Source organism: Mesorhizobium sp. STM 4661, assembly GCF_000359125.1.
GTDB lineage: Bacteria > Pseudomonadota > Alphaproteobacteria > Rhizobiales > Rhizobiaceae > Mesorhizobium.
Genome location: NZ_CAAF010000061.1, coordinates 55021 through 110622 on the forward strand (window position 1 = coordinate 55021; position 55602 = coordinate 110622).

Consider the following 55602-nt stretch of genomic DNA (forward strand, 5'->3'; position numbering starts at 1 on the left):
GCGAGGCCGTGGCGACCGGCGCGCGTCGGCATCACGCAGTCGAACATGTCGATGCCGCGCGCCACCGATTTCAATATATCGTCCGGCGTGCCGACGCCCATCAGATAGCGCGGCCTGTCCGCCGGCAGTTCAAGACAGGTGATGTCGAGCATGTCGAGCATCACCGCCTGCGGCTCGCCGACGGCCAGCCCGCCGACCGCATAACCTTTCAAATCCATCGCCCTCAGCGCCTGCGCCGAGCGCAGCCGCAAGTCCGGCACGTCGCCGCCCTGGACGATGCCGAACATCGCCTTTCCCGGCTGGTCGCCAAACGCCGTCTTGCAGCGCTCGGCCCAGCGCAGCGACAGTTCCATGGCGCGCTCGATTTCCTTCTCCTCAGCCGGTAGTGCCGTACATTCGTCGAGCTGCATCTGGATGTCGGAATCGAGTAGCCCCTGGATCTCGATCGATCGTTCGGGCGACATCTCATAGGCGGCGCCATCGATATGCGAGCGGAAGGTGACGCCCTTTTCCGTGAGTTTCCTCAGCTTCGATAGCGACATCACCTGGAAGCCGCCGCTGTCGGTGAGGATCGGATGCGGCCAGCGGGCGAACTCATGCAGGCCGCCGAGCCGCGCCACGCGCTCGGCGCCGGGCCGCAGCATCAGGTGATAGGTGTTGCCAAGGATGATGTCGGCGCCGACACCGCGCACCTGCTCCATATACATCGCCTTCACCGTGCCGCCGGTGCCGACCGGCATGAAGGCCGGCGTGCGGATCTCGCCGCGCGGCATGGTGATGGCGCCGCGCCGCGCCCTGCCGTCGGTCGCCAGCATCTTGAAGGTGAATGCCTTACTCATTGAATTCCCTAGTCATTGAACTCCTTGTCGAATACCGGCGCACCCGCGGCCTGCCTGTCGAGCGACTGCCGGTAGCGGATGCAGCCGCGCATGAATTTCGGCCAGGGTGGCACGGCGATTGCCGGCTCGGTCCTTTCCGGCAACAGCGACCAGAGGTCGGGGTGATGCCAGCACAGATCATGGCCGGTCGCGTCGCGGTGCTGGCGAATGCCGGCGCGCAATTTCCTGACCTCGGCAATCAAGGCGTCGCGGTCGAAGCTTTCCAGATCATCGTCCATCGTTCTCCTCCCTGAACAGAAGACTTGCGTCTCCATAGGAATAGAACCTGTAAAGGGTCTCGACGGCATGCGCATAGGCCCCGCGCATCGTCTCGAGCCCCGAGAAGGCCGAAACCAGCATGAACAGCGTCGAACGCGGCAGATGGAAATTGGTCATCAGCATGTCGGCGGTCTTGAAACGGTAGCCAGGCGTGATGAAGATGTCGGTCGGACCAGACCACGCAGCCAGCATGCCGTCGGGGCTCGCCGCGCTCTCCAGCAAGCGCAGCGAGGTCGTGCCGACGGCGACAATGCGCCCGCCCCGCGCCTTCGCCGCGTTCAGCGCCTCGGCGGTTTCCGGGCTGACCGAACCGGTCTCGGCATGCATCTTGTGGTCGGCGGTGTCGTCGGCTTTCACCGGCAGGAAGGTGCCGGCGCCGACATGCAAGGTGACGAAGCGGCGCTCGATGCCTTTCGCTTCGAGCGCGGCAAACAGCTCCGGCGTGAAATGCAGGCCGGCCGTCGGAGCGGCGACCGCCCCCTCCTCCCTGGCATAAATTGTCTGGTAGTCGCTGCGGTCGCGCTCGTCGTCGTCGCGCTTCGAGGCGATATAGGGCGGCAGCGGGATGTGGCCGACAGCATGCAGCGCCTCGTCGAGAAACGGCCCGGAGAGGTCGAAGCCGAGCAGCACCTCGCCGCCTTCGCCTCTCTCGATCACCGTGGCGTCGAGCTGGCCGAGAAAGCAGGAATTGCCGTCATGGCCGAAATGGATGCGGTCGCCGGCGGCGATGCGCTTGCCCGGCCGCATGAAAGCCAGCCAGCGGTCCGGTGCCATCCGCATATGCAGCGTCGCTTCCACTTGCGCCGCCGCTTCGCCGCGCCGCCTGATGCCTTTCAGTTGCGCGGGAATGACCTTGGTGTCGTTGAAGACCAGCACATCGCCGCGCTTCAGCAAGGACGGCAGCTCGCGCACGGTCCGGTCCTCAAGCCTCTCGCCCGGCCTGACCACCAGCATCCTGGCGCTGTCGCGCGGTTCGGCCGGGCGAAGCGCGATGCGCTCCTCCGGCAATTCGAAATCGAACAGAGCGACCTTCATTCCGGCCCCCGGCCGTCGCGACAAATACTATCGAAATGCCGCGCCGAATGCATGTCGCGCAAAAGTGCGCAGCGGTTTTGCGGTAACGACATGCATAAAAACAAGAACCTAAAGCGCGTCGCATGAATCCGTTCAAGCGCGACGCGCTTTAGGGCTGGTCACTTCACGTCGGCAGCGACCTTCAGCGACACGATCTTGTCGGGATCCTGCACCGGCTCGCCGCGCTTGATCTTGTCGACATTGTCCATGCCTTCGATGACCTGGCCCCAGACCGTGTATTGGCGGTTGAGGAAGGCGGCATCGTCGAAGCAGATGAAGAACTGCGAGTTGGCCGAGTTCGGGTTCTGCGAACGCGCCATCGAGCAAGTGCCGCGGCCGTGACTGGCGTTGGAGAACTCGGCCTTCAGGTCGGGTTTTTCCGAGCCACCCATGCCGGCGCGGGACGGAGCAAAGGAGGGCTTGCTGGAATTGCCGAATTTCACGTCGCCGGTCTGCGCCATGAAACCGTCGATGACGCGATGGAACACGACGCCGTCATAGGCGCCTTCGCGCGCCAGTTCCTTGATGCGGCCGACATGGCCGGGCGCCAGGTCGGGCAAAAGTTCGATGACGACCTTGCCCTTGGTCGTTTCCATGATGAGCGCGTTCTCGCGGTCCTTGATCTCGGCCATGTCAGATATCCTTTTGAGAAAACAGATTTATTTGTCGGCGGCGATGCGCACCTTGATCATGCGGTCGGGATCGGTGACCGTGCCGTTCTGCGCTTCGTCGCCCTTCTTGATGTTATCCACCAGTTCCATGCCGCTGACGACATTGCCGACGATGGTGTACTGGCCATCGAGCGGCGGCGCCGGCGCGAACATGATGAAGAACTGCGAATTCGCGGAATTCGGGTCCTGCGAACGGGCCATGCCGACCACGCCGCGCTCATAGTGCTCGGTCTTGGAGAATTCCGCCGGCAGGTCGGGAAGATCGGACCCACCAGTGCCGACGGCGTCGGCGTTGAAGCCGCTCTTCATGTTGCCGAACTTGACGTCGCCGGTTTGAGCCATGAACCCGCCGATGACGCGGTGGAAGGCGACATTGTCGTAGGCCCCCTGGCGCACCAGTTTCTTGATCTGCGCCACATGCTTGGGCGCGAGATCCGGCCTCAACGCGATGGTCACGTCGCCGTCCTTCAGCGTGATGATCATGGTGTTTTCCGGATCGGCGGCGAAGGCCGAAACGGAGGCGGTCACAAGACCGGCGAGCACGACAAGGAACGAGGCGAGCTTTTTCAGCTGCATATCTATCTCCGGAATCTTATTTTGTGAATTTGGTGGTGAGCGCGCCGGCCACGGCCGCCGGCACGAAGGGGCGGGTGTCACCTCCCATCGAGGCAATCTGGCGCACAAGTGTGGTGGTAATGGTTCGCACCGAGGGGCTGGCTGGCAGAAAAACCGTCAGCAAGTCCGGCGCCATGGTTTCGTTCATGCCGGCCATCTGCATTTCGTAATCGAGGTCGGTGCCGTCGCGCAGGCCGCGGATCATGATCGAGGCGCCGTGCTTCCTGGCCGCGTCGATGACCAGCCCGTCGAAGGCGACGACCTTGATGCGGGCACCATCGCGGCCGAACTCCGCTTTCGCAACAGTCTCGATCAGCTTCACCCGTTCCTCGAAGGAAAACAGCGGCTTCTTGCCGGGATGGATGCCGATCGCCGCATAGATTGTGTCGGCCACGGCGAGCGACGCTTTGAGCACGTCGAGATGGCCGTTGGTGAGCGGATCGAAAGAGCCGGCATAAAGGGCGATGCGTTCGGTCATGGCAGGCTTCTAGCGGGCACACGGGCGGAAGGCAAATCCGATTGATGCAACGTACGTGAACCTTTTCGCGGACATGAACGACAGATGAATGCGTTGATCACGAACGCTTCACGCAGCGTTCACTAGGTTGCAGCTTCACAAGATGAAACCAAATTCCCATTTAACCGTTGTTAGGCGCAGGAGAACACGCACATGCTGATCTACATGCTAGCCACCGCAATGACCGTCGCCATGCTGATCGCCACCGTATTTGGGCTACATCAGGAGGCGGACCGCGTTCGCGCCAAGGCCAACACCAAGCGTTTCGAAAGCTTTGGTGTGCGCAAGCCCTACCGACACTTCTAAGTCACGAACCCATAGATTGCATTCGCGCCGGCCCATGGGCCGGCGTCGCCATTTCAAGGCCTATTCGGCGGTGTCCGTACCGGCGTCTTCAACACCGGTATCCGCCCCGGCTTCGACGTTCTCTTCAGCTTCCTCGTCCGATTGCGGTTCCGAAATCCGCTCCACCGACACGACCTTCTCGCCCTCGGCCGTGTTGAAGATGGTCACGCCCTTGGTGGCGCGGCTGGCGAAACGGATATCGTGGACCGGCACGCGGATGACGGTGCCGCCATCCGAAACCAGCATGATCTGATCGTCATTGCCGACCGGGAAGGTCGCCACCAGGCGGCCGATCTCGGCCGTCTTCGACACGTCGGTGGCACGGATGCCCTTGCCGCCACGTCCCGTCAGGCGGAAATCATAGGAAGACGAGCGCTTGCCGTAGCCATATTCCGTCACCGTCAGCACGAATTGTTCATGCGCCTTGAGGAATTCGTAGCGCTCGTCGGAAAGCTCCGTCTCCTCGCCAACCTCCTCATTGGTGAGCTGGATGTCTTCTTCCTCGCCGACCGCGATGCCGGCGGCCAGCCGCCGTTCGGCCACCACCCGCTTGAGAAAGGCGGCACGCTCGGCCGGCGGCGCATCGACATGCTCGATCACCGCCATCGAGATCACCCTGTCGGTATCGGCCATGGCAATGCCGCGCACGCCGACCGAATTGCGGCTCTGGAACACGCGCACGTCGCTGACCGAAAAGCGGATGCATTGGCCGGAACTTGCGGTCAAAAGCACGTCTTCATTGTCTGTGCAAGTCTCGACGCCGAGGATCTCGTCGCCTTCCTCTTCCAGCTTCATGGCGATCTTGCCGTTGCGGTTGACCTGGACGAAGTCCGACAGCTTGTTGCGGCGCACGGTGCCGCGCGTGGTGGCAAACATCACATCGAGCTCGCCCCAGCTGGTCTCGTCCTCGGGCAGCGGCATGATCGTGGTGATGCGCTCGCCCTGCTCCAGCGGCAGCATGTTGATCAGCGCCTTGCCGCGCGACTGCGGGTTGCCGATCGGCAGCCGCCAGACCTTTTCCTTGTAGACGATACCGCGCGAGGAGAAGAACAGCACCGGCGTGTGCGTATTGGCGACGAACAGCCGGGTGACGAAATCCTCTTCCTTGGTCGACATGCCGGAGCGGCCCTTGCCGCCGCGGCGCTGCGCCCGGTAGAGCGACAGCGGCACGCGCTTGATGTAGCCGGAATGGCTGACGGTCACGACCATGTCCTCGCGCTGGATCAGGTCCTCGTCTTCCATGTCCGCCCCACCGTCGGTGAGCTCGGTGCGGCGCGGCGTGCCGAACTCGTCGCGCACGGCGATGAGCTCGTCCTTGACGATCTGCTGGATACGGGCGCGGGACGACAAAATGTCAAGATAATCAACAATTTCGACGCCGATCGTATTCAACTCATCGGCGATCTCGTCGCGGCCGAGCGCGGTCAGGCGCTGCAGGCGCAATTCGAGGATGGCGCGGGCTTGTTCGTCCGACAGATTGTAGGTGCCGTCCTCGTTGATACGGTGGCGCGGATCGTCGATCAGGAGGATCAGCGATTCGACGTCTCCCGAGGGCCAGCGCCGTTCCATCAACTGTTCGCGCGCCGTCTGCGGGTCCGGCGCGGTGCGGATGAGCTTGATCACCTCGTCGATATTGGCGACGGCGATTGCCAAACCGACCAGCACATGGGCGCGGTCGCGCGCCTTGCGCAGCAGGAATTTAGTGCGCCGGCTGATCACCTCCTCGCGGAAGGAGACAAACGCCTTCAGCATATCGATCAGCGTCAGCACTTCCGGCTTGCCGCCGTTGAGCGCCACCATATTGGCGCCGAAGGAGGTCTGCAGCGGCGTGAAGCGATAGAGCTGGTTGAGGATGACGTCGGCGACCGCGTCGCGCTTCAATTCGATGACGACGCGGTAACCCTGGCGGTCGCTCTCGTCGCGAATGTCGGAAATGCCTTCGATGCGCTTGTCGCGCACCAGTTCGGCCATTTTTTCGATCATCGAGGCCTTGTTCACCTGGTAGGGAACCTCGGTGATGACGATCGATTCACGGTCGTTGCCGCGCTGCTCGACATTGACGCGGCCGCGCATGACGATGGAGCCGCGGCCGGTCGAATAGGCGCTGTAGATGCCGGAACGACCAAGCACGATGCCGCCGGTCGGGAAGTCCGGTCCCGGGATGATTTCCATCAGCGCCGGCAGATCGATCGCCGGATTGTCGATGATGGCGATGGCGCCATTGCAGACTTCGGCGAGATTATGCGGCGGAATGTTGGTGGCCATGCCGACGGCAATGCCGCCGGAACCGTTGACCAGAAGGTTGGGGAAGCGAGCCGGCAGCACCTTCGGCTCGGTGTCGGAGGCGTCATATGTGTCCTGGAAATCGACGGTTTCCTTGTCGATGTCCTCCAGCAGTTCATGCGCGACCTTGGTCAGCCGCGACTCGGTGTAGCGCATCGCCGCCGGCGGATCGCCGTCGATCGAGCCGAAATTGCCCTGCCCGTCGATCAGCGGCACGCGCAGCGACCAGTCCTGCGCCATGCGCACCAAGGCGTCATAGATCGAGGCGTCGCCATGCGGATGGTATTTACCCATCACGTCGGCGACCGGGCGGGCCGACTTCACATATTTGCGGTTCCAGTGGTAGCCGCTCTCATGCGCCGCATAGAGAATGCGGCGATGCACCGGCTTCAGGCCGTCGCGCACGTCGGGCAGCGCACGGCTGACGATCACGCTCATGGCGTAATCGAGATAGGAGCGCTGCATCTCCTCGATGATGGATATCGGCTCGATGCCGGTTGGGCCGCCGTCGCTGCCGCGCGGTGTCTTCTGGTCAGTCAAAACAGGTCACAATCCAGTCAGGAATCACTTGCTGCTTATATAGGAAGCAGGACCGGAACTCCAATGTCCGCAAGACTTTTCCAGTGTCCATTTTTGTGGTGATTTCAAAAGGATACCGCTGATTGCGACGATATGGCCGATGTGCCTTTCAAGGCGACCGAAGCAAAGCCCGCATGGCATCCCGCGCGCCCGCCGTAGAAAGTAGCTGCGGATGCTAAGCTGACGATCCACGAGCACGATAGGTGCCGGGTGCCTCGCCCATAACCCGCCGGAAACGGCGGTTGAAGGTCGACAGATCGTTGAAACCCGCCTCGAAGGCGATCGCCGAAATCGCATCGTTCGACATGCGCAGCCGCATCGCCGCCCTGTGCAGCCGCGTTTTCAGCAGAAACTGGTAAGGCGTCATGCCCGCCACTTGCCGGAACGTCCGCAGGAAATGATAGGGGCTGGTCGCCGTCCCGTCGGCAAGCTCGGCGAGCGAAAGTGGCCGATCGGCGTCCAGTTCGATCAGCCTCACTGCTTCAGCCACCCGCTTCTGGTCGCGGCGGCTCGGCGCCCTGCAGGCCTGTGTGGAACCCGAGGCGGCGGCGACCACCGCGCCGGCGATGCGCAGGCCAAGTTCCTCGAACGCATCGCTGTCGGCCGTCTCGCGCGCGGCCTCCGCTTCCGCCAGCAGCGGCGCCAGCACCGGCAAGGGCGGCAGGCGAGGCGCCGCAAAGCCCAGTCGCCTCGCGCCAGGCACCTCAGAGACGATGCCTTCCATGTAGGCCGGGGCAAAATGAAACGAGAGGCTGCGGTCGCCGGCTCCATGCTCGTGGCCGCATTCATAGCAGGCGCCGGGATTGCCGAGCAGGATAGCGCCCGGCGCCAGCATCGCCATGCCCTGCCGCGTGCGGTAGCGGAAGGTGCCGCTGGTCACCGCGGCGATACAGAAAGTCCGGTGCTCTTCCTCGAACGGGCTGTCGCCGGCGCCAGCCGTGCACACCACGTCGCACACCTGCCAACCCTGCCCCGATGCAAGGTTCTGTTCGCTCGTTGCCATGGTCCAAAAGATAGCAATTTTTCCCAAGCGCGGAACCCTGCCCGGGGCCTATCACTTGCAGTCTCCTGACAGCACGAAGGCAGCAACCATGACAGATCCGTCCTCCTTTACCGAAGCCCTGCACAATGACGGACCCAACCCCGGCCTGGCCGAAAGGCTGGACCTTTACGGCCGCTTCGTCGGCGCCTGGACATTCGATGCCACGCGCCATCTCGAAGACGGCGCGGTTCTGACCGGGCGCGGCGAAGTGCATTTCGGCTGGGTTCTGGAAGGCAGGGCAATCCAGGATGTATGGATTCTGCCCGCGCGGAACACTGGCGCACAGGTTTCCCTCGGCACGTGGACGTTCCACGGCACGACATTGCGCGTCTACGATCCTGGCCTCGACGCATGGCACATTTTCTGGAGCGACCCGCGCAACCAGTATTTTAGCCGCCAGCTTGGCCGCGCCGAAGGCGACACGATCGTCCAGCAAGGTGTAGACGCCCGCGGCTGCTCCGTGCGCTGGAGCTTTTTCCGGATCACTGAGAACTCGTTCCGCTGGCTGGGCGAGTGTTCGCATGACGGCAGCGCGGACTGGCGCCTCGAAGTCGAGTTCCTGGCGCGCCGCCCGACTCCAGCCTGATCAACCAGAACATTGAAAATATGGAGAAAAATATGCTTGACCATGTCTCGATCGGGGTCCGCGACACCGACGCCGCGAAACGCTTCTACGATGCCGCGCTGAAGCCGCTCGGCTACACATGCCTCAGCCAGTCACCCGGCTCGCTCGGTTATGGCGGGGAAACGGTGGCGCTCTGGGTGAACGAGGCGCCGCGGCCGGTGAAGGCGGATGCGGAGTCCGGCCTGCACTTCTGCTTCGTCGCGCCGACGCGCGCCAGCGTCGATGCGTTCCACGTGGCGGCGCTCCGCGAAGGCGGTAGCGACAATGGCCCGCCCGGCCTGCGAGCGTCTTATGGCGAAAACTACTACGCCGCCTTCGTCATCGATCCGGATGGATACCGCATCGAAGCCTATTGCAGCGCCGCCAGCTAGCCGGCTCAAATCCCCTCGCCCGCTGTTTCCAGCGCCCCTGCTTTGCTCTACCAATTGTAGGGTTCGGGCATCGCCCGGCGGGAGGGGCCAGAGATGCCGAGCTTCGACAGCCTGTTCAACGCCTTCGTCACCATTTTGGTGACCATCGACCCGCCCGGGTTGGCGCCGCTCTTCCTTGCCGTGACACGCGGCATGAACCGCGAGGAACGTCAGCAGGTCTCCGTCCGCGCCTCGATCATCGGCTTTCTGGTGATGGCGCTGTTTGCGGTCGCCGGCGCGTCGATCCTGTCGGTGTTCGGCATCACCCTGCCGGCGTTTCGCGTCGCCGGCGGATTTCTTCTGTTCTTCATCGCTTTCGAAATGGTGTTCGAGCGGCGGCAGGACCGCAAGGAAAAGATCGGCGACGTCGCCATTACCAAGGACATGATCCACAACATCGCCGCCTTTCCGCTGGCGATCCCGCTGATTGCCGGTCCGGGCGCCATTTCCGCGACTGTCCTGCTGTCCGGCTCGTTCCAGGGCTTTGCCGCGCAGGCAGCCCTTGTCGGCATCATAGCGATCTGCCTTGCGATCACATATCTGGTGTTCGTATTGGCCGAGCGTATCGACCGCATCCTCGGCCAGACCGGCCGTTCGATCCTGACCCGGCTGCTCGGCGTCATCCTGGCGGCACTTGCCGTGCAGTTCGTCGCCGACGGCATCAAGGCGCTGATGGCGGGCTGACGTCAAGAATGGCTGTTGATCCCAAGGTTGTGGAACTGGAGCTCGCGTTGTTGAGGGCGCCAACCCGCCATGATCCGGATTTTCTCGAAGCCGTGCTCGACGACAGCATGATCGAATTCGGAAAATCCGGCAGCGAATACAACAAACGGTCGGTCCTGGAGGCGCTTGTCGCATCGAAGGAGGAACCTGCCCCGGACGATCAGCTGGAAATGACCGACATCAGAACAGTCGAATTGGCGCCCGAAGTGGTGCTTCTGATTTATCGGCTAAAACCAAGGAAAGAAACCGCAATTGCATCACTGCGCAGCTCCGTGTGGAAGCGCATCGACGGGCATTGGCGATTGGTGTTCCATCAGGGGACTCGGGCCACCCCCGAAGGGGCCTCTGAAGACCGCAGCTAGCCAGGGCGACGACCCGTTGCCCGGTCCTACTTCGCCGTGTCGACGACTTCAAAATCGTGAGTGATGGTCGCCGTCTTGGCCAGCATTGCCGAGGCCGAGCAGTATTTTTCGATCGACAGGTTGATCGCCCGTTTCACCTTGTCGCGCGACAGCGCCCGGCCCTTGACGATGAAACGCATGTGGATGCGGGTGAACACTCGGGGCTCGGTTTCCGCCCGGTCGCAGTCGAGTTCGACCACACAGTCCTCGATCGCCTCACGCCCCTTTTCGAGGATATGAACCACGTCATAGGCCGAGCAGCCGCCAGTGCCGATCAGCACCAGTTCCATCGGGCTCGGCCCCGGCGTCTTGCCTTCCGGGCCGAAAGCGGTTCCCAGCACCAGTTTGTGGCCGCTGCCGGACTCGCCGACAAAGGTGCGTTCCTCGACCCATTTGACGCGTGCTTTCACTGCATTCTTCCTTGCGAGACCACCTTACTGACCGAACGCGACCGCATGCATGATCCGGCCGGGCAGCAGCGTGAAGACGCCGGCGCCGACCAGCGCGAAAAAATAGAGCTTGATCATGGCGCCGCGATGCCTTGCGACCTGATGGCCGTGCGCATGCCAGACCGCCAGCGGGACGGTGACCAGCACCAGGATCGACAGCAGATGGATCGGGCTGAAAGGACCGATCAGGCGTATCTCCTGTATCCAGAAACTGCTGATGGCGATGACCAGCATCAGCGCCGCCCAGACATAGCCCAAGGCACGGTGGCGCAGTGTGCCTTTCGGCAAGGCCAGTTGCGCCCCGCCTATCGCCAGTGCGGCAAAGGCCGCAAACGCATGCCACGGGATGGGAGGGCGCGCGGACAGCAGCGGTTCGAGAGACATCTCGCCCTCTTCTCAAATGCCCCGGGTATTCACTCAGAACGGGATTTCGTCGTCCAATTCGCGTGACGAACCACCGCCGCCGCCCTTTGATCCACCACCGCTGCCGCCACCACCGCGGTTGACGCTCTCGCTCGGGCTTGACTGTCCAAAATCGGAGCCGCGGCTGTTGCCGCCGCCGGCATAGTTGCCGACCTGACCGCCACCCTCGCCACGCGCGTCGAGCATCTGCAGCTCGCCGCGGAACTTCTGCAGCACGACCTCGGTCGTATAGCGGTCATTGCCGGTCTGGTCCTGCCATTTGCGCGTCTGCAGCTGGCCCTCGACATAGACCTTCATGCCCTTCTTCAGATACTGCTCCGCCACCTTGGCGAGCTGGTCGTTGAAGATCACGACATTGTGCCACTCGGTCTTTTCCTTGCGCTCGCCGGAAGTCTTGTCGCGCCAGCTTTCCGACGTGGCGATGCGGATGTTGACGACCGGATCACCGGAATTCAGGCGGCGGATTTCAGGGTCCGCCCCGAGATTGCCGACCAGAATGACCTTGTTGACGCTACCCGCCATCACATTTCTCCGCGCTCATCCGAAACCAAATTTCTGTCGCACGCACCTTACAGGCTGCGGACAATCCCCGCCTGCTGTGGCTGCCTTTTCCCACAAGGTTTTTGTTCTCTTTTCGTTCTATGTTGAAGGGCCTGCGCTGTCAATAGTTGTCAGCAACAAGTAGTATCCGGGTCTGGAAATTTCCACGACATCTGGAGCAGGAGCCAAAAGGGGCAAGCAATGAAGACGCTCGCGCATGAGGACCAGCCATGGGAAGAATGGCGCGCGGGAGTACAAACCCGGATGCTTATTTCGGCCCGCAATGGCGCAGCTCAGCTTTGCCTGTTCGAGCAAAGGGTGGAGCCCGCGGCGGGTGCCCCTACGCATTGGCACCCGGTCGAGGAGGTGCTTACCGTCATCACCGGCAATGCCGAGATGTGGATCGACGAAGAATATAGCGGCCTGACGGCTGGACAGTCACTCGTTGTTCCCGCCTTCAGGAAACACGGTTTCCGAAATGTCGGCTCCGATACGCTTCACGTCTATGCCGTGCTCGCATCCTCGATCTTCGAGGCCACCTTTGAAGGATCGGCTGAGCCGGTGAAGCGCTGGCTTCCAGCGGCTTCGTAAAACGGCACTTGCCAAACCAATAAGTATCGACTTATGCTTTCGCCATGATCGAAGCAGAGATTTTTCGCGCCCTGGCCGACCCGACACGCCGCGCCGTCTACGAGCGCCTCGCCGCCGGCGAGATGACGGTGTCGGAATTGCGCGGCGGCATGACGGTGTCGCAGCCGGCCGTCTCCCAGCATCTCGCGGTGCTGCGCGGCGCAGGCCTGGTCACCGAGCGGCGGACCGGCCGCAACGCCTATTACCGCGCCGATCCGCAAGGGCTTGAGCCGCTGCTCGGCTGGATCGAACGCTACCGTGCGTTCTGGCCGGAGCGCATTGAGAGGCTGAAGACGGTTTTGAAGGACATGGATCAATGACACGAGAAGAACATGCGAAAAGTGCTGCTGACTCGCTCGAATTCCAATGCGAGCTTCCGGATCCGCCAGAGAAAGTCTGGCGAGCGCTGACCGAGCCGAAGCTGCTCGCGGCCTGGCTGATGCCCAACGACATCGAGCCGGAAATCGGCAGCCGCTTTGCCTTTGCCGGGCCTGATGCGCGGATCGACTGCGAAATCCTCGAGGCCGAACCCGGACGGCTGCTGCGCTATTCCTGGCGCGAGCAGTTAAAGACCCGGGATGCAGCCCGGCCGGAGCCACTCGACAGCCCGTTGGACAGCCCAATGGACAGCATCGTCACGTTCACGCTCGACCGCACGGTTTCCGGCGGCACGCATCTGCGCATCGTCCATAGTGGTTTCGCGCATGCCGCGGCGCCCGCCATAGCCCTCCCTTCGGTCACAATGGCGGCGAGCGGCTGCCGCCTTTCGCTGGGCGCACACAACCCCACACCCAATCTGCCTCTCGCCGCAAACGCACCACGCCTGTTGTTGCGCGCGGCCTGAACGACAACCAACGGAGAGAAAAGATGAGCGGGCTTGCCAATCTGGTGCCGATGGTGATCGAGCAATCGAGCCGCGGCGAACGCGCTTTCGACATTTTTTCGCGGCTGCTGCGCGAGCGCATCGTTTTCATCAACGGCCAGATCGACGATGGCATGTCGGCGCTGGTCTGCGCCCAGCTTTTGTCGCTGGAATCGGACAATCCCGACAAGGAGATCTCGCTCTACATCAACTCGCCGGGCGGCGTGGTGACCAGCGGCTTCGCCATCTACGATACGATGCAATATATCAGTTGCCCGGTGTCGACGGTCTGCATGGGCTTTGCCGCCTCGATGGCCTCTTTCCTGCTGATGGCGGGCACGCCGGGGCGGCGCATCGCGCTGCCCAACACCAGCATCGTGCTGCATCAGCCGCTCGGCGGCTTCCAGGGCCAGGCTTCCGACATCCAGCGCCACGCCGAGGGTATTCTGCGCACCAAGCGCCGCATGACCGAGCTTTATGCGCATCATTGCGGCCGCACCTATGAGGAGGTCGAACGCACGCTCGACCGCGATTTTTTCATGACCACCGAGGAAGCCAAGGCATGGGGCCTCGTCGACCATGTTTTCGGCACCCGCAAGAAGGCGGCGTGAAGCAAGCCGGCTGACACGCGGCAATTTGACTGCAGCCGGTCTGGCCTCGCACGCGGCGTGACACTATAGTCCGCGAAATGACCGACAGCCGTTCATCCAGACCATTGCGCCGTGCCGCCGCTACCTTTGCCGGTGCCTGCCTGCTGGCAGGCAATGCCTTTGCCGATGAGAGTTCGCCGCAAAAGGGCGCCCTGCCCGGCGTGACCAGCGACTATCGCATCGCCAGGCCGGCCCCACAGCCAGAACCCGACGACGCGTTGCCGGCCGGTGGCAATGGCCAGTTCAAGATCGGCAATACCGATGTCAGGATTTCCGGCAGCATAACCATCGATGTCGGCGCCGGCGCGATCAAGCCGCCCAATCGTTAGACCGGTGAGCACGCCAAACCGTCACCGCGGCAAATGATGCCCGGTATCCCCCTTCCCTTCGTTACCTCGCTCTTGCTGATCATTCTTCTCGTGAGACTGATCGGTCAGCGGGAGCCGGCATTGCGTCCAGAAATCGCTTTCGTTGGCGCCTGCGCGACGCTGGTCACGATCGTGGGGCTGCGCTGGAGCTTCGATGTCCAGGCCATACGGTTCATCCAACCCATCGTAGCCTGCTTGCTGCCGCCAATCGCCTGGTTCTGCTTTGCCGGGCTGACGGGAGCACGAAGCTCGATGCGGCTGTGGCTCCACGCCATTCCGGTCGGTATTGTGGCAATCCTGTCCACCGCGTGGATGAGATGGCACCCGCCGATCGATCTGATTTTGACGGCTGTGTTCTTCGGCTATGGATTTGCCTTGCTGCGCCTCGCAGCGGCTGGGCCTGATGGTCTCGGCGCGGCGCGACTTGCCGATGCGGCAAAGGCTCACAAGGCCACTGTGATAGCGGGGCTGGTCCTGGTCAGTTCCGGCGTCGTCGACCTTCTGATCGCCGGCGATTTTGATTTCTACCAGGGCGCCCATGCTGCTTCGATCATTGCCATCGCCAATCTGTTGACCCTGCCGCTCATCGCCTATGCCGTGGCGGCCGTCGGGAACAGCGTATCTGCCTCGGAAGCCAACGACGCCGCACAAGATCGGCTGACCGACAGGACGATGGCTTCCAACCGACCTGAGCCATCCGATCTCGCAACGGCAAACGACGCGAGGATCGTCGAAACCGTCGATGGGTTGATGCGCGAAAGACAGATGTTCCGCGACCCGGATTTGACCTTGAACCGTCTGGCCAGAAGGGCCGGCATTCCATCGCGACAGATTTCAGCCGCCATAAATCGCGTGCGTGGCCGCAACGTATCGCAGGTGGTCAACGAATATCGAATTGAGCACGCGAAACGGCTTCTCGCCAATTCCGACCTGCCGGTGACCACCATCATGTTCGAGGCAGGATTCCAGACCAAGTCGAACTTCAATCGGGAATTCCTTCGGCTGACAGGAACCAGTCCGAGCGACTTTCGCCGCTCGAACATACACAATCCCAGTGAGGCTGCGCCTATTTCGGCGGGATTGCCCGCGCCAGAAACGCGATGATCAGGTCCGAAACCTGGCGGTGAATGGCCTCCCGGTCTCGTGTTCCTCCGTCCTTGCAGACGATGCCATCGCCGGGCGTTTCCTCTTCGATCAAGGCGACAGCTCCCGGCTTGCAGAGCTGCATGAAGCTGAAATGCATGGCGTCGGCGATTTCGACATAGCTGGATGTTGCCGTGGGCAGGTTCGCGGCAAGATAGCCCGACTCCAGTCTGGCCGGCATGTCGCCAATGTCGACGCCCGCGCCAATGATCAGTGCCGGCACATGAAAAGCAGCGAGGCTTTCGGGCGTGAAACCGCGCGCGAGCCCAAGATCGAGCGAAACGACGGCGCCAATCCTGGCGTCGCTCAAATCGCCATCGAGCTCGCTGCCGCCACCGGGAACAATGCCCAGTTCGGCGGAAAGGGCACAGGCGCGCGGGCTCGAATGCGTCTTGCAGTCCCGCGTAAACAGGCCGGTGCTGAAGCGTGCCCCGGCAAGCGCGGTGACGGTCCATCCGCCAAGGGAGTGGCCGATTGCTGCGATGCGAGCCGGTTCGATGGTTCCTGCCAATGACGGATCCTTGACCAGCGCGTCGATCACGCGGCTGAGGTCGTGGGGGCGCTGCCAAAGCCTTGCCGCTTCCGCCGGGCTTTTGTTGAAGGTCGTGGTTCCAGGATGGTCAGGTGCCGCGACCACATATCCCCGGTGGACAAGCTCGCTTGCGAGCCAGCCGAGGTTTCTCCAACTGCCGCCATAGCCGTGCGACAGGACGACGAGCGAATGCGCATCCTTTGTCGGATGGGCGTTTTTGATAGCCGGTATGCCGTAGAAGACGCGGTTTTCGCCGACAGCCACGATCGGGCCATCGTCGCTGGTCGGATACCAGATACTGACATGCAGCGGCCGATCGCCCACTGCATCCGGCAGCTCGGTTTCACGAAAGCCGATGGCCTCGGCCGCCTGTGCGACAGAGATAGAGATCGAGAACATGGCAGGCAGGACTAGGGTGAGAAGAGGTTTAAGCATGGAAATCTCCGACAAGGATTGAACATGCGTTCATTGTCGGAGATGGCGGACCGCGGCGACCTACAACGCGATTGAGGACGTCAACCGATGCGTTTCCGTGCCGCCTCAAACGAACAGCCCCGCCGTAGCTTCCGCAAACGGACGGGGCTTTTATGGATATCAAATCCAAATCGCCGGGAATGTTTTACCGGCTTTTGATTTCGGATGCTTCGCGGCATTCAGCCGACGATCCGACTAGTGGTCTCTGATTTCTGGGGGATCGGCAGATCACGGTTTGTCGGGCGGCGCATACGCCTACCCTGGCACTTATGCCTGCCGTGGCTCCAGCGATGTCTGGAGCCTCAAGGGACTATCCGGTGGCGTCATGCTCCGCTCCTGTGTCCGTTGCGACATTGTGTCCTCCGAAGCGCTAATCGCACAGCCTGCGGCGTCTCGCAGGCCGCCTGTGGGTGGCGAGGCCATCGAAAGACGGCCAGCTTCGTTGACTTCCGGAGACTGCGCCCCTCAGTCAGCGCCGTCAACCGTCAATAGCCGGGTTACTAAAAATGTGATCGCCAGGAGGTTACGTGAAGGTCAGGTTACGTGAGGGTCAGGTTACGTGAGGGTCACTTCCCCACAGCTTTTGTCAGGAGCGTGTTCGGCCTTTGTTCTTTCCGCTTGCCCGCTCGCGCGAAAGACGGTTAAACGCTTCAGTCGGGAGTTCTCTCGACGTGGCGGCGAAATGACCTACATAGGGGATGGCCGGGAAACCCCGCCACTCCAGCAGATTCCAGACCTGAGGCGGCGACCGGCGATGGCCGACCATAAATATCTTTCCATTCGCGGGGCGCGCGAACACAATCTGAAGAATGTCGATCTCGACCTGCCGCGTGACAGCCTGATCGTCATGACCGGCCTGTCGGGCTCCGGCAAGTCGTCGCTCGCCTTCGACACCATCTATGCCGAGGGCCAGCGCCGCTACGTCGAGAGCCTGTCGGCCTATGCCAGGCAATTCCTGGAAATGATGCAGAAGCCAGACGTCGACCAGATCGACGGCCTGTCGCCTGCTATCTCCATCGAGCAGAAGACCACTTCGAAGAACCCGCGTTCGACGGTCGGCACCGTCACCGAGATCTACGACTACATGCGGCTGCTGTTCGCGCGCGTCGGCGTGCCCTATTCGCCGGCCACCGGCCTGCCGATCGAAAGCCAGACGGTTTCGCAGATGGTCGACCGCGTGCTGGCGGTCGAGGAAGGCACCCGCCTGTTCATCCTGGCGCCCATCGTGCGCGGCCGCAAGGGCGAGTACCGCAAGGAACTCTTGGAGCTGCAGAAGAAGGGCTTTCAGCGCGTCAAGGTCGACGGCGTCTTCTACGAGATCGCCGATGTGCCGGCGCTGGACAAGAAGTACAAGCACGACCTCGACGTCGTCGTCGACCGTATCGTGGTGCGCGGCGACCTCGCCACGCGGCTGGCCGATTCCATCGAGACAGCGCTGAAGCTTGCCGAAGGGCTGGCGGTCGCCGAATTCGCCGACCGGCCGCTCGACGCCAGCCAGACCGGCGAGGACTCCGTCAACAAGTCGAAGAACGAGACGCATGAGCGCATCCTGTTCTCGGAAAAATTCGCCTGCCCGGTTTCCGGCTTCACCATTCCCGAGATCGAGCCGAGGCTGTTCTCGTTCAACAACCCGTTCGGCGCCTGCCCGACCTGCGACGGCCTCGGCAGCCAGCGCGCCATCGACGCCAGCCTGATCGTGCCCGACGAAAACGTCTCGCTGCGCGCCGGCGCCGTCAGCCCGTGGGCGAAGTCGACCTCGCCCTACTACGCACAGACGCTGGAAGCCTTGGGCAAGGCCTATGATTTCAAGCTGGGCGACAAGTTCAGGGATCTGAGCGAAGAGGCGAAGCAAGCCATCCTGCATGGCACCGGCGAGCGCGAGGTCACCTTCCAGTATGATGACGGCCTGCGCTCCTACAAGACGACCAAGACGTTCGAAGGCGTCATTCCCAACCTCGAGCGACGCTGGAAGGAAACCGAATCCGCCTGGATGCGCGAGGAGATCGAGCGCTTCATGTCGGCGACGCCCTGCCCCGTCTGCAAAGGCTACCGGCTGAAGCCGGAAGCGCTGGCGGTGAAGATCGCCGGCAAGCACATTGGCGAGGTCACCGAACAGTCGATCCGCAACGCCGACAAATGGTTCACCGAGCTGCCCGCCTCGCTCAACGACAAGCAGAACGAGATCGCGGTGCGCGTGCTCAAGGAAATCCGCGAGCGGCTGCGCTTCCTCAACGATGTCGGGCTCGACTATCTGACGCTGTCGCGCAATTCCGGCACGCTGTCGGGCGGCGAGAGCCAGCGCATCCGTCTGGCGTCACAGATCGGCTCCGGCCTCACCGGCGTGCTCTATGTGCTGGACGAGCCGTCGATCGGCCTGCATCAGCGCGATAATGCGCGCCTGCTCGACACGCTGAAGCATCTGCGCGACATCGGCAACACGGTGATTGTCGTCGAGCATGACGAGGACGCCATCCTGCATGCCGACTATGTCGTCGACATGGGTCCGGCCGCCGGCATCCATGGCGGCGAGATCATCGCGCAGGGAACGCCGCAGCAGGTGATGGCCAATCCCAATTCGGTCACCGGCAAATATCTGTCGGGCGCGCTCGAAGTGGCGACACCCGCCATGCGGCGCGAGGCCAAGAAGAACCGGCGCCTCAAGATCGTCGGCGCGCGCGGCAACAATCTGAAGAACGTGACGGCCGAAATCCCGCTTGGCACGTTTACCGCCGTCACCGGCGTGTCCGGCGGCGGCAAATCGACCTTCCTGATCGAGACGCTGTTCAAGGCGGCGTCGCGCCGCATCATGGGCTCGCGTGAGCATCCGGCCGACCACGACCGCATCGAGGGCCTCGAATTCCTCGACAAGGTCATCGACATCGACCAGTCGCCCATCGGACGGACCCCGCGCTCCAACCCCGCCACCTATACCGGCGCCTTCACGCCTATCCGCGACTGGTTCGCCGGCCTGCCGGAGGCCAAGGCGCGCGGCTACCAGCCCGGCCGTTTCTCGTTCAACGTCAAGGGCGGCCGCTGCGAAGCCTGCCAGGGCGACGGCGTCATCAAGATCGAGATGCACTTCCTGCCGGACGTCTACGTCACCTGCGATGTCTGCCACGGCAAGCGCTACAACCGCGAGACGCTTGATGTCCTGTTCAAGGGCAAGTCGATCGCCGACGTGCTCGACATGACGGTCGAGGAAGGCGTCGATTTCTTCGCCGCCGTGCCCGGCGTGCGCGATAAGCTGGAGACGCTGAAGCAGGTCGGGCTGGGCTATATCCATATCGGCCAGCAGGCGACGACGCTGTCGGGCGGCGAGGCGCAGCGGATAAAGCTCGCCAAGGAATTGTCGCGCAAGGCGACCGGCAAGACGCTCTATATCCTCGACGAGCCGACCACCGGCCTGCATTTCCACGACGTCGCCAAGCTATTGGAAGTGCTGCACGAACTGGTCGACCAGGGCAACACGGTCGTCGTCATCGAGCACAATCTCGAAGTGATAAAAACCGCCGACTGGGTGCTCGACCTCGGCCCCGAGGGCGGCGATGGCGGCGGCGAGCTGGTGGCGTCCGGCACACCGGAAGACATCGTGCGCGAGAAGCGCAGCTATACCGGCCAGTTCCTCAAGGAGCTTTTGGAGCGGCGCCCCGGAGGCAAGCGCGAAGCGGCGGAGTGACTGGGCAGACCAGTTGGGAGCGTTTGAATGACGACCAGAAGAGCGCTTCCCGGTGATCTCCAAACTGTCGTCTCGCTGACCGAAGCCGCCTACGCGCCCTACACCGCGCTGCTCGGCGCGCCGCCGGTGCCAGTCACCGAAGACTACGCGCCGTGCATCGAACGCGGCGAGGTCTGGCTGCTGGAGAGCGGCAATGAACTGGCGGGGTTGATCGTCATCGAGCGGCATCCCGATCATGCGATGATCTTCAGCGTCGCCGTCTCCCCAGCCTTCCAAGGCAAGAGGCTCGGCATCGCGCTACTCAATTTCGCCGACGAGCAGACACGGCTGTGGCATCTGCCGGAGGTGCGGCTCTACACCAATGCGAGGATGGAGCGGAATATCGCGCTCTACACAGCCTATGGTTTTCGCGAAACAGGCCGCCGGCCCAATCCATACCGGCCGGGATGGATGGTCGTCGACATGGCAAAGCCCGTCAACGATATAGCCCCGGCCTGATCGCTTTCTAGGGAGGACGACAATGAGCAGCCATGGAAAAATCCGCGCCGGCATGGGCGGCTGGACCTTCGAGCCGTGGGACACCTCTTTCTATCCGGAGAAATTGTCGAAGGCCAAGCAGCTCAACTATGCCAGCCGGCAGGTGCCGAGCATCGAGGTCAACGGCACCTATTATTCCAGCTTCAAGGAGCCGACCTTCGTCAAATGGGCAAGCGAGGCACCGGAAGATTTTGTCTATTCGCTGAAGGGCAACCGCTTCGTCACCAATCGCCGGGTGCTCGGCGAGGCCGGCGAGTCCATGATGCGTTTCCTGGGTTCGGGCATCGCGGCACTTGGCGACAAGCTCGGCCCGATCCTGTGGCAGTTCGCGCCGACGAAGAAATTCGATCCGGACGATTTCGAAGCCTTCCTCAAGCTGCTGCCGGAAAAGCAGGACGGCGTTGCACTGCGCCATGCGGTCGAGGTGCGCAACGACAGTTTTGTCGTGCCGGAATTCGCCGCTTTGGCGCGCAAGTACAAGGTCGCAATCGTTTTTGCCGACCACGCCAAATATCCTGATATTGCCGATGTCACCGGCGATTTCATCTATGCCCGGCTGCAGACCGGCAGCGACGACAATCCCGACTGCTACACGCCGAAAGGGCTCGACGAGTGGGCGGCGCGTGCCAAGACCTGGGCGGAAGGCAAGATTCCGGCCGACCTGCGGCGCGCCGATCCCGCGACCGAGGCGCCGGTCCAGGCGCGTGACGTGTTCGTCTACTTCATCACCGAAGGCAAGGTTCGCGCCCCATTCGGCGCCATGGCTTTGATGAAGCGGGTGACAGGCTGACACGCCGAAGCATTTGGAATCGTGGCATCTTCGCCGCCATCGTAACCATATCGATACCTCCTTGCTGCATGAATCCAGTCAGGCCAGGTCGCGGAGATGCGACCGTCGCGGCAAGGAACGAGGGGCATGTCGCTCGACTACAACTCACTTCTGCTGGCAATCGGTTTCTCCGCCGCCTGCCTGAGCCTGACGTTGTTCGGCATCTGGCTGACAGCCCGTACTGAAAAATTTCTGCTGACCTGGGCGATCAGCGCGTTGCTGATCGTCGGCGACGTTTTCATCTACAGGGACTATATCGACGCGCCAGGACGCCTGCTCGGCATGGCAAGTTTCGCCGTGCTCCTCGTCGGTTTCTCGACGATGCTGGGCGCCGCCCACCAGTTCACGTCAGGTCGATCGCCGATCCCGCTCACGGTCCTCGGCAGCGGCATCTCGCTTGCCGTGGCGTTGCCGCCCATGGCGCTTGGGTATGACGGGCTCGGCTTCATGCTCGAGAATTCCTGTGCCGCCCTGCTTCTGTTTGCGACGGCTCATGAATACTGGAAAGGACGCGCCGAGGCGCCCGTCCCGATCATCAGCCTCACGGTGCTCTACTGCGCCACCGCCCTATCCTTCGCGCTCTGTGCCATGGTTCTCGCATGGGACGGCAGATTGGTGCTCGGACATGCGCCGAGCAACTGGGCCGAGGATCTCAGCCTCGTCATCGTCATTGCCAGCATGACCGGTATCGGCGCCCTTTCGCTGGCGCTCAACCAGGGCCGCCTGGCCCGGCATCACCGTCTGGATGCGCTGACCGATCAGCTGACCGGCCTTCTCAATCGGCGCGCTCTGTTCGATCTCAATGGCGGCGCACCGATCGGCGCTTTCACCGCAGTGATCGTGTTCGACCTCGATGGCTTCAAGGCCATCAACGACGAATTCGGCCACGCCACGGGCGATCAGGTACTCAAAGTGTTCGCCGAGGAATTGGCCAGGAATCTGCGCCCGACCGATGTCGCCGCGCGCATGGGCGGAGAGGAATTCGCGCTGGTTCTGAAGCGGACCCTGCCCGAAACGGTGGAGCTTGCCGCCGAACGCATACGCGCCGCCTTCGCCGCGCGCGTCATCGAAACCGAGACGCGTCCCCTGACCTGTACGGTCAGCGCCGGGTTCGCTTTCGGCAGCAAGGAAGGCCTGAGCTTCGACAAGGTTCTCAGCGCCGCCGACAAGGCGCTCTATGCCGCCAAGCGTGGCGGCCGCAACCGCGTCTCGACACTCCGACGCGCGAGCTAGCGGCCGAGCGACCTTTCGCCAGCCCTCAAGCCGTCATGACGATCTCATTGTAGGCATCAAGGTCGACATAGAAGACCTTGGTGATCTCCGCGATCAGTTCGTCGTGGTCGTATCCTTGCGATTTCAGAATGTTGATGGCGGTCATGATGTCGACGCGCTCGGTGAGCCGTCGTTTCTGGTAGTCCTCGACGTAACGTTCCATAGGCTGTCCCTGGTGCCCGAAAAGTTGAAACAACGATCAAATCACAGAAGGGAAGCCGCTCGCATGAAGCGTGATGGCGCGGCCTGCACCTTCCTCTGATCTGCCAATTGAGACTGATACGGAAAGCGGCCGACTCACCAAGGCCAAGCAAAGCCTAGCATGCAATCTTCAGCGCGCCAGGGTTGCAAACGGTGACCTTCGTGATTTTCGTCATCCTTGGGCGTAGCGACGCGAAGCGGAGCGAAGACCCAAGGATCCATGCCGTAACTTCTGAGCGTCGCCACGGTGCAGAGTCCAGGATGGTGTGCGCCGGAAAACGGCTTCTGTTCTTGACCGGTGCACCCTTCGGCGGATGTCATGGCATGGATCCTGGGGTCTGCGCCGCGTCGCTCCGCTCCTTGCTTCGCCCCAGGATGACGACGGGAGAGATGGTTCGGCGAGTCTCGAAGGTTTGCGATTCGCCACTGAGGCTCTAGACGGTCAGGAATTTGCGGACATCCGCCCGGTCGAGGTCTTCCGCCGGGCCGGTGTGGACGATCTGGCCGCGGTCCATGATGTTGACCTCATCGGCCAATTCCCTGCAGAAATCGAGATATTGTTCGACCAATAGCACGGCGATGCCAGCCTGGTCGCGCAGATAGCGGATGGCGCGGCCGATATCCTTGATGATCGACGGCTGGATGCCTTCGGTCGGCTCGTCGAGCACCAAGAGTTTTGGCCGCATCACCAGTGCCCTGCCGATGGCAAGCTGCTGCTGCTGGCCGCCGGAAAGGTCGCCGCCGCGGCGCGCGAGCATCTGCTTGAGCACCGGAAACAGCTCGAAGACATGGCCCGGAATGTTGCGGTCGGCGCGCTTCAATGGCGCGAAGCCCGATTCGAGATTTTCCCGCACGCTGAGCAGCGGAAAGATCTCCCTGCCTTGCGGCACGAATGCGATGCCCGACCGGGCGCGGTCATACGCCGCGCTCCGGTCGAGCGCCTTCCCCTCGAAGGCAACGCTTCCGCTCGTCAGCCGATGGTGGCCGACGATCGATCTCATCAAACTGGTTTTGCCGACGCCGTTGCGGCCGAGCACGCAAGTGATCTTGCCGGCACCGGCCTTGAGCGAGACGCCGCGCAGCGCCTGGGCGGCGCCATAGTGCAGCGTGGCGTTGGAGACTTCCAGCATGGTCAGCGCCTTCTCCAACGCCTGAAGAACGAAAGGTCGAAATGATGGAACGGAACCCGCCAGACCATGATCATCTCCCCAGATAGACTTCGACGACGCGCTCGTCGGCCGAAACGAAATCGAGCGAGCCTTCGGACAGCACCGAGCCTTCATGCAGGCAGGTGACCTTGACGCCGAGCTCGCGCACGAAATGCATGTCGTGCTCGACGACGATGACCGAATGGTCACGCGCGATATCCCTGAGCAGGCGTGCCGTCTCCTCGGTCTCGGCGTCGGTCATGCCGGCGACCGGCTCGTCGACCAGCAGCAGCTTCGGGTCTTGCGCCAAGAGCATGCCGATCTCGAGCCATTGCTTTTGTCCATGGCTCAAATTGGCGGCAAGCTCGTCGCGCTTGTCGCCAAGCCGGATGATGCCGAGGATATCGTCGATCTGCCCCGCCTCGGCCACTGAGCGGCGATGGAACAGCGCCGGGAAGATCGAGCGTGGCCCCTTCAGCGCCAGCATCAGATTCTCCTCGATCGTGTGGCTTTCGAAGACGGTCGGCTTCTGAAACTTGCGGCCGATGCCCATCATGGCGATTTCGGCCTCGTCATGTTTGGTCAGGTCGACCTGGCCGTCGAAGAAAACCTCGCCCTGGTCGGGCCGCGTCTTGCCGGTGACGATGTCCATCATCGTCGTCTTGCCGGCGCCGTTGGGACCGATGATCGCGCGCATCTCGCCCTTGTCGAGCACCAGCGACAGATTGTTGATGGCGCGAAACCCGTCGAAGGAAACCGAGACGCCGTCGAGATAGAGGATGGTATTCGACTTCGACATCGCTCTACTCCGCCGGCTGCGGTTCAGGGCCGGAGGCGGACCAGTCGCCCGGCGTCCTCGCGGCGCTGCGAACGATCTTCGGCGGGGTCGGCACGTCGGGATCGGTGCCGGCCTCCTCGGCGATCGAGGCCGCCCGCAACGCCTTGGCATTGCCGCGCCAGGAATCCCACATGCCGACAATGCCCTTGGGCAGGAACAGCGTGACGGCGACGAACAGCCCACCCAGCGCAAACAGCCAGAACTCCGGCAGCACGCCGGTGAACCAGGATTTGCCGGCATTGACCAGAAGCGCGCCGATGATCGGCCCAACGATGGTGCCGCGGCCGCCGACGGCCGCCCATACCACGACCTCGATCGAATTGGACGGCTCGAACTCGCCCGGATTGATGATGCCGACCTGCGGCACGTAGAGCGCCCCGGCGATGCCGGCCATGACGGCCGAAACGGTGAAGGCGAACAGCTTGACGTTCTCCGCCCGCCAGCCGAGGAAGCGCGTGCGGCTCTCGGCGTCGCGCACCGCCATCAACAGCTTGCCGTATTTGGAGCCGACGATTGCCCAGGTGACGAAGACGGCGAGCGCCAGCGTGACGGCGCTGGCCGCGAACAGCGCCGAGCGCGTCGCGTCGGCCTGCACGTTGAAGCCCAGAATGTCCTTGAAATCGGTCAGGCCGTTATTGCCGCCAAAACCCATGTCGTTGCGGAAAAAGGCGAGCAGCAGCGCGTAGGTCATCGCCTGGGTGATGATCGACAGATAAACGCCGGTGACGCGGCTGCGGAAGGCGAACCAGCCGAAGACGAAGGCGAGCAGGCCGGGCGCCGCAAGCACCATGATCGCGGCGAACCAGAAATGATCGAAGCCGTACCAGAACCACGGCAATTCCTTGTAGTTGAGGAACACCATGAAATCGGGCAGCAGCGGATTTCCGTAGACGCCGCGCGAGCCGATCTGGCGCATCAGATACATGCCCATCGCATAGCCGCCGAGCGCGAAGAAGGCGCCATGGCCGAGCGAGAGGATGCCGCAATAGCCCCAGACGAGATCGAGCGCCAGCGCGAGCAACGCGTAGCAGAGATATTTGCCGGTGAGCGCGACGATATAGGACGGCACGTAGAAGGCACTGGTCGGCGAGACTACGAGATTGAGCAGCGGCACGATGATGGCGACGGCCAAAAGGATGAAGATCGTGATGGCGATGCGGCGGTCGGCACCCGCGGCGAAGAAGCGTCCCGTGATCATGCTTCCACCGCCCTGCCCTTGAGCGCGAACAGGCCGCGCGGGCGTTTCTGGATGAACAGGATGATGAGGACCAGGACGACGATCTTGCCGAGGACGGCCCCGGCATAGGGTTCGAGGAACTTGTTGAGGATGCCGAGCGAGAAGGCGCCGACCAGCGTCCCCCAGAGATTGCCGACGCCGCCGAAGACGACGACCATGAAGCTGTCGATGATGTAGCCCCGGCCGAGATTGGGCGAGACATTGTCGATCTGGCTCAGCGCGACACCGGCGATGCCGGCAATGCCGGAACCAAGCGCAAAGGTCAGCGCGTCCACCCACGGCGTTTTGATGCCCATCGAGGCGGCCATGCGGCGATTGGCGGTGACGGCGCGCATCTGCAGGCCCCAGGGCGTGCGCTTCATCACATAGAGCAACAGGGCAAACACGCAGAGCGAAAAAACCAGGATCCAGAGGCGGTTCCAGGTGATCGCAAGCTGGCCGACATCGAACGAGCCCGACATCCAGGACGGATTGCCGACCTCCTGGTTCGTCGGCCCGAAGATGGTGCGCACCGCCTGCTGCAGGATCAGCGAGACACCCCATGTCGCGAGCAGCGTCTCCAGCGGCCGGCCATAGAGGAAGCGGATGACGCCGCGCTCGATGATGAGACCGACGAAAGCGGCTACAAGAAATGCCAACGGCAGCGCGATGACCAGCGACCAGTCGAACAGGCCGGGAAAGGAATTGCGGATCACCTCCTGGACGACAAAGGTGGTATAGGCGCCGAGCATGACCATTTCGCCATGCGCCATGTTGATGACGCCCATGACGCCGAAGGTGATGGCGAGGCCGATGGCGGCGAGCAGCAGCACCGACCCCAGCGAAATGCCGTACCAGATATTCTGGCCGGCATCCCAGAAGGCCAGCGTCGAATTGATGTTGCCGATTGCCGCTGTCGCCGCGTCCTTGACGGCGCCTTGCGAATTGGCCGCGACCGAGGTGAGCAGCGAGAGCGCATCGCGATCGCCGCGCGCGCCGATCAGGGCGATTGCCGCAAGCTTGTCGGCTTCGGGCCTGTCGGAAACGAGAACCGACGCGGCGCGCGCCTGTTCGAACAGCGCCTTGACGTTTGCATCGGTTTCAGCGGCGATCGCGGCGTCGAGCGGTTCGATGTTCGCGGCATCGGGCGTCTTGAACATAGTGGCGGCGGCGGCGATGCGGACGGCCGGATCCTTGGCGCCAAGCGTCAGTGTGCCCAGCGCATCGCGGATGACGCGGCGCAACGTGTTGTTGACCTTGATCTTGGTGATGTCGGTCTTGGCGGCCTCGCCGGATTTTTCGCCGCTCAACGGGTCGAGGAGTTCGACGCTGTCGCCACCCTCCTTGCCGACGAAAACCAGGGAATCGGCCTTGCGGATGTAAAGGCTGCCCTCCGCAAGCGCTGCAAGCGGGCGTTCGACCAGAGGATCGCCGGTGGCGGCAAGCTCGCGCACCACGGCCTCGGTGGCCGAGAAATTCGCGGCTGTGGCGAATTTGGCGATGATGGCGCGCAGATCGGCCTCGGCAGCGCTCGCCGGCAACAGGGTTGCCAGCAGAAACAGCAGCATCAGGCCGAGAGCGCGCAACAAGATCATCCGTTCAGCTACTCCTGAGGAGTTGGAATTCTGCGTCCGGGCGGACTGGAGGAGGAGCTCGCCCGGACGCTTCGCGGTCCAGGTCGCGGAGAAATCCACGACCGTCAGACCCGGGAGGATCAGTTGGTACCCTTGCCGCCGCACTTGCCGGTGGCGACGTTGAAGTTGCCGCAGGACAGAGGCGCGCGCCAATCGGAGATCAGGTCCTTGGAGTCAGGCAGATAGTCGGACCATTCGTCGCCCATCACCAGGCCCGGCGTCTGCGACACCGTCTCGAACTGGCCGTCGGCCTGGATCTCGCCGATCAGCACCGGCTTGGTGATGTGATGGTTCGGCATCATCGTCGAATAGCCACCGGTCAGGTTCGGCACGGAAACGCCGATCATGGCGTCGATGACTTTGTCTTGATCGGTGGTGCCGGCCTTCTCGACCGCCTTCACCCACATGTTGAAGCCGATATAGTGGGCTTCCATCGGGTCGTTGGTGGTGCGCTTGTCGTTCTTGATGAACTTGCGCCAGTCGGCAATGAACTTCTTGTTCTCGGGCGTATCGACGCTCTCGAAATAGTTCCAGGCGGCGAGATGGCCGACCAGCGGCGCGGTATCGAGACCGGCAAGCTCTTCCTCACCGACCGAGAAGGCCATGACCGGGATGTCCTCGGCCTTGATGCCCTGGTTGCCGAGCTCCTTGTAGAACGGCACGTTGGCGTCGCCATTGACGGTCGAGACGACGGCGGTCTTCTTGCCGGCCGAACCGAATTTCTTGATCGCCGAGACTTCCGTCTGCCAGTCGGAGAAGCCGAACGGCGTGTAGTTGACCATGATGTCCTCGGCGGCGACGCCCTTGGCCTTCAGATAGGCTTCGAGGATCTTGTTGGTGGTGCGCGGATAGACATAGTCGGTGCCTTCAAGCACCCAGCGCTTAACCGAGCCGCCGTCCTCGCTCATCAGATAGTCGACCGCGGGAATGGCCTGCTGATTTGGTGCTGCACCGGTGTAGAAGACATTGCGCTCGCTCTCCTCGCCCTCATACTGGACGGGATAGAACAGGATGTTGTTGAGTTCGGAGAATACCGGCAGCACGGACTTGCGCGATACCGAGGTCCAGCAGCCGAACACCGCCGCGACCTTGTCCTTGGAGATCAGCTCGCGCGCCTTTTCGGCGAATAGCGGCCAGTTGGACGCCGGATCGACGACGACGGCCTCGAGCTTCTTGCCGAGCAGGCCGCCCTTGGCATTCTGCTCCTCGATGAGCATCAGCATGGCGTCCTTCAGCGTCGTCTCCGAGATCGCCATGGTCCCCGACAGCGAATGGAGAATACCCACCTTGATCGTGTCGTCGGCCGCCCTGGCCTGGACGGACATCAACAGACCCGCCGCGACCACGCCCGCCGAAACCATTTTTGTTATTGTCGAGAAATTACCCCTCATATTCCACACTCCCAAGCTGGTTGACTGCACCACACCAATGCAATGCAACCCCCGTGCCAACCGACGGTGTCAGGTGGAAAATGCAGGAATTTTCAAATATTATCAGCCTGTTAGAATATTAGCGACTGGAGATGGGCGGGCGCCGGTTAAAGTTCTGTTGAGAAAAAAATGCGCACTCATGCCTAGATTTTGCCCAAATCCCAAAAATGCCTACTTATTAGGCCGGCCAACCCCAAACACATCGAAGTTGACCGGCAAAGCTGTTGCGGTGCAGCGGTGAGATAGGGCAAGTTCGCCTCGAACAGAGCGACGTCATGGCTTCCAGGATCTCCTGCATTTTCAGCATCACGCTTTTGCTTGCAGCCACCGGGGGGGCGCGCGCCGATTTCAGTGACGGCAAAATGCCGGACGGCACCTATCATTGCGAAGTCTATCTGCTTGGCATGTTTCTCAACCTCGGCGACATCACCATCAAGGGCAACCTCTATAGCGGCCCGGTCACGTTCGGGACCGCTGAGCAGGGCTATAATTATCAGATGGACGCCAATGGCGTGATCACCTGGCTTGGTCCATTGGGCGGCTATACCAGCGGCGGCAACTCGATCTCGCTCACCCAGGCCACTCTCGACGGGCAGACCAGCCCGTCCTTCGACATCATCATGAGGCAGCCCGACGGCGCCTTCACCGCTTCGACCTGCACAAAGGGCTGAACGACGGCGCCCGGCGCCTGCCGGCCGTGCGGCGAAAAGAGTTTCCTCTCATGTCATCGCGGTGTTGCCGAAACGGCTTAGGCAGCGGTGCGCCGTCAACATCCACCCAGAGAGGCAGACAACCATGGCCAACGCACCGTCTTCATCCTCCCCCGTCATTCGCGACGTCATCGCCGCCCGCGTCTCGCGCCGCGAAATGCTGAAAGGCAGCCTTGCATCCGGCGCGCTGATTGCCGGCGGCAGCTTCGTCGGCTCGCTGTTCGCCGGTGAAACGCATGCCGCGGCCGCACTCTCGACGCTCGGCTTTCCCGAACTGAAGCGGGTTTACGACAAGACCCATGCCGCCGCCGATGGTTACGAGACGACGATCGTCGCGCGCTGGGGCGACGCGCTGGCCACCGGCCTGCCGGAGTTCGACGGCAACAAGGTCGCCGCCGACGAGCAGGAGAAGCGCTTCGGCTACAATTGCGACTACATCGCCTTCATGCCGCTGCCGAAAGGCTCGGTCAATTCCGACCACGGCCTGCTCTGCGTCAACAACGAATACATCTCTCCCAATGTGATGTTTCCCGGCATGACCGAGGACGATGCCGGCAAGACGATGAGCAAGGAGCAGGTCGATCTCGGCATGGCCGCGATGGGCCATTCGATCGTCGAAGTGATCCTGAAGGACGGCAAGTGGGGAACCGTCGAGGACAGCCCGCTCAACCGCCGCATCACGGCGACCACGGAAATGACCGTCTCCGGCCCCGCCGCCGGCCATGCGCTGATGAAAACCTCGGCCGACGCCACCGGCACCAAGGTTCTCGGCACCAGTTACAATTGCAGCGGCGGCTTCACCCCATGGGGCACCGTGCTCACCTGCGAGGAAGGCGTTTCCGATATTTTCGGCGGCGATCCGAAGAAGGCGCCTATTGCCGACATCCTCGGTCGCTACGCTTTCGACGGCTCGGACATCTACGGCCGCGCCCGCTTCCATGACCGGTTCGACCTCGACAAGGAACCCAACGAGGCAAATCGTTTCGACTGGGTGGTCGAGATCGATCCTTACGATCCTCAGTCGAAGCCGGTGAAGCGCACCGCGCTCGGCCGCATGTCGCATGAGGCCTCGACCGTCGTCGTCAACAAGGACGGCCGCATTGTCGTCTATATGGGCGACGACGACTATTTCGAATACATTTATCGCTTCGTCTCCAGCAAGGCCTACGACCCGGCGAACCCGGCTTCCGGCAAGGATCTGCTCGATGATGGCGTGCTGTCGGTGGCGCGTTTCGATGCCGACGGCACGATGACGTGGCTGCCGCTGGTGCACGGCCAGGACAAGCTCACCGCCGACAACGGTTTCGCCGACCAGGCCGAAGTGCTGCTCAAGACCCGTTTTGCCGCCGACGCGCTGGGTGCCACGCCAATGGACCGGCCCGAGGACATCGAGACCAATCCGGTGACGGGGCGCGTCTATGCGGTGATGACCAAGAACAAGAAACGCGACCAGTCGAAGGTCAACCCGGCGAATACGCGGCCGGAAAACCTCTGGGGCCACATCGTCGAGCTGATCCCGCCCGGCGGCCGCGGCACCGAGGGCGACCATACGGCCGAAAAATACCAATGGGACCTGTTCGTGCTTTGCGGCAACCCGAAGGAGGCCGCGGTCGGCGCCACCTTCCATCCCGACACGTCGGACAATGGCTGGTTCGTCTGCCCCGACAACATCACCTTCGATCCCGCGGGGCGGCTGTGGGTGGCAACGGATGGCGCCAATGATTTCGACCTGCCTGACGGCGTTTATGGCGTCGACACAGAGGGCGCCGCGCGCGGCTTGCCGAAGCTGCTCTTCACCTGCCCGCATGGCGCCGAGGCGACCGGCCCTTGCTTCACGCCGGACGGCACGACGCTGTTCCTGTCGATCCAGCATCCGGCCGAGGACGCCGAGACGCTCGACAAGGCCGCGACGCTGTGGCCCGACTTCAAGGATGGTCAGCCGCCGCGGCCGTCGGTGGTCGCCATCCGCCGCAAGGATGGGCAGCCGGTCGGCGCATAGTTTTGGCGATTAATGCATGTCGCGCAAAAGTGCGCAGCGGTTTTGCGATAACGACATGCACAAAAGAGTTGAGGCGAAAAAAGGCGCGCGGAACCTTTCGGGCTCCGCGCCAGCAGGCAGTCGGGAGGATACCTCTGGCTAGATGCTCTTCGCCGACATCTGTCCGGCGATGTACTCGGCCTGGCGAATTGCCAGCGACACGATCGTCAGCGTCGGATTTTCGGCGCCGCCGGTGGTGAACTGGCTGCCGTCCGACACGAACAGGTTCTTGATGTCGTGCGCCTGGCCATGCTTGTTGACGACGCCGTCGGCCGCCTTCTCGCTCATCCGGTTGGTGCCGAGATTGTGGGTCGAGGGATAGGGCGGCGTCGGGAAGGTGCGGGTCGCGCCGACCGCCGCGTAGAGCGCCGAACCCTGCTTGTAGGCGTGATTGCGCATCGCTGTGTCGTTGGCATGATCGTCGAAATGGACATTGGCGATCGGCATGCCTTGCTCGTCCTTGATGTCGGCATGCAGCGTGATGCGGTTTTCCGCGCGCGGCATGTCCTCGCCGACGATCCACAGGCCGGCCATGTGGTCATAGTGGTCGAGCGCCGTGGTGAAGGAGCGTCCCCAGCCGCCGGGATCGAGGAAGGCCGCCATGAATGGCAGGCCGAGCGACAGCGTCTCGAACTCATAGCCGCCGACGAAGCCGCGCGACGGATCATGGCGCGCCTCGTCGCGGACGATGCCGGCCATGGTGGTGCCGCGGTACATATGCACCGGCTTGTCGAAAATGGCATAGACCGATCCGGTGGTGTGGCGCATGTAGTTCTTGCCCACCTGCCCCGACGAATTGGCGAGACCGTCGGGAAATTGGCTCGACGCCGAATTGAGCAGCAGACGCGGGCTCTCGATCGAATTGCCGGCCACGGCGACAATGCGGGCCTTCTGCTCCTGCAACTTGCCGTCCTTGTCGGCATAGACGACACCGATGACCTTGCCTGACGCATCGTGGTTGATCTTGATCGCCATGGCATTCGGCCTGACCTCGAGGTGGCCCGTCGCCTCGCCCTTGGGGATCTCGGCATAGAGCGTCGACCATTTGGCGCCCCATTTGCAGCCCTGGAAGCAGAAGCCGGTCTGCTGGCAGGACATGCGGTCGTCGCGGTCGACCGAGTTTATCGCCATGTTGCCGGTGTGGCACTCCTTGTAGCCGAGCTTGTCGGCGCCAGCCTTCAACACCTTGAAGTTGTTGTTGCCCGGCAGCCTCGGCCAGTCATTGGTCCCGGTGACGCCCATCTTGGCTTCGGCCTTGGCGTAGTAGGGTTCCATCTCCGCCAGCGTGATCGGCCAGTCGAGCAGGTTCGCGCCTTCGAGCTTTCCATAGGTCGAAAGCGTCTTGAACTCATGCTCCTGAAAGCGCAGTGAGGCGCCGGCCCAATGCGTTGTCGAGCCGCCGACCGACTTGACGATCCAGGCCGGTAGGTTGGGAAAGTCCTTCGCCACCCGCCAGTCGCCGGAGGTGGTGCGCTTGTCTGTCCAGGCAAGCTGGGCAAAGGAATCCCACTCGTCGTTGATGAAGTCCTCATATTCGTGGCGGGAGCCCGCCTCCAGGATGACGACGTCGACGCCTTTCTGGGCGAGTTCGTTGCCAAGCGTGCCGCCGCCGGCGCCCGAGCCGATGATGACGACCACGCCATCGTTCTTGAGGTCAAATGATGCTGCCATGGTTTCCTCCCATGATGTCTGTCTGATGCGGTTGCGGACGAACGAGGCTCAGAGCCACTCGATGTCGTCGAAACCGCGCGCGATGTAGCCGCCCTTGGAGTAGGATTCGCCCTCGTAGCCGAAGATCGGCCAGACCTCCTTCTGGTTGTAGAGGCCGACAACGAGTCCGCCACGGACCGCCTGGAAGAACGGCGTGCCCTCGATCTGCTTGAGCACGGCGACACGCTGCTCCTCCCAGCCGAGACCGGTGTAGCCGTCCTTGCCCGACTTCAAGTCGAGATCGGCGATGCCCTTTTCGATGAGATCCTTGTGGGCGGGGTCTTTTCCGGCCTGCTCGTCATGCGCCTTGACGGCGATCGCGTAATATTTGTCGGGTACCTGGTCGTGCGGGTAGATGTCGCGCGCCATCTGGATCAATGTCGCCATCGTTTCGGGCTTGAGCGCGGATGTCTCCAGGCCCCAGGCATGTTCCGGGCTGATGACGGCACTGCCTGAAATCACCAACAATGCGCTTGCCCCGCCGCGTTTCAGCAGCTCGCGGCGCGATAGGCCGGGCTTCCTCTCGTAGATCGTGACCATTTGTTCCTCCCTTGCTTGCTATCTGCACCCGAGGGGTGCCGTTGCTGGCGCCGCGCCGGCCGGCGCGGCCGTGATCTCTCCTATTTGAAGCGCCCGCTGCGCTGCAGGACCTCGATCTTGTAGCCGTCGGGATCCTCGATGAAGAAAAAGCGGGCGAGCAGCGTGCCGTCGCGGTTGAACTCGACGATATTCTTCGGGGTGAGCCCGAGCGCGCCGAGCCGGTCGTGCTCGCTGTCCAGATCGGCGACCGAAACCGCGAAATGGCCATAGCCGTCGCCGAGCACATAAGGCTCCTGCCGACCCTTGTTGACGGTCAGTTCGAGCTCGAACGAAGTATCGGCATTGCTGAGATAGAGGAGCGTGAAGGTGTCGAAATCGAGCCGATCGGCAACGTCCAGTCCGAAGGCGCTCCGATAGAAATCGACGGACCGGGCCTCGTCGAGAACCCGGATCATGGTGTGGATCGCCTTCGCCAAATCAGTCTCCGCTGCTGCATGCCTGGGAGCGATTATGAGCGGCGTTGGGAAAAGGTGGTGGCAGCCGGTTACCACGCACCGCCGTCACAAGCCCGATACCATTCCTTCCAAGGACGAAAGTCCGATTGCCGTTTTCTGTTTTCCGACTGAAGATGGCTGGGAGGGACAGGCTCTGTTCAAAGGCGCGAATCGCTGCTGATTGCGCCCAAAACCAACAACAATGGGAGGTAACGATGTGCAGGGTTTTTGCCGGGCAGGATCCGGAGGGCTACCGTCAGATCAACCGCTCGATCCGCATCGATGGGCATTCGACCAGCATCCAGCTCGAGGCAACCTTCTGGGCACTGCTCGACGAGATCGCCGACAGCCAGGGTTTGACGACGCCGAAATTCATCTCGAAACTCTATGATGAGGCTATCGAGATCAATGGCCAGATCCCGAACTTCGCGTCGATGCTGCGCACCACTTGCGCCCTCTATTTGCGCGGGCATCGACCTGGCATGGAAGAGCAGACGGCGCTCAAACGGGAAGCGGCCTAGCTCTCTGTTCCAACATCGAGCGCCAGCCGGGTCAAATCGGTGAAAAGCGCCTGGCGTTCGGAATAGTCGGTTTGCTCGCCGGTCACCACATTGTCGACGACGTTCAGGATCGACAAGGCTCGCGCACCGAAATGCGCCGCGATGCGGTAGAGAGCGCTGGTTTCCATGTCCACGGCAAGCGCGCCTTCAGCCTGCACCTCGGCAAAGCGGGCACGCCCCTCGGGATGATAGAACAAGTCGCTGCAGGCCGTCAGCCCGGCATAATGTTCGATGCCGAGTTCGCCAGCCCTGGCCACAGCGCGGGCAAGCAGCCCCGGATCGGGACCGGCGGCGGCATCGTAGAGCCCGTAGACCTGGCCACTTCCTGCACTTTCCCCGCGAACCGATTGCGAGATCACCAGACTGCGAAGCCCGACCTCGGCGGTCAAGGCGCCACAGGTGCCGGTGCGGATCAGCGTCCTGACACGATGGAAGTCCAGCAATTCGTGTGCGTAGATCAGGAAGGACGAGACACCGATGCCCGTCGTCTGGATGCTGACCGGTCTGCCCCGGAAAAGACCGGTGAAGCCGAGGGCGCCCCGGCGGCGGTTGACGCAGCGCGGCGCCTCGAGAAAAGTCTCAGCCATCCATTCGGCGCGCTCCGGGTCACCCGGCAACAGCACCGTTTCGGCATAATCACCCTTGCCTGCCTCGTTGTGCGGCGTCACGGCATCTACCCCAAATCCCCGCCGCGTTGTCATCGCAATCATGGCAGGCTGGCGTCGATGCGCAAGCTGCGATTGTGAAGCTCCAGTGGCCGGACCTCACTGGTTATGAACGGACGGCTCGTTCTCCGGCGTCGCCACGTGTAAAAGGCAGGGCACGGGCGTCTGTGATCTCGATCACATTCAGGTCATGCGCCTTACTTTTTTGGATGACACGCTCTAGGATTCGAGCACGTCCTTCACGATCGTGGCCAGTTGTTTGAGGGAAAACGGCTTCGGCAGGAAACCGAAATGCGCGTCCGCCGGCAGGTTTCTGGCGAACGCGTCCTCGGCATAGCCCGAAACGAAGACGAATTTGATGTCCGGTTGCCGCTTGCGCAATTCGCCAAGCAGCGTCGGCCCGTCCATTTCCGGCATCACCACGTCGGAAACGACGATGTCGACCTTGCCGCCAAGCGCTTCGAAGACTTCCAGCGCCTCGACGCCCGAGGATGCCTCGTGGACGGTATAGCCGCGCGACGTCAGCGCCCGCATGCCGCCCATGCGCACGGCATCCTCGTCCTCGACAAGCAGCACCGTGGCCGAGCCCGACAAATCCTTGGCCGATTCAGCGATCTTGGCGGGTGTTGCCGGCGCCTCGCCGGGTTCGCCTGCCTTTTTCGCCGCTGCAATGTGACGCGGCAGGAAGATGCGGAACACGGATCCCTTGCCGACTTCGGAATCGCAGAAGATGAAACCGCCTGTCTGCTTGATGATGCCATAGACCATCGACAGGCCGAGGCCGGTGCCTTTGCCGACCTCCTTGGTGGTGAAGAAAGGTTCGAAAATCTTCTTCAACACATCGGGCGCGATGCCGCTGCCCGTGTCTTCGACTTCGACCACCACATAGTCGGCCGGCGCCAGCTCACGGTAGGAAAAGGTCTTGCTCTCCTCCGCCGTCACGTTCCTGGTGCGCACGGTGAGCTCGCCGCCAGTCGGCATCGCGTCGCGCGCGTTGACCGCCAGATTGACCACCACCTGCTCGAATTGCCCGATGTCGACCTTGACCGGCCACAGGTCGCGGCCATGATCCACCTTCAGCTTGATGTCGTTGCCGACTAGGCGCGCCAGCAGCATCCGGAGATCGGCAAGCACATCGGTCAGGTTAAGCACTTCCGGCCTGAGCGTCTGCTTGCGCGAGAAGGCCAGCAGCTGCCGCACCAGCGAGGCCGCCCTATTGGCGTTCTGCTTGATGTTCATGATGTCCGGGAAGGACGGATCCGACGGGCGGTGGTTGGTCAACAAGAGATCCGACGCCATGATGATGGCGGTCAGCACATTGTTGAAGTCGTGCGCGATGCCGCCGGCAAGCTGGCCGACCGCCTGCATCTTCTGGCTTTGCGCCATCTGGCCTTCGAGCGCCTTCTGCTCGGTGGTCTCGACGGCGTAGACGATGGCCGATTCCTCGGCGCCCTCGCCGCCTGTGCCGTCGGCGACCGCGTTGACGTAGAAGCGTATGTGCCGCTCCTCGTTGCCGGGCAGCAGCGTATCGATAGGCTCGATGTCTGCCTGCCGCTGCCTGGCCCTTTCGAACGCCGCGGCAAAAGCGGGCCGGTCGCGCTCATGGACCACCGTATCGAGCCGCACGCGGCGGTCGACCGCATCGCGATCGACGACGGAGGAAAACAGCGACAGGAACGGCGCGTTGGTGCGCAGGATGCGCCCGCTCTGGTCGACGCCAGCGATCGCCATCGGCGTCGAATTGAAAAACCGGGTGAAGCGAATCTCCGAGGCGCGAAGATCGGCCGACGCATCCTCGCCTTGCGTGCGGTTGAGCACAATGGTGCGGGTCGGGCCGTTGATGCCCTCGCGGCTGGCCGAAACGCGATGCATGAAACGCACGGGCAGCGCCTCGCCGGTCATTGTCGTCAGATCGAGATCGATGACGGCGTTGCGCGTGGTGCCGGGATCGGCCTTGACCGAGCGGACCAGCGCCATGCCGTCGCCGGCCACGATTTCCGGAAGCGTCACGGCGCCGGGCGTGAAGCTCGTCAGGTCGATGCCCAGCCACTCCGCCAGCGTCGCGTTGATGTAGGTGACCCGGCCTTCCTGATCGGCCGAAAAGAAGCCGGCTGGCGCATGGTCGAGATGATCGATGGCTTTTTGCAGATCGAGGAAGAACCGCTCCTGCTCGGCCCGCTCCTGCGAGATGTCGGCAAGTTGCCAGGCCAGCAGAGGCAACCGCTGGCCCGGAACGCTGAAGGCGCGAGCCCGTGCCCGATACCAGCGCGCGCCCGGCTCGGCGCCGGGTCGAATGGATTGCGCAAGCCGAAACTCGCCGTCGCCGGGCTGGCCGTCGCGCAGGCCGGATGCCAGCCGGTATATGGTCACCGAGGCCTCGGGAACGTCGGAGAGCAATCCTTCGACCGTCTTGAGATCCGCCGCGGATGCAGCACCCGTCATGTCGGCATAGGCCCGATTGGCATAGACGACACGGCCTTTGGTGTCGGTGACAAGAAGGCCTTGTGACATCGAATCGACGAAGGCTTTCGACAGTTCATCGTTTGTCGAGCGCGGCGTGATCTGCACGAAGCCGATCGCGGTGGCGAACAGGAAGCCGACGCCGATCATTGCCAGCACGCCAAGCATTCCAAGCAGGAAGGGATCGCCAAGACGCTCGCGGAACAAGCCAAAGACGATCGCGGCGCCCGTCAGGACGACGATGAAGACGATGAGCCGGGCGACTGCACCCGGTCGCGTGTTCTGGTCGACGATAGGTACCGGATAGAAATCGCCGCGCGCTTCCTTGGCCATGTGCCCCTGCTTGTGAATTCCGGTACTTGCCCCTGCCCGGTTGAATCACATTCTCAATGCCTGGAAAAGGCCTCGGCGGCAAATCCACCCTAAAAATGACGCGTTCGGCGGCTTATGCATGTCGCGCAAAAGTGCGCAGCGGTTTTGCGATAACGACATGCATAAAAACAAGACCTTAAAGCGCGTCGCATGAATCCGTTCAAACGCGACGCGCTTTAGTGTTTCACGCTGTTCGCGAAGCGTGAAAGGCAACTTGCGGTAGCGTGCCGCAACGGTCTAGTGTCGCGTTTCTTCGAAAGCCGTTTTGGGGGCACCGATGCTGCAGTGGCTGGATAGCGTGGCGGGTCCTGGTTATGCCGCGGCAATCCTGTGGGCGTTTGCCGCGCTTGTCCTTCTGGTCATCGTTCTGCTCATCATCAAGCTTGTCCGCAGTCTGACCTTCGGAACATTCGTTGCCGGCGGCAGAAACCGCAAGACGCGGCTGGCCGTCATGGACGCCACCGCTGTCGACAGTCACCGCCGGCTGGTGCTGGTGCGCCGCGACGACATCGAGCACCTGCTGCTGATCGGCGGCCCGACCGATGTCGTCGTCGAACGCGACATCAGGCTGGCCGCGCCGCGCCGCCCTGCGCTGACCGGGGACGGCGGTGGCCATCAGCCGGCTCCGGCGCCGCGGCCTCGCGCGCCTCAACCCGCTCCTGCGCCGGTGAAGCAGGCACCGCAGCAGCCGGCAAGCGCCGCACCAACGCCTGTCCGCCCCCGTCAGGCGGCACCGGCGCCAAGGCCAGCAACACAGATCTCCCAGCCGGCGACCAACGCTCCGCTGCCCGCCTATGGATCGGGAAATGGCAGTGTTACCCGACACGCGCCGCCGCCGGCCAACCAGACCTCCATCGACGATACGCTGATGCAGGAGCTCGAGATCTCGCTCGACGATTCGCCCGCCAGCAGGCCTGTGAGCAAACCGGCGGCGAAGACGCCGTCGCTCGATGACGAGATGACGAAGCTTCTCGGCGAGCTTTCCAGTCAGAAAAGATGACCAAACAAAAATGGCCGGAAACCCCGGCCATTGATGACTATTCTTGACGGCTACGCTTCAGTCGTCGCGGTAGACCTTCTCGCGGCGCTCATGGCGCTCCTGCGCCTCGATCGACAAAGTCGCGATCGGGCGAGCATCGAGCCGTTTCAGCGCGATGGGTTCGCCGGTTTCCTCGCAATAGCCGTAAGTGCCTTCATCGATGCGCTGGAGCGCGGAATCGATCTTTGAAATGAGTTTTCGCTGGCGATCGCGGGCGCGAAGTTCGATGGCGCGATCGGTTTCCGAAGAGGCCCGATCGGCGAGATCGGGGTGGTTGGCGTTTTCCTGCTGCAGGATTTCGAGAGTTTCGCGCGCTTCGCGCAATATGTCGTTCTTCCAAGTGACGAGCTTCAGGCGAAAGTAGGATTTCTGCCGCTCGTTCATGAACGGCTCGTCTTCGGAGGGTACGTAATCGGCGGTAACGATGTCGTTCATTCGACTCACCCAACAACCCCAATTTTCGCGCCTATATATTCGCGGACCGAAGGCTGCACAAGCGCAATCCGCGACAGTTTCACGCAATTGTTAATGTCGGGCCGAACAGCACCGGCGACATCCTTCGCATGAAGGGCAAGGCCGAATTCGCTTATGATTCGTTAGGTTTGAATGGTGCCGGCCATTGTGTGCCAAGCCTTCTCATGGCTAATCCTGCAGCGGTCCTGGCGCGCTTGGTGCCGACACGAACGGGGGTTTGGTGAGCAGACTCTATCTGTTGAGGCATGCCAGGGCCGGATGGGCGCTGCCCGGCGTCCGCGATTTCGATCGCCCGCTCGATGCATCGGGCGTCGCCGATGCCGAAATGATGGGCGCGCTCATGCGTGTCCGCAACTACGTTCCAGACCTCACCCTTTGCTCCAACGCAAAGCGCGCGCGCCAAACGCTGGAGGGTCTGGCCCTGGAAGGTCTGGCCGGGCACACCGATACCGGCCGGGTGCTGTTCTTCGACACGCTCTACAGCGAGGACGCCGCCTTCTATCTGGCCGCCATCCGCGACCATGGAGGGCCAAACTCGGGCGGGCCAGACTCGCTGCTCGTCATCGGCCACAACCCGATGACGGAGGACCTCGCACTCGCGCTCTCGGGCGACGGCGACGAGGCGGCACGGGGGTTGCTGAACCACGGCTTCCCAACCTCCGGCTTGGCGGTGGTCCGTTTTCCAGGCAATCTTGCCAACGTTGCCCAAGGTGCCGGCTATCTCGAAACCTTTATGACGCCGGCTGATCCTTGACGCCATTTCAAACCCGCGATGCAAGGCCTATATCGGAGGCCACCGGAGTCCAAGAGAGCAAATTTGGCATCATCGCTGACCACTTTCACCGACGAGGCGAGGATTGCCCTGGATACGCTGTCGGGGCGCGCCGCGGGGCTTTTTTCGCCATCGCTGCGCCTTGGCGTGACCGGACTGTCGCGCGCGGGCAAGACGGTGTTCATCTCGGCCCTTGTCCACAATCTTATCCATGGCGGACGCCTGCCGCTGTTCGAGGCGCAGAAATCGGGGCGCATCGCGCGGGCATTCCTGGAAGAACAGCCGGACGACGCCGTACCACGCTTCCAGTATGAGGATCACGTCGCCGCCCTGGTCAATGACCGCCTCTGGCCGGATTCGACCCGCGCCATTTCCGAGCTCAGGCTGACCATCGAATATGAATCGGCCTCCGGCTGGAGCCGCATGTTTTCATCAGGCAGATTATCGGTCGATATCGTCGACTATCCCGGCGAATGGCTGCTCGACCTGCCGCTGCTCGGCAAATCCTACGCCGATTTCTCACGCGAAGCCTTCGAGATGGCCATGTTGCCGGTGCGCGTCGAGCTTTCGCAGGAATGGCGGGCGCTCTCCGCCGCCGTTGACCTCAACGCGGACGCCGACGAGATGACGGCACGCCGCCTCGCCGAAAGCTTCGCTGCCTACCTGAAGGCATGCAAGCTCGACGAACGGGCGCTTTCGACCTTGCCGCCCGGTCGCTTCCTCATGCCCGGCGATCTTGAGGGCTCGCCGGCGCTGACCTTCGCGCCGTTGCCGGGCTTGGGCGACCGGCGGGTGCGTTCCGGGTCGCTGCAGGCGATGATGGAGCGGCGCTACGAGGCCTACAAGACGCATGTCGTCAAACCGTTCTTCCGCGAACACATCACGCGCCTCGACCGCCAGATCGTCCTGATCGACGCCTTGCAGGCCCTGAACGCCGGCCCCGGCGCGATGGCCGATCTGGAACGCGCGGTGACCGAGATCCTCGCCTGTTTCCGTCCCGGCCGGGGCAATTTCCTGACGGATTTTTTTTCAAGGCGCATCGATCGCATCCTGGTGGCGGCGACGAAGGCGGACCATCTGCATCATGAAAGCCACGACCGGTTGCAGGCGATCGTGCGGCGGCTCGCCGACCGCGCCGTGGCGCGGGCGAATTTCACCGGCGCCGATGTCGACGTGGTCGCCATGGCTGCCGTGCGCGCGACGCGGGAAGGCACGGTCAAGCAAGGCCGTGAAACGCTGCCGGTCATTATCGGCACGCCGCTGAAAGGCGAGAAGATCAACGGTGAAACATTTGACGGGAAAGCCGAAACAGCCATATTTCCCGGTGATTTACCGGAGAAAGTTGATGCTGTTTTCGATATCTCTGGGTCGGACCATCGGCAGAGCAGCGATGACCCTGCGATTCGCTTCGTTCGCTTTCGCCCGCCAAAACTCGAACGCACTGCTGAAGGCGTCACGCTGTCGCTGCCGCATATCAGGCTCGACCGCGCCGTGCAGTTCCTGATCGGAGACCACCTAGCATGACCGCGCCGCGCAAGCCGGCGGCATTCCGCATCGAGCCGGAAGCTCCGCCAATCCAGAAAGTACCGGAAGGTCGCCGCGCCGACACGCAGGCAGTGCGAAAACCCCGCGCGGCAAAGGCCGATGTCGCGGTCGTTGTGCCCGCCGAGATCGACGTCTTCGACGAACCCGACATCGCCGCGGAACCACCGCCGGCAACCGCGCCGCGAAAGCGTTCGCTGCTTGGCAGCATATTCTTCAGCGCCATGGGCGTTCTTGTTTCGCTGGCCGTCGGTCTGTGGACCGACCAGCTGATTCGCGACCTGTTCGAGCGTGCGCAATGGCTGGGATGGCTGGCCGCCGGCATGGCCGCGATCGCGCTGCTGGCGCTGTTGGTCATCCTTGTCCGCGAATTCCTGGCGATCGCCCGTCTTGCGGAAGTCGAAAAGCTGCAGAAACGGGCGCTCGACGCCATCGCCCGCGACGACCCGAAGGCCGCGCGCAGCGTGGTCGACGAACTCTCCGCCTTTGTCGCGGCCAAACCCGAAACCGCGGCAGGCAGGCGCGCGCTGGCCGAATTGCGTGGCGAGATCATCGATGGCGGCAATCTGGTGCGCCTGGCCGAGGCCGAAATCCTCGGGCCGCTCGACGCCCGCGCCAAGACGATGATTCTCGAGGCGGCAAAGCGCGTGTCGCTGGTGACGGCGGTCAGCCCGCGCGCGCTGGTCGACGTCGCCTATGTCGTGTTCGAAGCCGGCCGGCTCATTCGCCGCCTGTCGGAACTTTACGGCGGCCGGCCGGGCACGCTGGGGTTCTTTCGATTGGCGCGCAGCGTTCTCGCCCATCTGGCGGTCACCGGATCGATCGCCGTCGGCGACAGTTTCGTACAACAAATCGTCGGCCATGGCCTTGCCGCGCGGCTCTCGGCGAAGCTCGGCGAAGGCGTCGTCAACGGCATGATGACGGCGCGCATCGGCATCGCCGCGATGGAGACCGCCAGGCCCCTGCCCTTCAGCGCAGCGAGGCGGCCGGGATTGGGCGATTTCCTGTCCGCGCTGACCTCGTTTGCAACGAAGAAAGGTGAAACGACTCCCGACAAGTAGAAGAACCGCTTATCCTTCGGGCGTTCTGAACGGCGGTTATCCCGTTGAAATCTATCCCGGCTTTGGGGCGATATGCCGTTTGTCTACCTGCATTTGTACGATGCCAATTGGTTCCACTTGGCTGCAAAAGGCTTTAGCGGTCACCAAGCATTAACCAATCTTGTTCATGGTCGGGCGGGTTCCAAACCAGTCTCTTTGTTGCCGGGTGTTGTCGATGAAAAGCGCAATTCTGTCCAGCGTCCTGCCCATGACCGTTGCGCTTGCCGCAACCGCCGGCCTCGCCGGGAAAGCCCTTGGAGCAGAGCCGGACAAGCAGTTCTTCCGATCGGTCGAAGGCAAATGGGTTGGTCCGGGAGAAATCGTCGCCGGCAAATACAAAGGCACCAAATTCACCTGCAGTTTCACCGGCTCGACGCCTGACGGCAAGGTCGGCATGTCGCTCGACGGCGGCTGCCGGGTCGGCATGTTCACCCAGCAGATGTCGGCCACGGTCCAGCACAAGGGCCGCCAGGGCTACAAGGGCAGCTTCATGGGTGGGGCGGCCGGTTCGGGCCTCGACATCATCGGCGGCAATGTGGTTGACCCGCACAAGGTCGTCTTCACCATCAACCGCAACCAGTTGCGCGGCGTCATGCAGGCTCTCGTGCCCGACGACAATTCGATGACGGTGACGGTCGCGGTGCGCGTCGACGAGCAGTTGGTGCCGGTCATCGGCATGAAACTGAAGCGGGTCGATGCGGTCGAAGTCGGCTCGATCGCACCGAACTGAACGACATCGCCGCCAGTAAGGCTGACCCTCTAGACACGACAATCGCACAACCTTGTGTGACGTGCCGGCAACACCAGTTGTGCCACGTCCCGAATTGGGACTGTTCGATTTCTCCCGAAGCCCCTATCTTGGCCGCTCGATCGCCCAACCAAAGGCGATCCCTAGAGAGCGAGCGGAACGGCAGGCATGGCGGCAGAGGCATCGGGTAGCGAACTGATCCAGGTGGTGGCATTGCTCGCCGCAGGCGTCGTCGCGGTACCGATCTTCAAGCGGATGGGGCTTGGATCCATCCTCGGCTATCTCGCTGCCGGCGTGGTGATCGGCCCGTTCGGGCTTCGTATCTTTTCTGAATCGCAAGCCATTCTCAATGTCGCCGAGCTCGGCGTCGTCATGTTTCTGTTCATCATCGGGCTGGAGATGCAGCCGTCGCGGCTTTGGGGCCTCAGACGAGAGATCTTTGGCCTCGGGGCATTGCAGGTCGGCGTCTGCGCGCTGTTGCTGACCGGGGTCGGCCTGGCGGGCGGCTTTCCGGTCTCGCAATCCTTCGTCGCCGGCGCCGGCTTCGTGCTGACCTCGACCGCGATCGTCATGCAGCTTCTGGAAGAGCGAGGCGAACTCGCCGCGCCCAAAGGTCAGCGCATCGTCTCCATTCTGCTGTTCGAGGATCTGGCGATCGTGCCACTGCTGGCCCTGATCGCATTCCTGGCGCCGGGCGGTGCCCATATGAGCCTGACGGAGCGGCTGACGGAGGTGGGCATTGGTCTTGCCGCGATCGTCGGGCTGGTGTTGGCTGGACGCTATCTGCTCAACCCGCTTTTCCGCATCCTGGCCGATTCCCGCGCCCGCGAGGTGATGACCGCCGCCGCACTTCTGGTCGTTCTGGGATCGGCGCTTGCCATGCAGCTCTCGGGCCTGTCGATGGCGATGGGCGCTTTCCTGGCCGGTGTGTTGCTCTCGGAATCCACCTTCCGCCATCAGCTCGAGGCCGACATCGAGCCGTTCCGGGGTATTCTGCTCGGCCTGTTCTTCCTTGCCGTCGGCATGTCGCTCGACCTCAATGTGGTCGCGGAGAATTGGCGGCTCGTCGCCATCTATGTCGTTGCCTACATGGTGATGAAGGCGCTCGGCATCTATCTCGTCGCCCGCATTCTCAAGACCGGCCACCGGGAAGCGCTCGAGCGTGCCGTCTTCATGGCGCAAGGCGGCGAGTTCGCCTTCGTTCTCTATTCCGCCGCGGCGGCGGTCGGCATCATCGACAGCCAGGCCAATGCGACGCTGACCGCGATCGTCATCATCTCCATGGTGCTGACGCCGCTGGCCATCCTGGCGCTGCGCTATCTGACGCCGCGCGACGAGCAGTCGCTTGAAGGGGTCGACATCGCCGACGGCCTTACCGGCAGCGTGCTGATCATCGGCTTCGGCCGCTTCGGCCAGATCGCCAGCCAGCCGCTGCTGCTGCGCGGCATCGATGTGTCGATCATCGACAATGAGGTCGAAATGATCCAGGCGGCGGCCGATTTCGGCTTCAAGGTCTATTATGGCGACGGCACGCGGCTGGACATTCTGCGTGCCGCGGGCGCCGGCCGGGCGCGCGCCGTGCTGATCTGCGTCGACAAGCCCGATGCCGCGGTCCGCATCGCCGAGCTGATCAAGGCGGAGTTTCCCCTGCTGACGGTGCTGGCACGCGCCTTCGATCGCGGAACCGCGCTGCAGCTCATTCGGGCCGGCGTCGACTTCCAGCTTCGCGAAACCTTCGAATCGGCCCTTGTCTTCGGCGGTTCCACCCTGGAGGCGCTGGGCGTCGACCCCGAAGACGTCGCCGAAGTGATCGAGGATGTCCGCCGCCGCGACGCCGCCCGTTTCGAGCTGCAGCTCGCCGAAGGCGTTCGCGCCGGGGCGCGCTTCCTCAAAGGCAATATCGGCACGCCCATTCCGACACCGCTCAGCACCCCGCGCCGCGCCGGCCAGGCGCTCAACGAAGAGACCGCCGACGTGCTGCATAAATCCGAACCCGCCGACTGAGGAGCTTGCGGATGATCGAACTGGACGGGCGGGCCCTTTCGGTCACCCAATTCTGGCGTGACGCCGGAGAGGACGCATGGTTCGAAAAGAACGACGCCTTCGATGCGGACTTCCGCAACCGGTTTCTCGACCTGCACTATGCCGCTGCCCGGCGCGAATGCGACGATTGGGCGAACCATGCCGAAGGCTCGCTCGCATTGATGATCCTGCTCGACCAGTTTCCGCGAAACTGCTTTCGCGGCACCGGCCATATGTATGCGACCGATGAACTGGCCAGGCATTTCGCCGGCAAGGCTATCGCCGCCGGCCACGACCTGTTGCTCGAGGAAAACCTGCGGGTCTTCCTCTATCTGCCCTATGAGCATTCGGAGCTTCTCGCCGACCAGCTCAGGTCCGTGGACCTTACCGCCGCCAAGGCCCCGGACTACCTGAAATACGCCGTCGAGCACCGCGACATCATCCAGCGTTTCGGCCGCTTTCCGCACCGCAACAAGATGCTCGGCCGCGAGACGACGCCGGAGGAACAGGCGTTCCTCGATGGCGGCGGATTTTCCGGCTGATCTCTGCCAGTGCTTGCCGGCTTCAGGCCAGCCACCAGTCGCGGCCGGATGGCAATCGCTCTATGCCTGCTGTATCGACGGCGGCAAGCCGCTCCGGCACGCTCCTGCCGCCGACGGCAAGGTCGGGCGCAATCTCTGCCAGCGGCGCCAGCACGAAGGCCCGCTCCAGCATGCGCGGGTGCGGCACGTCCAGCCCCGTCTCGTGGATGATGCGATCGCCGAACACCAATATGTCGATGTCGATCAGGCGCGGCCCCCAGCGCTCCTCGCGCACCCGCTTCAGTCTGCGCTCGGCGTCGAGGCAGAGATCAAGCAGCGCACGCGGTGCGAGCGCGGTCGAAATCTCGGCTGCCGCGTTGAGGAAATCCGGCTGGTCGAGCTTGCCCCAGGGCGGCGTCCGGTAAAGCGAGGAGACGGCGACGACACGCGTCTTCTCGTCGCCGTCCAGAATGCGCAGCGCCGCGGCCATCGACTTCGCCGGATCGCCGAGATTTCCGCCAAGGCTGAGGTAGACCGTGTTGCTGTTGTTATTCTGGCCAGACAACGGTCACCTCGACATGATCGAGCACACCTGGCACCGGCGCATTCGGCTTGCGCACGGTGATTTCGGCCCTTTTGATCTGCTGAAAACGTGACGTCAGAGCCCGGGCCACCTCAAGCGCCAGCGCTTCGATCAGAAAGCGCCGCTCGCCGGTGACGATCTTTTCGATCACCGCGAAGGCGATGCCGTAGTTGACGGTATCGTCGATGGAATCATCGACCAGCGCCCGGCCCGGTTCGACCGTGAGGGCGGCATCGACATAAAAACGCTGGCCGAGCGTTTCCTCCTCGTCCAGCACGCCATGCCGGGCAAAGAAGGCGCAGTTCTTCAGGCGGATGACATACATCGCTCAGCTTCCCCGGACATCTCGCGCCAACATAGCATCGGCAACGGCCAACGCGTCCATGTTGATTGCGACATCGTGGACGCGAAAAAGCTGCGCGCCCCTGAGCCTCAGGATGACGCTTGTCGCCGCGGTTCCCGCACCCCTTGCCGAAGCGTCGCGGCCGGTGACAGTGCCGATGAAGCGCTTTCTCGACGTGCCGGCCATCAGCGGAAAACCCAGTGTGCCCAGCTCAGAAAACCGCGCCATCAGATCGAGGTTTTCCTCGGCCGTCTCCTTGGCGAAGCCGAAGCCCGGATCGAGCACGATGCGATCGTCGGCAACCCCGCTCCGACGGGCAATTTCCAGCGATTTCCCGAGGAAGAAAAGCTGGTCCTCGATGACGTCGGGCAGCTTTTGCCGGTCACGTCCGGTATGCATGATGACCAGCCCGGCTCCGGTCTCGGCAGCGACGCGCGCTATATCAGGTTCGCGCTGCAAGCCCCAGACATCGTTGACGATATGCGCGCCGGCCGCCACCGCAAGCCGAGCGGTGTCCTCGCGATAGGTGTCGACCGAAATCAGCGCCTCGCCAAGCCCGGCCAGCGCCTCGATGACCGGAAGCACGCGGGCCTGCTCATCCCCGGCGGTTACCGCTGGGGCGCCGGGACGCGTCGATTCTCCGCCGACATCGATGACCGAGGCCCCCTCCTCCACCATGCGGCGTGCCTGGGCCACCGCCTGTTCGGGCGCGACGAACAGCCCGCCGTCGGAAAAACTGTCCGGCGTGACGTTGAGGATGCCGACAATCACCGACTTGCCGCCAAGGTCGAGGTGGCGCCCGTGCGCCAACTGCCATCGCCTTGTCGTCATTGTCCATCAACCATGTGTGATCCGCCAAAGATCAATTCCGTTGCGTCGAGGACGGCCGTAAAGCAAGGTGGCTGAAGAGGCAACATGATGAAAAGACCACTGCTCTGCGCCCTGATGCTCGCAATGACCGCTTTGCCCGCGGGCGCTGCGTCACTTGTGAAGACATACAGCTATTTCGCCGTCGGTGGCAGGACGCTCGACGACATCGAGACTCAGCTCACCAAACATGGGCCTCGCGTGAAAAGCACCGGGATGAGGCATCCCGGCGCCACGCAGATGGCCTTCACCACCCGTGTCGGCTACGCGGAGAATGCGAATTCCTGCCGGATCGTCGCGGCCACCGTGACCGTCAAGGTCAAGGTGATCCTCCCGGAGTGGCGCCGTCCGCGCAAAGCCGATGCCGGCGTAAGATTGTTCTGGGACACTCTGTCTTCCGATATCAAGCGCCATGAGGAACGCCACGTCGAGATTGCCAAGAACCATGCCAGGGAGCTCGAGGACGCGCTGAAGGCGAGCTATCCGCGGAAGACCTGCCAGGAGGCCAAGGCGAAGGCCGCCGAGATCACCGCAACCATGCTTGCCAGGCATGACCAGGATCAACTGCGGTTCGACCGCGTCGAAAGCGTCAATTTCGAAAGCCGTATCATCCGGCTGCTGCGCTACCGCATCGAGCGCATCGAGAGCGGCCGGTTGCCGCCGGCCTGAGATTTTCGCCGCTGCTCGAGGCGCCAATGGTTCAAGCCAATTTCGCCGAAGCATGGTGCCAGGCTGGAAAAACTTTCGAGCCCCTGTCGAAATCGGCCTATACGGGACGACATATGTCAGGTTCGCAAAGGCGAAACCTCGAAAAACACGAGACAACAATCGACGCGGCGCACGCACCGGACCGGCCGACCCGGCTGCTCCTGCTCGACGCACGCAAGCCCATGAAAGATCGAGACTATGGACCAGCCTGTCGATAAGCAGGCGACGATGGTGCCCCCATCGCCGCTGACCGAGAGCGAGAAGAACGCGATCATCGGCGGCGTGCTGTTGTCGATGCTGTTGGCGGCGCTCGACCAGACCATCGTCGCACCGGCCATGCCGACCATCGCGCATGCGCTCGGCCATGCCGAATATCTGCCATGGATCGTCACCGGCTATCTCCTGACCGCAACCGCGGTGGCGCCGCTCTACGGCAAGATCTCCGACGTCCATGGACGTCGGCCGACCGTCTATGCGGCGATCCTCATCTTTCTTGCAGGCTCGCTTGTCAGCGCCATGGCCCCCAACATGCTCGTGCTGATCATCGGCCGGGCGATCCAGGGCGCCGGCGGCGGCGGCCTTTTCGCCCTGGCACAGACCGTCATCGGCGACCTCGTGCCGCCGCGCGAGCGGGCGCGCTATGCTGCCTGGATCGCGGGCACTTGGGCCGTCGCCAGCATCGCCGGGCCGCTGCTCGGCGGCGGCTTCGCCGAACATCTGCACTGGTCATTGATCTTCTGGATCAACCTGCCGCTCGGCTTTCTGGCCATGGCGATCATCAACAGGCCGCTGAAGAAGCTGCCAATCACTGCAAAGCATCATCGCATTGACGGGCTGGGCGCATTGCTTCTTGTGGTGGCGACGGCGTTGCTGCTGCTGGCGCTGAACTGGGGCGGCAGCGCCTACCCCTGGCTGTCCAGCGAAATCCTTGGGCTGCTCGCCTGTTCGGCAATCTTCTGGGGTGCCTTCGCGCTGCGGCTGCTCAAGGCGGCAGAGCCGCTTATCTCGCTCGAAGTGCTTGGCAACCCGATCGTTCTGACCGGCACATTGTCCATGTTCCTGCTGCAGGCCGCCAATATCGGCCTGGCAGTCTACCTGCCGGTCTATCTGCAGTCGGTCGTCGGGCTGTCGGTTGGCGAATCGGGAATCGCCATGCTGGGGCTGATGCTCGGCACCGTTGCCGGCGCGACATTCAGCGGTCGCACGATGCCGCGCTTTGTCCACTACAAGCGGATCGCGATGACAGGGGTCACCTTCGCCATTGCGTGTCTCGGCGTGCTCAGCCTTGTGGCGGGACATGCTTCCCTGCTGGTTGTCGAAATCCTGACGACGTGCATTGGCCTTGGCAGCGGAACGACGTTTCCGGTTGCCGCCGTGTCGGTTCAGAACGCCGTCGATCAGCGGCATCTCGGCGTCGCCACCGGCGTGCTGACCTTTCTTCGCTCATTGGGCAGCGCCCTTGGGGTCGCGATGCTCGGCGCGGTTGCGCTGGGCTACGGCCTGCCGCTAGCCAGTGAAGGCGCGCGCACAACCAGCGCCGCTGCCAACGCCGCCGCATTCGTGATGATCTTCCTCGTCGCGGCAGCGACTTTGGTCCTGGCGCTGATCACGCTCGGGCTGATGCCGGAAAAGCCGCTTCGCGGCCACGCGGAAACGGCGCCGGTTCTCGCGGAGTAAGCCCCGCGACGAACTTCAATCGTGGACGCCGAGTTTCTTCTGCAGGCTGGTCGACGAGGTCGTGTACTGGAACACGATGCGCTCGCCCGGACTGACGATGCGCTTCGCCGCTTGCGCCATCAGCGCGACCTCATGGAACCCCGACAGGATCAGCTTTAGCTTGCCGGGATACCAGTTGATGTCGCCGACTGCGAAGATGCCCGGCACCGATGTCTGGAATTTCTCGGTGTCGACCGGGATTATGTTCTCATGAAGGTTGAGGCCCCAGTCGGCGATCGGACCGAGCTTCATGGTCAGGCCGAAGAACGGCAGCATGCGCGTGCACGCCACCTCGACATCGCCATCAGGTCCCTTGACGGTCGCGGATGAAAGCTGGCCATTGGCGCCGGTCAGGCCGGTCACCTGGCCGACCTGGAAGTTCAGCTCCTTCATCTCCTGCATGGCATACATCTTGTTGACGCTGTCGGGTGCAGCGCGAAATTCCGGACGCCTGTGGACCAGCGTCACGCTTTTCGCCATCGGCTGCAGGTTCAGCGTCCAGTCGAGGGCCGAATCGCCACCGCCGACGATGACGAGGTCGTGGCCGCGAAAATCCTCCATCCGGCGAACCGAATAGAAGACGCTCTTTCCCTCATAGGGTTCGATGCCGGGGATCGGCGGACGTTTGGGCTGGAACGACCCGCCGCCGGCGGCGATCACCACCACCTTGGCTTCGAACACCTCGTTCTCGTCGGTGATGACGCGAAAGCTGCCGTCCTCGAGCTTTTCGAGGCTCGAGACCATGCGGTTATAGGTGAATTCGGGCTTGAACGGCGCGATCTGCTCAAGCAGCCTGTCGACCAGCCCCTGCGCCGAGATCGAGGGCCAGCCTGGTATGTCGTAGATCGGCTTTTCCGGGTAGAGTTCCGCGCATTGCCCGCCGGGCCGGTCGAGTATGTCGATCAGATGGCATTTCATGTCGAAAAGGCCGAGTTCGAACACGGCGAACAGGCCCACCGGGCCTGCCCCGACAATCAGTACGTCCGTCCTGGTGATATCGGTCATGCGATGCGCCTCGATGCAGAACGGCGCGACACTGCATGACCATTGGCCCGCTGCCAAGCTGCAGCGGCAAAAATCAGTGGCGCAAGGTTCTCAGAGACTGTTTCGAAATTCGCTCTGGCGAGTCATATGGTGGTGGTTTCGAGAACCGTAGCGCAGCGGACATTTGGTCCGTGAGCAACGGAAGCGCAGAAAACGCCATCAGATGGCCGCCAGAGTAGAATTTCCAAACAGTCTCTAGCCCTGGCGGGCAGGCACGCGCACGACCAGCCCATCCAGCGCGTCGCGCACCTTGATCTGGCAGGACAGCCGCGAGTTCGGCTGGACGTCGTAGGCGAAGTCCAGCATGTCCTCCTCCATCGCTTCCGGCTCGCCGACTTCCGCCGTCCATGCCTCGTCGACATAGACATGGCAGGTAGCGCAGGCGCAGGCGCCGCCGCATTCGGCCTCGATCCCCGGCACCGCGTTGCGGATCGCGTTTTCCATGACGGTCGAGCCGTTTTCGGCATCCACGTCGAAATGCGTGCCGTCATGGGCAATGAAGGTCAGCTTGGTCATTTGTCACCTGAAGGGAAGTCCCAGCCGAGATAATCACTCCGGCAGACAAGTCAACTGCCGTGCGAAAACGCCGCTCTATGCCGTTTTTCTGGAAACTGGAATTAGCGGTTGATGGCTGCAATGAAATCGCGCACTTCCTCGATAAGCGCGCCAAGGCGCTTGAGAGTGCGGAGGTCTTCGGGCTGACGTTCGATGGCGGTGGCGCAATCGGCGATGGCGAAGGCGCCGACCCCTCGCGCCGAGCCTTTCAGCCCGTGCGCCAGAAACAGCCTTTCCCGGACATCGGCGTCGACGATCCTGTCGCGCACCGACAACGCCTGCTGCACGAACAAGGCGAGTACCTCCTGTTCGAGGCCACGATCGCCCATCGTCTGACGGGCCAGATGTGCCATATCCACAGGTCGTGCCGGCCCGGTTCCCGACACGTCGCCGCCGGGCATTGAGAAGGCGATGCCGTTTTCGCCACGCATGAACTCTAACTCCCTGATCGTCGGATCGCCGGAAAAGCTAGGCGAATCCCATGGACAACGGGTTAATGAATGGCCGGGAAAAATGTTGCGAAAACGGCGCCGGGATCACGGTGTTGTTAACCTTATATTTAAAGTTTTACGTATCTCGCGGAATGCATGTTTTCTTTACCCCGGTGTGTCATTACGATACGAGGGGTCCATTTTTCAGCCTCCTGCGCGGGATGCGAAAATCACAATCATAAGTCCCGCGGCAGCTTGTACAGGGTAGCGAAGGCATGGCGAAGAAAACAACGACGACAAGAACGCTCGACAGCGACGTAGCCAAGGAACTCGAAAAAGCGCTTGATATCGACCTGAGCGGGGACGCCGGCGGCGACCTCGACATCGCGGCGTCGATGGAAGACCTGGAAGCGCAGATATCGCAGGCTGCGGACGAGCTGGCGCGCGAAGGCCGCAACCAGAGCGCGGAGCCTGTCGTCAGCCAGAGCGAGACGGCGGCGTCCCTCGCAAACCAAAGTCACGCAAGCCAAAGTCAAAAGACGGCGCCCGCCGCCAACCAGAGCCAAAGCGCGAAACCCGCGGCAAAGGCCAAGCCCGCCGAGCTGCGCCCTGTGGAAATGCGTAATGGCTCGCAGCCGGCCGGTTTCGCGCCAGCCAATGACGATCGTCAAAAAGATTACAAGACGCTTCTCCACAGCCTCAATCGGCGCGCCTCGAACACGATCTACTGGGTCGTGGCGATCGTTTCGCTGGCCTGGATTGCGGGTGCCGGAGCTTTGGCCAATCTGTTGTTCGGACCGGACATCTGGAAAATCCGTACGCTTGACCAGTTTTTCGCCCGTCCCGAACTGATCGGCCTGGCGGTCGCGGCAATCCTGCCCGTCATCCTGTTCTGGGCGTTTGCGGCCATGATCCGCCGCGCCCAGGAAATGCGCATCGCCGCCCAGTCGATGACGGAAGTGGCTTTCCGCCTGGCCGAACCGGAAAACCTTGCCCAGGATCGAGTCATGATGATCGGCCAGGCCGTACGCCGAGAGGTGGCGGCCATGGGCGAAGGCATCGAGCGCACGCTGGCGCGCGCCGTCGAGCTCGAAACCCTGGTCCACAGCGAGGTGAACCAGATCGAACGCTCCTATTCGGAAAACGAATCCCGCATCCGTTCGCTCGTCGACGGGCTGGGCAGCGAGCGCGAAGCGGTGGTCACCCACGCCGAGCGCGTGCGCGCATCGATCACCGGCGCGCATGAGACGCTGAAGGATGAAATCGGGTCTGCCAGCGACCTCATTCGCGACAGCATCCTCAACGCTTCGACCAAGCTGTCGATGACCATCACCAATTCCGGCGATACGTTGATCGACAGGATCAACGAAAGCTCGATGTCGATCTTCGATCAGGTGGAAGGCCGGCTGGACACTATCACCGACCGGCTGTCGACCTCCGGCGAGGCCTTCGCCAGCCTTCTCGATACGCGCATCGCCAAGCTGACGGATACGACCGACGGTCTGACACGGTCGCTGACCGACCTGCTCGACGATCGGACCACCGGCATGGTGTCGCTGCTCGGCGGCGCCGCGCGCACGCTGAGCTCCGAATTCGAAGCCAGCCTCAGCGGCATTGAGCGCACGCTTGCCGAACGCGGTCAGGCGCTGATCGGCGAATTCCAGACCCGCGCCGAAGCGCTGGACACCGGCACGCAGAAGCTCAACGCCGCGCTGGAGGCCCGTGCACGCCAGATCAACGAGACGCTGGTCGAGCGCGCGCGCGAAATCGCCCATGCTTTCCAGGAAAGCAAGGACACGCTGTCGGTGATGATAGATCAGGGCAAGACCCAGATCGGCGCCGACATGGCCGACATCGTTTCGTCGACCTCGTCCATGCTTGAAGCGCGCGCCAGCGACTTCGCCGGGCGCATGGAAGCGGCGCGTCACGTCGTCTCCCGTTCCTTCGACAGCGATATCCAGCGACTTGCCGACGCCCGCGTCGGCATCGAGGAAGCCGTCGAAAACCACAGCCGCAAGCTGTCGGAAAGCCGCGAGCGCATGGCGGCGGCAATGCAGGCCGATCTGGCGAAGTTCGGCGAGAGCCGCGCCGGCATCGACGCAGCCGTGACCGACCAGGTGCAGAAACTTGCCGAGGGCCGCGGCCTGATCTCGCGCGCGCTCGAAGAGGATCTGCGCAAGGTCAATGAGTCGCGCGCCGCCATCGACGCTTCGCTCGGCAGCCATCTCGAAAGGCTCGAAGAAGGCCGCAACAGGCTTGCGCTGGCTCTCGACGAAGACTCCGGGAGACTTGTA

Annotated in this window: 58 protein-coding genes (2 of these 58 cut by a window edge); 28 read left to right on the forward strand and 30 right to left on the reverse strand. The window is 62.8% G+C overall.

The features are described 5' to 3' along the window. The 6 genes from tgt to coaD form a co-directional block, all read right to left on the reverse strand. Positions 1–839 carry the 5' portion of a tRNA guanosine(34) transglycosylase Tgt gene (tgt, locus tag MESS4_RS19710; protein ID WP_006334740.1) on the reverse strand. The gene continues 292 nt to the left of window position 1, outside the view, so 839 of the gene's 1131 nt are visible here — the first part of the coding sequence; the start codon lies at positions 837–839; its stop codon lies off the left edge, out of view. An 8-nt stretch (positions 840–847) separates the two neighbouring features. After that, positions 848–1117, reverse strand: coding sequence for a hypothetical protein (locus MESS4_RS19715; RefSeq protein WP_006334741.1), 270 nt, complete (start codon positions 1115–1117; stop codon positions 848–850). After that, positions 1107–2192, reverse strand: a complete 1086-nt coding sequence (queA, locus tag MESS4_RS19720) for a tRNA preQ1(34) S-adenosylmethionine ribosyltransferase-isomerase QueA (protein ID WP_006334742.1) — start codon at positions 2190–2192, stop codon at positions 1107–1109. Before queA ends, MESS4_RS19715 begins: the two co-directional genes overlap by 11 nt. Positions 2193–2350: 158 nt before the next feature. After that, complete coding sequence (locus tag MESS4_RS19725) at positions 2351–2863, reverse strand: peptidylprolyl isomerase (protein WP_006334743.1); 513 nt, start codon at positions 2861–2863, stop codon at positions 2351–2353. 27 nt (positions 2864–2890) lie between these two features. Continuing rightward, positions 2891–3385, reverse strand: coding sequence for a peptidylprolyl isomerase (locus MESS4_RS19730; protein WP_244441173.1), 495 nt, complete (start codon positions 3383–3385; stop codon positions 2891–2893). 109 nt (positions 3386–3494) lie between these two features. Continuing rightward, positions 3495–3995, reverse strand: coding sequence for a pantetheine-phosphate adenylyltransferase (gene coaD, locus MESS4_RS19735; RefSeq protein WP_006334745.1), 501 nt, complete (start codon positions 3993–3995; stop codon positions 3495–3497). A gap of 192 nt (positions 3996–4187) precedes the next feature. Between coaD and MESS4_RS32465 the strand changes: the two genes are divergently transcribed. Next, positions 4188–4340, forward strand: a complete 153-nt coding sequence (locus tag MESS4_RS32465) for a hypothetical protein (RefSeq protein ID WP_006334746.1) — start codon at positions 4188–4190, stop codon at positions 4338–4340. Positions 4341–4400: 60 nt separating this feature from the next. On the opposite strand, the gene gyrA is transcribed toward MESS4_RS32465, so the two are convergent. Beyond that, a complete protein-coding gene (gene gyrA / locus MESS4_RS19740) occupies positions 4401–7202 on the reverse strand; it encodes a DNA gyrase subunit A (protein WP_006334754.1) in 2802 nt (933 codons plus the stop codon). Between the two features lie 214 nt (positions 7203–7416). Further along, on the reverse strand, positions 7417–8244 hold the full coding sequence (locus tag MESS4_RS19745; protein WP_006334755.1) for an AraC family transcriptional regulator: 828 nt from the start codon (positions 8242–8244) through the stop codon (positions 7417–7419). 88 nt (positions 8245–8332) lie between these two features. On the opposite strand from MESS4_RS19745, the gene MESS4_RS19750 reads away from it, so the two are divergent. The 4 genes from MESS4_RS19750 to MESS4_RS19765 all read left to right on the forward strand — a co-directional run bounded on the left by MESS4_RS19750 (position 8333) and on the right by MESS4_RS19765 (position 10403). Continuing rightward, a complete protein-coding gene (locus tag MESS4_RS19750; protein WP_006334756.1) occupies positions 8333–8869 on the forward strand; it encodes a hypothetical protein in 537 nt (178 codons plus the stop codon). A gap of 32 nt (positions 8870–8901) precedes the next feature. Further along, on the forward strand, positions 8902–9279 hold the full coding sequence (locus MESS4_RS19755; protein WP_006334757.1) for a VOC family protein: 378 nt from the start codon (positions 8902–8904) through the stop codon (positions 9277–9279). 93 nt (positions 9280–9372) lie between these two features. Next, the gene (locus MESS4_RS19760; protein WP_006334758.1) at positions 9373–10002 is read left to right on the forward strand and encodes a MarC family protein; all 630 of its coding nucleotides are present in this window, start codon (positions 9373–9375) and stop codon (positions 10000–10002) included. An 8-nt stretch (positions 10003–10010) separates the two neighbouring features. Further along, a complete protein-coding gene (locus MESS4_RS19765; RefSeq protein ID WP_006334759.1) occupies positions 10011–10403 on the forward strand; it encodes a DUF4440 domain-containing protein in 393 nt (130 codons plus the stop codon). A gap of 26 nt (positions 10404–10429) precedes the next feature. On the opposite strand, the gene MESS4_RS19770 is transcribed toward MESS4_RS19765, so the two are convergent. Genes MESS4_RS19770 through ssb form a run of 3 tightly spaced genes read right to left on the reverse strand, consistent with a single transcriptional unit; the run spans position 10430 to position 11836 of the window. After that, entirely contained in the window at positions 10430–10852 is a 423-nt protein-coding gene (locus tag MESS4_RS19770) for an OsmC family protein (RefSeq protein ID WP_006334765.1), read from the reverse strand. Positions 10853–10876: 24 nt separating this feature from the next. Further along, positions 10877–11275, reverse strand: coding sequence for a DUF2306 domain-containing protein (locus MESS4_RS19775; protein WP_006334766.1), 399 nt, complete (start codon positions 11273–11275; stop codon positions 10877–10879). 33 nt (positions 11276–11308) lie between these two features. Then, on the reverse strand, positions 11309–11836 hold the full coding sequence (gene ssb, locus MESS4_RS19780) for a single-stranded DNA-binding protein (RefSeq protein WP_006334767.1): 528 nt from the start codon (positions 11834–11836) through the stop codon (positions 11309–11311). A 219-nt stretch (positions 11837–12055) separates the two neighbouring features. Here ssb and MESS4_RS19785 point away from each other — a divergent pair, with 219 nt between their 5' ends. The 6 genes from MESS4_RS19785 (at position 12056) to MESS4_RS19810 (ending at position 15468) form a co-directional block, all read left to right on the forward strand. Continuing rightward, positions 12056–12445 carry a cupin domain-containing protein gene (locus MESS4_RS19785; RefSeq protein ID WP_006334768.1) on the forward strand — a complete coding sequence of 130 codons (390 nt, stop codon included), beginning with the start codon at positions 12056–12058 and terminating at the stop codon, positions 12443–12445. Between the two features lie 44 nt (positions 12446–12489). Further along, the gene (locus MESS4_RS19790) at positions 12490–12804 is read left to right on the forward strand and encodes a metalloregulator ArsR/SmtB family transcription factor (RefSeq protein ID WP_006334769.1); all 315 of its coding nucleotides are present in this window, start codon (positions 12490–12492) and stop codon (positions 12802–12804) included. After that, positions 12801–13328 (forward strand): SRPBCC domain-containing protein, encoded by a 528-nt coding sequence (locus tag MESS4_RS19795; protein ID WP_006334771.1) that lies wholly within the window; start codon positions 12801–12803, stop codon positions 13326–13328. The genes MESS4_RS19790 and MESS4_RS19795 overlap by 4 nt, the downstream gene beginning before the upstream one ends. Before the next feature lie 23 nt (positions 13329–13351). After that, on the forward strand, positions 13352–13957 hold the full coding sequence (locus MESS4_RS19800) for an ATP-dependent Clp protease proteolytic subunit (RefSeq protein ID WP_006334773.1): 606 nt from the start codon (positions 13352–13354) through the stop codon (positions 13955–13957). A gap of 77 nt (positions 13958–14034) precedes the next feature. Beyond that, positions 14035–14325: a hypothetical protein gene (locus MESS4_RS19805; protein ID WP_006334774.1), complete on the forward strand. Its 291-nt coding sequence runs from the start codon at positions 14035–14037 to the stop codon at positions 14323–14325. A 120-nt stretch (positions 14326–14445) separates the two neighbouring features. After that, positions 14446–15468: an AraC family transcriptional regulator gene (locus MESS4_RS19810; RefSeq protein ID WP_198292782.1), complete on the forward strand. Its 1023-nt coding sequence runs from the start codon at positions 14446–14448 to the stop codon at positions 15466–15468. Here the strand turns inward: MESS4_RS19810 and MESS4_RS19815 are convergent. Then, positions 15431–16474: an alpha/beta fold hydrolase gene (locus MESS4_RS19815; protein WP_006334776.1), complete on the reverse strand. Its 1044-nt coding sequence runs from the start codon at positions 16472–16474 to the stop codon at positions 15431–15433. The genes MESS4_RS19810 and MESS4_RS19815 overlap by 38 nt on opposite strands. A gap of 793 nt (positions 16475–17267) precedes the next feature. On the opposite strand from MESS4_RS19815, the gene uvrA reads away from it, so the two are divergent. The 4 genes from uvrA (at position 17268) to MESS4_RS19835 (ending at position 22788) form a co-directional block, all read left to right on the forward strand. Then, the gene (gene uvrA, locus MESS4_RS19820; protein ID WP_036241712.1) at positions 17268–20189 is read left to right on the forward strand and encodes an excinuclease ABC subunit UvrA; all 2922 of its coding nucleotides are present in this window, start codon (positions 17268–17270) and stop codon (positions 20187–20189) included. A gap of 27 nt (positions 20190–20216) precedes the next feature. Beyond that, the gene (locus MESS4_RS19825) at positions 20217–20687 is read left to right on the forward strand and encodes a GNAT family N-acetyltransferase (protein WP_006334779.1); all 471 of its coding nucleotides are present in this window, start codon (positions 20217–20219) and stop codon (positions 20685–20687) included. Between the two features lie 22 nt (positions 20688–20709). Next, positions 20710–21516, forward strand: a complete 807-nt coding sequence (locus MESS4_RS19830; RefSeq protein ID WP_006334780.1) for a DUF72 domain-containing protein — start codon at positions 20710–20712, stop codon at positions 21514–21516. Positions 21517–21642: 126 nt separating this feature from the next. Next, a complete protein-coding gene (locus MESS4_RS19835; RefSeq protein WP_006334781.1) occupies positions 21643–22788 on the forward strand; it encodes a GGDEF domain-containing protein in 1146 nt (381 codons plus the stop codon). Positions 22789–22813: 25 nt separating this feature from the next. On the opposite strand, the gene MESS4_RS32470 is transcribed toward MESS4_RS19835, so the two are convergent. The 6 genes from MESS4_RS32470 to urtA all read right to left on the reverse strand — a co-directional run bounded on the left by MESS4_RS32470 (position 22814) and on the right by urtA (position 29225). Then, positions 22814–22990: a hypothetical protein gene (locus MESS4_RS32470; protein WP_006334782.1), complete on the reverse strand. Its 177-nt coding sequence runs from the start codon at positions 22988–22990 to the stop codon at positions 22814–22816. 472 nt (positions 22991–23462) lie between these two features. Then, entirely contained in the window at positions 23463–24158 is a 696-nt protein-coding gene (gene urtE / locus MESS4_RS19840) for an urea ABC transporter ATP-binding subunit UrtE (protein ID WP_008875994.1), read from the reverse strand. A 70-nt stretch (positions 24159–24228) separates the two neighbouring features. Continuing rightward, positions 24229–24975 carry an urea ABC transporter ATP-binding protein UrtD gene (gene urtD, locus MESS4_RS19845; protein ID WP_006334787.1) on the reverse strand — a complete coding sequence of 249 codons (747 nt, stop codon included), beginning with the start codon at positions 24973–24975 and terminating at the stop codon, positions 24229–24231. A 4-nt stretch (positions 24976–24979) separates the two neighbouring features. Further along, the gene (gene urtC / locus MESS4_RS19850) at positions 24980–26212 is read right to left on the reverse strand and encodes an urea ABC transporter permease subunit UrtC (protein WP_006334791.1); all 1233 of its coding nucleotides are present in this window, start codon (positions 26210–26212) and stop codon (positions 24980–24982) included. After that, entirely contained in the window at positions 26209–27825 is a 1617-nt protein-coding gene (gene urtB, locus MESS4_RS19855) for an urea ABC transporter permease subunit UrtB (protein WP_006334792.1), read from the reverse strand. Before urtB ends, urtC begins: the two co-directional genes overlap by 4 nt. Positions 27826–27944: 119 nt before the next feature. Then, positions 27945–29225, reverse strand: a complete 1281-nt coding sequence (gene urtA / locus MESS4_RS19860; RefSeq protein WP_006334793.1) for an urea ABC transporter substrate-binding protein — start codon at positions 29223–29225, stop codon at positions 27945–27947. Positions 29226–29569: 344 nt separating this feature from the next. Between urtA and MESS4_RS19865 the strand changes: the two genes are divergently transcribed. Both MESS4_RS19865 and MESS4_RS19870 read left to right on the forward strand, forming a co-directional pair. Next, on the forward strand, positions 29570–29965 hold the full coding sequence (locus tag MESS4_RS19865; RefSeq protein WP_006334794.1) for a hypothetical protein: 396 nt from the start codon (positions 29570–29572) through the stop codon (positions 29963–29965). A gap of 124 nt (positions 29966–30089) precedes the next feature. Beyond that, positions 30090–32003: a PhoX family phosphatase gene (locus tag MESS4_RS19870; RefSeq protein ID WP_006334795.1), complete on the forward strand. Its 1914-nt coding sequence runs from the start codon at positions 30090–30092 to the stop codon at positions 32001–32003. Positions 32004–32141: 138 nt separating this feature from the next. On the opposite strand, the gene MESS4_RS19875 is transcribed toward MESS4_RS19870, so the two are convergent. The 3 genes from MESS4_RS19875 to MESS4_RS19885 form a co-directional block, all read right to left on the reverse strand. Beyond that, complete coding sequence (locus MESS4_RS19875) at positions 32142–33713, reverse strand: GMC family oxidoreductase (protein ID WP_006334796.1); 1572 nt, start codon at positions 33711–33713, stop codon at positions 32142–32144. A gap of 48 nt (positions 33714–33761) precedes the next feature. Further along, positions 33762–34292, reverse strand: coding sequence for a hypothetical protein (locus tag MESS4_RS19880; RefSeq protein WP_006334797.1), 531 nt, complete (start codon positions 34290–34292; stop codon positions 33762–33764). An 80-nt stretch (positions 34293–34372) separates the two neighbouring features. After that, a complete protein-coding gene (locus MESS4_RS19885; protein WP_006334798.1) occupies positions 34373–34768 on the reverse strand; it encodes a VOC family protein in 396 nt (131 codons plus the stop codon). Positions 34769–35001: 233 nt separating this feature from the next. Here MESS4_RS19885 and MESS4_RS19890 point away from each other — a divergent pair, with 233 nt between their 5' ends. Further along, positions 35002–35307: a ribbon-helix-helix domain-containing protein gene (locus MESS4_RS19890; protein ID WP_006334799.1), complete on the forward strand. Its 306-nt coding sequence runs from the start codon at positions 35002–35004 to the stop codon at positions 35305–35307. Here MESS4_RS19890 and MESS4_RS19895 read toward each other — a convergent pair. Then, positions 35304–36014: a DeoD-type purine-nucleoside phosphorylase gene (locus tag MESS4_RS19895; protein WP_006334800.1), complete on the reverse strand. Its 711-nt coding sequence runs from the start codon at positions 36012–36014 to the stop codon at positions 35304–35306. The two genes, MESS4_RS19890 and MESS4_RS19895, sit on opposite strands and share 4 nt — an antisense overlap. A 216-nt stretch (positions 36015–36230) precedes the next feature. Beyond that, a complete protein-coding gene (locus MESS4_RS19900) occupies positions 36231–38804 on the reverse strand; it encodes an ATP-binding protein (protein ID WP_006334802.1) in 2574 nt (857 codons plus the stop codon). A gap of 316 nt (positions 38805–39120) precedes the next feature. Between MESS4_RS19900 and MESS4_RS19905 the strand changes: the two genes are divergently transcribed. Further along, positions 39121–39843: a flagellar biosynthetic protein FliO gene (locus tag MESS4_RS19905; RefSeq protein WP_006334804.1), complete on the forward strand. Its 723-nt coding sequence runs from the start codon at positions 39121–39123 to the stop codon at positions 39841–39843. 57 nt (positions 39844–39900) lie between these two features. On the opposite strand, the gene dksA is transcribed toward MESS4_RS19905, so the two are convergent. Then, the gene (gene dksA / locus MESS4_RS19910; protein ID WP_006202025.1) at positions 39901–40317 is read right to left on the reverse strand and encodes an RNA polymerase-binding protein DksA; all 417 of its coding nucleotides are present in this window, start codon (positions 40315–40317) and stop codon (positions 39901–39903) included. A gap of 259 nt (positions 40318–40576) precedes the next feature. On the opposite strand from dksA, the gene MESS4_RS19915 reads away from it, so the two are divergent. The 6 genes from MESS4_RS19915 to MESS4_RS19940 all read left to right on the forward strand — a co-directional run bounded on the left by MESS4_RS19915 (position 40577) and on the right by MESS4_RS19940 (position 47082). After that, complete coding sequence (locus MESS4_RS19915; RefSeq protein WP_006334807.1) at positions 40577–41110, forward strand: histidine phosphatase family protein; 534 nt, start codon at positions 40577–40579, stop codon at positions 41108–41110. A 63-nt stretch (positions 41111–41173) separates the two neighbouring features. Then, positions 41174–42652 (forward strand): YcjX family protein, encoded by a 1479-nt coding sequence (locus tag MESS4_RS19920; protein WP_006334809.1) that lies wholly within the window; start codon positions 41174–41176, stop codon positions 42650–42652. Continuing rightward, positions 42649–43731, forward strand: a complete 1083-nt coding sequence (locus MESS4_RS19925) for a TIGR01620 family protein (protein WP_006334819.1) — start codon at positions 42649–42651, stop codon at positions 43729–43731. The genes MESS4_RS19920 and MESS4_RS19925 overlap by 4 nt, the downstream gene beginning before the upstream one ends. A gap of 214 nt (positions 43732–43945) precedes the next feature. Beyond that, positions 43946–44500 carry a hypothetical protein gene (locus tag MESS4_RS19930; RefSeq protein WP_006334821.1) on the forward strand — a complete coding sequence of 185 codons (555 nt, stop codon included), beginning with the start codon at positions 43946–43948 and terminating at the stop codon, positions 44498–44500. A 186-nt stretch (positions 44501–44686) separates the two neighbouring features. Next, positions 44687–46522, forward strand: a complete 1836-nt coding sequence (locus MESS4_RS19935; RefSeq protein ID WP_006334822.1) for a monovalent cation:proton antiporter-2 (CPA2) family protein — start codon at positions 44687–44689, stop codon at positions 46520–46522. 11 nt (positions 46523–46533) lie between these two features. After that, positions 46534–47082, forward strand: coding sequence for a DUF924 family protein (locus tag MESS4_RS19940; RefSeq protein ID WP_006334824.1), 549 nt, complete (start codon positions 46534–46536; stop codon positions 47080–47082). Positions 47083–47104: 22 nt separating this feature from the next. Here the strand turns inward: MESS4_RS19940 and folK are convergent, their stop codons facing one another. Genes folK through folP form a run of 3 tightly spaced genes read right to left on the reverse strand, consistent with a single transcriptional unit; the run spans position 47105 to position 48818 of the window. Continuing rightward, entirely contained in the window at positions 47105–47626 is a 522-nt protein-coding gene (gene folK / locus MESS4_RS19945; protein ID WP_006334826.1) for a 2-amino-4-hydroxy-6-hydroxymethyldihydropteridine diphosphokinase, read from the reverse strand. Beyond that, the gene (gene folB / locus MESS4_RS19950) at positions 47610–47969 is read right to left on the reverse strand and encodes a dihydroneopterin aldolase (RefSeq protein WP_006334828.1); all 360 of its coding nucleotides are present in this window, start codon (positions 47967–47969) and stop codon (positions 47610–47612) included. Before folB ends, folK begins: the two co-directional genes overlap by 17 nt. Before the next feature lie 3 nt (positions 47970–47972). Continuing rightward, positions 47973–48818 carry a dihydropteroate synthase gene (gene folP, locus MESS4_RS19955; protein ID WP_036241716.1) on the reverse strand — a complete coding sequence of 282 codons (846 nt, stop codon included), beginning with the start codon at positions 48816–48818 and terminating at the stop codon, positions 47973–47975. Between the two features lie 84 nt (positions 48819–48902). Here folP and MESS4_RS19960 point away from each other — a divergent pair, with 84 nt between their 5' ends. Both MESS4_RS19960 and MESS4_RS19965 read left to right on the forward strand, forming a co-directional pair. Next, positions 48903–49523 carry a DUF922 domain-containing protein gene (locus MESS4_RS19960; RefSeq protein ID WP_006334832.1) on the forward strand — a complete coding sequence of 207 codons (621 nt, stop codon included), beginning with the start codon at positions 48903–48905 and terminating at the stop codon, positions 49521–49523. Between the two features lie 237 nt (positions 49524–49760). Further along, positions 49761–51239: an MDR family MFS transporter gene (locus tag MESS4_RS19965; protein WP_006334834.1), complete on the forward strand. Its 1479-nt coding sequence runs from the start codon at positions 49761–49763 to the stop codon at positions 51237–51239. 15 nt (positions 51240–51254) lie between these two features. Here the strand turns inward: MESS4_RS19965 and MESS4_RS19970 are convergent, their stop codons facing one another. From MESS4_RS19970 to MESS4_RS19980, 3 genes are all read right to left on the reverse strand, one after another. Beyond that, positions 51255–52283, reverse strand: a complete 1029-nt coding sequence (locus tag MESS4_RS19970) for an NAD(P)/FAD-dependent oxidoreductase (RefSeq protein WP_006334836.1) — start codon at positions 52281–52283, stop codon at positions 51255–51257. A 234-nt stretch (positions 52284–52517) separates the two neighbouring features. Then, a complete protein-coding gene (locus tag MESS4_RS19975) occupies positions 52518–52838 on the reverse strand; it encodes a 2Fe-2S iron-sulfur cluster-binding protein (RefSeq protein WP_006334837.1) in 321 nt (106 codons plus the stop codon). A gap of 101 nt (positions 52839–52939) precedes the next feature. Beyond that, positions 52940–53308 (reverse strand): Hpt domain-containing protein, encoded by a 369-nt coding sequence (locus MESS4_RS19980; RefSeq protein ID WP_006334839.1) that lies wholly within the window; start codon positions 53306–53308, stop codon positions 52940–52942. 275 nt (positions 53309–53583) lie between these two features. On the opposite strand from MESS4_RS19980, the gene MESS4_RS19985 reads away from it, so the two are divergent. Further along, positions 53584–55602, forward strand: the beginning of a protein-coding gene (locus tag MESS4_RS19985; protein ID WP_006334841.1) for a Kinesin-like protein. 4260 nt of this gene lie beyond the right edge of the window; 2019 of the gene's 6279 nt are visible here — the first part of the coding sequence; it begins with the start codon at positions 53584–53586; its stop codon lies beyond the right edge, outside the window.

What these genes read in the sequence shown, in the direction of transcription:
- MESS4_RS19715 (WP_006334741.1), bottom strand. Translation starts at nt 1,117, where the DNA reads ATGGACGATGATCTGGAAAGCTTCGACCGCGACGCCTTGATTGCCGAG.
- queA (WP_006334742.1), bottom strand. Translation starts at nt 2,192, where the DNA reads ATGAAGGTCGCTCTGTTCGATTTCGAATTGCCGGAGGAGCGCATCGCG.
- MESS4_RS19725 (WP_006334743.1), bottom strand. Translation starts at nt 2,863, where the DNA reads ATGGCCGAGATCAAGGACCGCGAGAACGCGCTCATCATGGAAACGACC.
- MESS4_RS19730 (WP_244441173.1), bottom strand. Translation starts at nt 3,385, where the DNA reads ATGATCATCACGCTGAAGGACGGCGACGTGACCATCGCGTTGAGGCCG.
- coaD (WP_006334745.1), bottom strand. Translation starts at nt 3,995, where the DNA reads ATGACCGAACGCATCGCCCTTTATGCCGGCTCTTTCGATCCGCTCACC.
- MESS4_RS32465 (WP_006334746.1), top strand. Translation starts at nt 4,188, where the DNA reads ATGCTGATCTACATGCTAGCCACCGCAATGACCGTCGCCATGCTGATC.
- MESS4_RS19745 (WP_006334755.1), bottom strand. Translation starts at nt 8,244, where the DNA reads ATGGCAACGAGCGAACAGAACCTTGCATCGGGGCAGGGTTGGCAGGTG.
- MESS4_RS19750 (WP_006334756.1), top strand. Translation starts at nt 8,333, where the DNA reads ATGACAGATCCGTCCTCCTTTACCGAAGCCCTGCACAATGACGGACCC.
- MESS4_RS19755 (WP_006334757.1), top strand. Translation starts at nt 8,902, where the DNA reads ATGCTTGACCATGTCTCGATCGGGGTCCGCGACACCGACGCCGCGAAA.
- MESS4_RS19760 (WP_006334758.1), top strand. Translation starts at nt 9,373, where the DNA reads ATGCCGAGCTTCGACAGCCTGTTCAACGCCTTCGTCACCATTTTGGTG.
- MESS4_RS19765 (WP_006334759.1), top strand. Translation starts at nt 10,011, where the DNA reads ATGGCTGTTGATCCCAAGGTTGTGGAACTGGAGCTCGCGTTGTTGAGG.
- MESS4_RS19775 (WP_006334766.1), bottom strand. Translation starts at nt 11,275, where the DNA reads ATGTCTCTCGAACCGCTGCTGTCCGCGCGCCCTCCCATCCCGTGGCAT.
- ssb (WP_006334767.1), bottom strand. Translation starts at nt 11,836, where the DNA reads ATGGCGGGTAGCGTCAACAAGGTCATTCTGGTCGGCAATCTCGGGGCG.
- MESS4_RS19785 (WP_006334768.1), top strand. Translation starts at nt 12,056, where the DNA reads ATGAAGACGCTCGCGCATGAGGACCAGCCATGGGAAGAATGGCGCGCG.
- MESS4_RS19790 (WP_006334769.1), top strand. Translation starts at nt 12,490, where the DNA reads ATGATCGAAGCAGAGATTTTTCGCGCCCTGGCCGACCCGACACGCCGC.
- MESS4_RS19795 (WP_006334771.1), top strand. Translation starts at nt 12,801, where the DNA reads ATGACACGAGAAGAACATGCGAAAAGTGCTGCTGACTCGCTCGAATTC.
- MESS4_RS19800 (WP_006334773.1), top strand. Translation starts at nt 13,352, where the DNA reads ATGAGCGGGCTTGCCAATCTGGTGCCGATGGTGATCGAGCAATCGAGC.
- MESS4_RS19805 (WP_006334774.1), top strand. Translation starts at nt 14,035, where the DNA reads ATGACCGACAGCCGTTCATCCAGACCATTGCGCCGTGCCGCCGCTACC.
- MESS4_RS19815 (WP_006334776.1), bottom strand. Translation starts at nt 16,474, where the DNA reads ATGCTTAAACCTCTTCTCACCCTAGTCCTGCCTGCCATGTTCTCGATC.
- uvrA (WP_036241712.1), top strand. Translation starts at nt 17,268, where the DNA reads ATGGCCGACCATAAATATCTTTCCATTCGCGGGGCGCGCGAACACAAT.
- MESS4_RS19825 (WP_006334779.1), top strand. Translation starts at nt 20,217, where the DNA reads ATGACGACCAGAAGAGCGCTTCCCGGTGATCTCCAAACTGTCGTCTCG.
- MESS4_RS19830 (WP_006334780.1), top strand. Translation starts at nt 20,710, where the DNA reads ATGAGCAGCCATGGAAAAATCCGCGCCGGCATGGGCGGCTGGACCTTC.
- MESS4_RS19835 (WP_006334781.1), top strand. Translation starts at nt 21,643, where the DNA reads ATGTCGCTCGACTACAACTCACTTCTGCTGGCAATCGGTTTCTCCGCC.
- MESS4_RS32470 (WP_006334782.1), bottom strand. Translation starts at nt 22,990, where the DNA reads ATGGAACGTTACGTCGAGGACTACCAGAAACGACGGCTCACCGAGCGC.
- urtE (WP_008875994.1), bottom strand. Translation starts at nt 24,158, where the DNA reads ATGCTGGAAGTCTCCAACGCCACGCTGCACTATGGCGCCGCCCAGGCG.
- urtD (WP_006334787.1), bottom strand. Translation starts at nt 24,975, where the DNA reads ATGTCGAAGTCGAATACCATCCTCTATCTCGACGGCGTCTCGGTTTCC.
- urtC (WP_006334791.1), bottom strand. Translation starts at nt 26,212, where the DNA reads ATGATCACGGGACGCTTCTTCGCCGCGGGTGCCGACCGCCGCATCGCC.
- urtB (WP_006334792.1), bottom strand. Translation starts at nt 27,825, where the DNA reads ATGATCTTGTTGCGCGCTCTCGGCCTGATGCTGCTGTTTCTGCTGGCA.
- urtA (WP_006334793.1), bottom strand. Translation starts at nt 29,225, where the DNA reads ATGGTTTCGGCGGGCGTGGTCGCGGCGGGTCTGTTGATGTCCGTCCAG.
- MESS4_RS19865 (WP_006334794.1), top strand. Translation starts at nt 29,570, where the DNA reads ATGGCTTCCAGGATCTCCTGCATTTTCAGCATCACGCTTTTGCTTGCA.
- MESS4_RS19870 (WP_006334795.1), top strand. Translation starts at nt 30,090, where the DNA reads ATGGCCAACGCACCGTCTTCATCCTCCCCCGTCATTCGCGACGTCATC.
- MESS4_RS19875 (WP_006334796.1), bottom strand. Translation starts at nt 33,713, where the DNA reads ATGGCAGCATCATTTGACCTCAAGAACGATGGCGTGGTCGTCATCATC.
- MESS4_RS19880 (WP_006334797.1), bottom strand. Translation starts at nt 34,292, where the DNA reads ATGGTCACGATCTACGAGAGGAAGCCCGGCCTATCGCGCCGCGAGCTG.
- MESS4_RS19890 (WP_006334799.1), top strand. Translation starts at nt 35,002, where the DNA reads ATGTGCAGGGTTTTTGCCGGGCAGGATCCGGAGGGCTACCGTCAGATC.
- MESS4_RS19900 (WP_006334802.1), bottom strand. Translation starts at nt 38,804, where the DNA reads ATGGCCAAGGAAGCGCGCGGCGATTTCTATCCGGTACCTATCGTCGAC.
- MESS4_RS19905 (WP_006334804.1), top strand. Translation starts at nt 39,121, where the DNA reads ATGCTGCAGTGGCTGGATAGCGTGGCGGGTCCTGGTTATGCCGCGGCA.
- dksA (WP_006202025.1), bottom strand. Translation starts at nt 40,317, where the DNA reads ATGAACGACATCGTTACCGCCGATTACGTACCCTCCGAAGACGAGCCG.
- MESS4_RS19925 (WP_006334819.1), top strand. Translation starts at nt 42,649, where the DNA reads ATGACCGCGCCGCGCAAGCCGGCGGCATTCCGCATCGAGCCGGAAGCT.
- MESS4_RS19930 (WP_006334821.1), top strand. Translation starts at nt 43,946, where the DNA reads ATGAAAAGCGCAATTCTGTCCAGCGTCCTGCCCATGACCGTTGCGCTT.
- MESS4_RS19935 (WP_006334822.1), top strand. Translation starts at nt 44,687, where the DNA reads ATGGCGGCAGAGGCATCGGGTAGCGAACTGATCCAGGTGGTGGCATTG.
- MESS4_RS19940 (WP_006334824.1), top strand. Translation starts at nt 46,534, where the DNA reads ATGATCGAACTGGACGGGCGGGCCCTTTCGGTCACCCAATTCTGGCGT.
- folB (WP_006334828.1), bottom strand. Translation starts at nt 47,969, where the DNA reads ATGTATGTCATCCGCCTGAAGAACTGCGCCTTCTTTGCCCGGCATGGC.
- folP (WP_036241716.1), bottom strand. Translation starts at nt 48,818, where the DNA reads ATGACGACAAGGCGATGGCAGTTGGCGCACGGGCGCCACCTCGACCTT.
- MESS4_RS19960 (WP_006334832.1), top strand. Translation starts at nt 48,903, where the DNA reads ATGATGAAAAGACCACTGCTCTGCGCCCTGATGCTCGCAATGACCGCT.
- MESS4_RS19965 (WP_006334834.1), top strand. Translation starts at nt 49,761, where the DNA reads ATGGACCAGCCTGTCGATAAGCAGGCGACGATGGTGCCCCCATCGCCG.
- MESS4_RS19970 (WP_006334836.1), bottom strand. Translation starts at nt 52,283, where the DNA reads ATGACCGATATCACCAGGACGGACGTACTGATTGTCGGGGCAGGCCCG.
- MESS4_RS19975 (WP_006334837.1), bottom strand. Translation starts at nt 52,838, where the DNA reads ATGACCAAGCTGACCTTCATTGCCCATGACGGCACGCATTTCGACGTG.
- MESS4_RS19980 (WP_006334839.1), bottom strand. Translation starts at nt 53,308, where the DNA reads ATGCGTGGCGAAAACGGCATCGCCTTCTCAATGCCCGGCGGCGACGTG.